General features: G+C 43.5%; 52 protein-coding genes and 1 tRNA gene (1 of these 53 running past the window's edge). 36 read left to right on the plus strand and 17 right to left on the minus strand.

The window, feature by feature from the left end:
- The 7 genes from AAGA51_RS06845 to AAGA51_RS06875 form a co-directional block, all read left to right on the plus strand.
- Positions 1-235: the 3' portion of an Arm DNA-binding domain-containing protein gene (locus AAGA51_RS06845; protein ID WP_042482747.1), read on the plus strand. 977 nt of this gene lie to the left of the window's left edge; 235 of the gene's 1212 nt are visible here — the last part of the coding sequence; the start codon falls outside the window, past its left edge; its stop codon occupies positions 233-235.
- Positions 232-570: a hypothetical protein gene (locus AAGA51_RS06850; RefSeq protein WP_042482745.1), complete on the plus strand. Its 339-nt coding sequence runs from the start codon at positions 232-234 to the stop codon at positions 568-570. Before AAGA51_RS06845 ends, AAGA51_RS06850 begins: the two co-directional genes overlap by 4 nt.
- An 8-nt stretch (positions 571-578) precedes the next feature.
- Complete coding sequence (locus AAGA51_RS06855; RefSeq protein WP_052404566.1) at positions 579-1049, plus strand: hypothetical protein; 471 nt, start codon at positions 579-581, stop codon at positions 1047-1049.
- Positions 1046-1735 (plus strand): ATP-binding protein, encoded by a 690-nt coding sequence (locus AAGA51_RS06860; protein ID WP_042482742.1) that lies wholly within the window; start codon positions 1046-1048, stop codon positions 1733-1735. The genes AAGA51_RS06855 and AAGA51_RS06860 overlap by 4 nt, the downstream gene beginning before the upstream one ends.
- 75 nt (positions 1736-1810) lie before the next feature.
- A complete protein-coding gene (locus AAGA51_RS06865) occupies positions 1811-2137 on the plus strand; it encodes a hypothetical protein (RefSeq protein WP_042482739.1) in 327 nt (108 codons plus the stop codon).
- The gene (locus AAGA51_RS06870; protein WP_167828596.1) at positions 2110-2655 is read left to right on the plus strand and encodes a hypothetical protein; all 546 of its coding nucleotides are present in this window, start codon (positions 2110-2112) and stop codon (positions 2653-2655) included. The genes AAGA51_RS06865 and AAGA51_RS06870 overlap by 28 nt, the downstream gene beginning before the upstream one ends.
- 508 nt (positions 2656-3163) lie before the next feature.
- Positions 3164-3508, plus strand: a complete 345-nt coding sequence (locus AAGA51_RS06875) for a hypothetical protein (protein ID WP_217995501.1) — start codon at positions 3164-3166, stop codon at positions 3506-3508.
- Here AAGA51_RS06875 and AAGA51_RS06880 read toward each other — a convergent pair.
- The 3 genes from AAGA51_RS06880 to AAGA51_RS06890 are packed head-to-tail and all read right to left on the minus strand — an operon-like array spanning position 3498 to position 9749.
- Positions 3498-6674 (minus strand): tyrosine-type recombinase/integrase, encoded by a 3177-nt coding sequence (locus tag AAGA51_RS06880; protein ID WP_042482733.1) that lies wholly within the window; start codon positions 6672-6674, stop codon positions 3498-3500. The genes AAGA51_RS06875 and AAGA51_RS06880 overlap by 11 nt on opposite strands.
- A 1-nt stretch (position 6675) precedes the next feature.
- Positions 6676-9174 (minus strand): hypothetical protein, encoded by a 2499-nt coding sequence (locus tag AAGA51_RS06885; RefSeq protein WP_042482730.1) that lies wholly within the window; start codon positions 9172-9174, stop codon positions 6676-6678.
- A 20-nt stretch (positions 9175-9194) separates the two neighbouring features.
- Entirely contained in the window at positions 9195-9749 is a 555-nt protein-coding gene (locus tag AAGA51_RS06890) for a hypothetical protein (protein ID WP_255209369.1), read from the minus strand.
- Positions 9750-9903: 154 nt separating this feature from the next.
- Here AAGA51_RS06890 and AAGA51_RS06895 point away from each other — a divergent pair.
- The 4 genes from AAGA51_RS06895 (at position 9904) to AAGA51_RS06910 (ending at position 12969) form a co-directional block, all read left to right on the plus strand.
- Positions 9904-9979: transfer RNA gene (locus AAGA51_RS06895), tRNA-Val, on the plus strand.
- Between the two features lie 452 nt (positions 9980-10431).
- Positions 10432-10758, plus strand: coding sequence for a PilZ domain-containing protein (locus tag AAGA51_RS06900; protein WP_146742601.1), 327 nt, complete (start codon positions 10432-10434; stop codon positions 10756-10758).
- Positions 10759-11053: 295 nt separating this feature from the next.
- Positions 11054-12013, plus strand: coding sequence for a response regulator (locus tag AAGA51_RS06905; RefSeq protein ID WP_042482721.1), 960 nt, complete (start codon positions 11054-11056; stop codon positions 12011-12013).
- Positions 12013-12969, plus strand: coding sequence for a sensor domain-containing diguanylate cyclase (locus AAGA51_RS06910; protein WP_042482718.1), 957 nt, complete (start codon positions 12013-12015; stop codon positions 12967-12969). Before AAGA51_RS06905 ends, AAGA51_RS06910 begins: the two co-directional genes overlap by 1 nt.
- A gap of 69 nt (positions 12970-13038) precedes the next feature.
- Here AAGA51_RS06910 and AAGA51_RS06915 read toward each other — a convergent pair whose 3' ends face one another.
- Positions 13039-13941, minus strand: coding sequence for a DMT family transporter (locus AAGA51_RS06915; protein WP_052404565.1), 903 nt, complete (start codon positions 13939-13941; stop codon positions 13039-13041).
- Positions 13942-14239: 298 nt separating this feature from the next.
- Between AAGA51_RS06915 and pxpB the strand changes: the two genes are divergently transcribed.
- The 4 genes from pxpB (at position 14240) to AAGA51_RS06935 (ending at position 20221) form a co-directional block, all read left to right on the plus strand.
- A complete protein-coding gene (gene pxpB, locus AAGA51_RS06920) occupies positions 14240-14857 on the plus strand; it encodes a 5-oxoprolinase subunit PxpB (RefSeq protein ID WP_342291563.1) in 618 nt (205 codons plus the stop codon).
- Positions 14854-15789, plus strand: a complete 936-nt coding sequence (locus tag AAGA51_RS06925) for a biotin-dependent carboxyltransferase family protein (protein WP_042482712.1) — start codon at positions 14854-14856, stop codon at positions 15787-15789. Before pxpB ends, AAGA51_RS06925 begins: the two co-directional genes overlap by 4 nt.
- Before the next feature lie 275 nt (positions 15790-16064).
- Entirely contained in the window at positions 16065-18305 is a 2241-nt protein-coding gene (locus tag AAGA51_RS06930) for an EAL domain-containing protein (protein ID WP_042482710.1), read from the plus strand.
- The gene (locus tag AAGA51_RS06935) at positions 18302-20221 is read left to right on the plus strand and encodes a sensor histidine kinase (protein WP_042482706.1); all 1920 of its coding nucleotides are present in this window, start codon (positions 18302-18304) and stop codon (positions 20219-20221) included. Before AAGA51_RS06930 ends, AAGA51_RS06935 begins: the two co-directional genes overlap by 4 nt.
- A gap of 81 nt (positions 20222-20302) precedes the next feature.
- On the opposite strand, the gene AAGA51_RS06940 is transcribed toward AAGA51_RS06935, so the two are convergent.
- Positions 20303-21238: a DMT family transporter gene (locus AAGA51_RS06940; RefSeq protein ID WP_042482703.1), complete on the minus strand. Its 936-nt coding sequence runs from the start codon at positions 21236-21238 to the stop codon at positions 20303-20305.
- A gap of 387 nt (positions 21239-21625) precedes the next feature.
- Between AAGA51_RS06940 and kduI the strand changes: the two genes are divergently transcribed.
- From kduI to AAGA51_RS06975, 7 genes are all read left to right on the plus strand, one after another.
- Positions 21626-22462 (plus strand): 5-dehydro-4-deoxy-D-glucuronate isomerase, encoded by an 837-nt coding sequence (gene kduI, locus AAGA51_RS06945; RefSeq protein ID WP_042482701.1) that lies wholly within the window; start codon positions 21626-21628, stop codon positions 22460-22462.
- Between the two features lie 30 nt (positions 22463-22492).
- Positions 22493-23485 (plus strand): TRAP transporter substrate-binding protein, encoded by a 993-nt coding sequence (locus AAGA51_RS06950; RefSeq protein WP_415679614.1) that lies wholly within the window; start codon positions 22493-22495, stop codon positions 23483-23485.
- Between the two features lie 75 nt (positions 23486-23560).
- Positions 23561-24088 carry a TRAP transporter small permease gene (locus tag AAGA51_RS06955; RefSeq protein WP_042482693.1) on the plus strand — a complete coding sequence of 176 codons (528 nt, stop codon included), beginning with the start codon at positions 23561-23563 and terminating at the stop codon, positions 24086-24088.
- Between the two features lie 9 nt (positions 24089-24097).
- Positions 24098-25405: a TRAP transporter large permease gene (locus AAGA51_RS06960; protein ID WP_042482691.1), complete on the plus strand. Its 1308-nt coding sequence runs from the start codon at positions 24098-24100 to the stop codon at positions 25403-25405.
- Positions 25406-25599: 194 nt separating this feature from the next.
- Complete coding sequence (locus AAGA51_RS06965; protein ID WP_042482689.1) at positions 25600-26367, plus strand: IclR family transcriptional regulator; 768 nt, start codon at positions 25600-25602, stop codon at positions 26365-26367.
- 125 nt (positions 26368-26492) lie between these two features.
- Positions 26493-26930 (plus strand): hypothetical protein, encoded by a 438-nt coding sequence (locus tag AAGA51_RS06970; protein WP_042482686.1) that lies wholly within the window; start codon positions 26493-26495, stop codon positions 26928-26930.
- Between the two features lie 144 nt (positions 26931-27074).
- Positions 27075-27317 (plus strand): hypothetical protein, encoded by a 243-nt coding sequence (locus tag AAGA51_RS06975; RefSeq protein WP_042482683.1) that lies wholly within the window; start codon positions 27075-27077, stop codon positions 27315-27317.
- Positions 27318-27472: 155 nt separating this feature from the next.
- On the opposite strand, the gene AAGA51_RS06980 is transcribed toward AAGA51_RS06975, so the two are convergent.
- The 5 genes from AAGA51_RS06980 to AAGA51_RS07000 all read right to left on the minus strand — a co-directional run bounded on the left by AAGA51_RS06980 (position 27473) and on the right by AAGA51_RS07000 (position 32714).
- Positions 27473-28099, minus strand: a complete 627-nt coding sequence (locus tag AAGA51_RS06980; RefSeq protein ID WP_042482680.1) for a bifunctional 4-hydroxy-2-oxoglutarate aldolase/2-dehydro-3-deoxy-phosphogluconate aldolase — start codon at positions 28097-28099, stop codon at positions 27473-27475.
- A gap of 9 nt (positions 28100-28108) precedes the next feature.
- Entirely contained in the window at positions 28109-29038 is a 930-nt protein-coding gene (locus AAGA51_RS06985) for a sugar kinase (protein ID WP_042482676.1), read from the minus strand.
- 213 nt (positions 29039-29251) lie between these two features.
- Entirely contained in the window at positions 29252-29890 is a 639-nt protein-coding gene (locus AAGA51_RS06990) for an RpiB/LacA/LacB family sugar-phosphate isomerase (protein ID WP_042482673.1), read from the minus strand.
- Positions 29891-30100: 210 nt separating this feature from the next.
- Complete coding sequence (gene kduD / locus AAGA51_RS06995) at positions 30101-30862, minus strand: 2-dehydro-3-deoxy-D-gluconate 5-dehydrogenase KduD (protein ID WP_042482670.1); 762 nt, start codon at positions 30860-30862, stop codon at positions 30101-30103.
- A 361-nt stretch (positions 30863-31223) separates the two neighbouring features.
- Complete coding sequence (locus tag AAGA51_RS07000; RefSeq protein WP_255209368.1) at positions 31224-32714, minus strand: alkaline phosphatase; 1491 nt, start codon at positions 32712-32714, stop codon at positions 31224-31226.
- 201 nt (positions 32715-32915) lie between these two features.
- On the opposite strand from AAGA51_RS07000, the gene AAGA51_RS07005 reads away from it, so the two are divergent.
- Positions 32916-33461 carry a DUF3299 domain-containing protein gene (locus tag AAGA51_RS07005; protein WP_081878677.1) on the plus strand — a complete coding sequence of 182 codons (546 nt, stop codon included), beginning with the start codon at positions 32916-32918 and terminating at the stop codon, positions 33459-33461.
- Positions 33462-33541: 80 nt separating this feature from the next.
- Here the strand turns inward: AAGA51_RS07005 and puuE are convergent, their stop codons facing one another.
- Together puuE and AAGA51_RS07015 are read right to left on the minus strand one after the other, a co-directional pair.
- The gene (puuE, locus tag AAGA51_RS07010) at positions 33542-34471 is read right to left on the minus strand and encodes an allantoinase PuuE (protein ID WP_042482668.1); all 930 of its coding nucleotides are present in this window, start codon (positions 34469-34471) and stop codon (positions 33542-33544) included.
- A 41-nt stretch (positions 34472-34512) separates the two neighbouring features.
- Positions 34513-35175: a GntR family transcriptional regulator gene (locus tag AAGA51_RS07015; RefSeq protein ID WP_042482665.1), complete on the minus strand. Its 663-nt coding sequence runs from the start codon at positions 35173-35175 to the stop codon at positions 34513-34515.
- Positions 35176-35474: 299 nt separating this feature from the next.
- Between AAGA51_RS07015 and AAGA51_RS07020 the strand changes: the two genes are divergently transcribed.
- From AAGA51_RS07020 to AAGA51_RS07040, 5 genes are read left to right on the plus strand one after another with little or no spacing between them, the layout of a single operon-like run.
- The gene (locus tag AAGA51_RS07020; RefSeq protein WP_042482662.1) at positions 35475-36470 is read left to right on the plus strand and encodes a bile acid:sodium symporter family protein; all 996 of its coding nucleotides are present in this window, start codon (positions 35475-35477) and stop codon (positions 36468-36470) included.
- Positions 36471-36496: 26 nt separating this feature from the next.
- Complete coding sequence (locus tag AAGA51_RS07025) at positions 36497-37699, plus strand: amidase (protein WP_042482660.1); 1203 nt, start codon at positions 36497-36499, stop codon at positions 37697-37699.
- Complete coding sequence (locus tag AAGA51_RS07030) at positions 37696-39261, plus strand: gamma-glutamyltransferase family protein (protein WP_042482656.1); 1566 nt, start codon at positions 37696-37698, stop codon at positions 39259-39261. Before AAGA51_RS07025 ends, AAGA51_RS07030 begins: the two co-directional genes overlap by 4 nt.
- Before the next feature lies 1 nt (position 39262).
- On the plus strand, positions 39263-40513 hold the full coding sequence (locus AAGA51_RS07035) for a pyridoxal-phosphate-dependent aminotransferase family protein (protein WP_042482653.1): 1251 nt from the start codon (positions 39263-39265) through the stop codon (positions 40511-40513).
- Between the two features lie 10 nt (positions 40514-40523).
- Positions 40524-41765 carry an allantoate amidohydrolase gene (locus AAGA51_RS07040; RefSeq protein ID WP_156102015.1) on the plus strand — a complete coding sequence of 414 codons (1242 nt, stop codon included), beginning with the start codon at positions 40524-40526 and terminating at the stop codon, positions 41763-41765.
- A gap of 69 nt (positions 41766-41834) precedes the next feature.
- On the opposite strand, the gene sbmA is transcribed toward AAGA51_RS07040, so the two are convergent.
- Positions 41835-43106: a peptide antibiotic transporter SbmA gene (gene sbmA, locus AAGA51_RS07045; protein ID WP_042482651.1), complete on the minus strand. Its 1272-nt coding sequence runs from the start codon at positions 43104-43106 to the stop codon at positions 41835-41837.
- A 318-nt stretch (positions 43107-43424) separates the two neighbouring features.
- On the opposite strand from sbmA, the gene AAGA51_RS07050 reads away from it, so the two are divergent.
- Positions 43425-44423 carry a branched-chain amino acid aminotransferase gene (locus AAGA51_RS07050; protein ID WP_042482648.1) on the plus strand — a complete coding sequence of 333 codons (999 nt, stop codon included), beginning with the start codon at positions 43425-43427 and terminating at the stop codon, positions 44421-44423.
- A 93-nt stretch (positions 44424-44516) separates the two neighbouring features.
- On the opposite strand, the gene AAGA51_RS07055 is transcribed toward AAGA51_RS07050, so the two are convergent.
- The 3 genes from AAGA51_RS07055 to AAGA51_RS07065 all read right to left on the minus strand — a co-directional run bounded on the left by AAGA51_RS07055 (position 44517) and on the right by AAGA51_RS07065 (position 47569).
- Positions 44517-45902 carry a TRAP transporter large permease gene (locus AAGA51_RS07055; protein WP_042482646.1) on the minus strand — a complete coding sequence of 462 codons (1386 nt, stop codon included), beginning with the start codon at positions 45900-45902 and terminating at the stop codon, positions 44517-44519.
- Positions 45889-46431, minus strand: a complete 543-nt coding sequence (locus AAGA51_RS07060) for a TRAP transporter small permease subunit (protein ID WP_042482643.1) — start codon at positions 46429-46431, stop codon at positions 45889-45891. Before AAGA51_RS07060 ends, AAGA51_RS07055 begins: the two co-directional genes overlap by 14 nt.
- Positions 46432-46498: 67 nt before the next feature.
- Positions 46499-47569, minus strand: coding sequence for a TRAP transporter substrate-binding protein (locus AAGA51_RS07065; RefSeq protein WP_042482642.1), 1071 nt, complete (start codon positions 47567-47569; stop codon positions 46499-46501).
- 204 nt (positions 47570-47773) lie between these two features.
- On the opposite strand from AAGA51_RS07065, the gene AAGA51_RS07070 reads away from it, so the two are divergent.
- The 7 genes from AAGA51_RS07070 to AAGA51_RS07100 all read left to right on the plus strand — a co-directional run bounded on the left by AAGA51_RS07070 (position 47774) and on the right by AAGA51_RS07100 (position 55769).
- A complete protein-coding gene (locus AAGA51_RS07070; protein WP_042482639.1) occupies positions 47774-49159 on the plus strand; it encodes a cache domain-containing protein in 1386 nt (461 codons plus the stop codon).
- The gene (locus AAGA51_RS07075; protein WP_042482636.1) at positions 49156-49785 is read left to right on the plus strand and encodes a response regulator; all 630 of its coding nucleotides are present in this window, start codon (positions 49156-49158) and stop codon (positions 49783-49785) included. Before AAGA51_RS07070 ends, AAGA51_RS07075 begins: the two co-directional genes overlap by 4 nt.
- Positions 49785-50729 carry a LysR family transcriptional regulator gene (locus AAGA51_RS07080; RefSeq protein WP_042482634.1) on the plus strand — a complete coding sequence of 315 codons (945 nt, stop codon included), beginning with the start codon at positions 49785-49787 and terminating at the stop codon, positions 50727-50729. The genes AAGA51_RS07075 and AAGA51_RS07080 overlap by 1 nt, the downstream gene beginning before the upstream one ends.
- A gap of 106 nt (positions 50730-50835) precedes the next feature.
- On the plus strand, positions 50836-52419 hold the full coding sequence (locus AAGA51_RS07085) for an acyl CoA:acetate/3-ketoacid CoA transferase (protein ID WP_042482633.1): 1584 nt from the start codon (positions 50836-50838) through the stop codon (positions 52417-52419).
- Between the two features lie 63 nt (positions 52420-52482).
- Entirely contained in the window at positions 52483-53217 is a 735-nt protein-coding gene (gene fabG / locus AAGA51_RS07090; protein ID WP_042482631.1) for a 3-oxoacyl-ACP reductase FabG, read from the plus strand.
- A 16-nt stretch (positions 53218-53233) separates the two neighbouring features.
- The gene (locus tag AAGA51_RS07095; protein ID WP_042482628.1) at positions 53234-54454 is read left to right on the plus strand and encodes an acetyl-CoA C-acetyltransferase; all 1221 of its coding nucleotides are present in this window, start codon (positions 53234-53236) and stop codon (positions 54452-54454) included.
- 484 nt (positions 54455-54938) lie between these two features.
- Complete coding sequence (locus AAGA51_RS07100; protein ID WP_042482620.1) at positions 54939-55769, plus strand: LysR family transcriptional regulator; 831 nt, start codon at positions 54939-54941, stop codon at positions 55767-55769.
- Positions 55770-55879: 110 nt separating this feature from the next.
- Here the strand turns inward: AAGA51_RS07100 and AAGA51_RS07105 are convergent, their stop codons facing one another.
- The gene (locus tag AAGA51_RS07105) at positions 55880-56812 is read right to left on the minus strand and encodes an alpha/beta hydrolase (protein WP_042482617.1); all 933 of its coding nucleotides are present in this window, start codon (positions 56810-56812) and stop codon (positions 55880-55882) included.
- Positions 56813-57671: the final 859 nt, after the last annotated feature.

Consider the following 57671-nt stretch of genomic DNA (forward strand, 5'->3'; position numbering starts at 1 on the left):
GCCAACCTTAAGGAAAATGGGCTTACCTTATCGTCGCCCGTACGAAACTCGTCATACTGCCGCGACACTCTGGTTAGCGGCTGGTGAGGCACCGGAATGGATTGCCCGTCAGATGGGGCATTCCAATACCAAAATGTTGTTCGAAATCTACAGCCGTTATGTTCCCAACCTGACTCGTCAGGATGGCTCAGCATTTGAACGCTTACTGACCCAGGTGAAGGAGAAAAAACAATGAAATACAACGCCATGACCGTTCATTGTGCCAGCTTATGCCTAGACGTATTAAATCAGGGACACTTCTTTCGTTACACCACGCCCGATATTCTGGCGTTTAAGTCGGAAGTGAAAATGCAAATTCGTGTGCGACTAGAGCCGGTATCCAGTGTCATATCGGATGAAGAGGGAATGATTGATGCGTTAGCGTCAGGGGTGATGAATGTACTGCTGCATTGTCACTTCACTGCTGGGCGTGTATCACCGGATTTAATTTTGGGCTTGATACAACATCAATTCGATGATTTTGTCAAAGAGCGGAAAGCTCGACGTGATACTCAGGGTACTTTTGGATAGGTGAACGCATGTTGGACTACTTAGACCGTCCCATTGCTTTCCATCGTGCGTTTGTTCAGTTGGGCATCGGTATTACCGGTGCTTTACTGCTCAGTCAGGCGTTATACTGGTCAAAACGGACTAAAGACGCTGAACGATGGTTTTATAAATCGATTGAAGAGTGGGGTGAAGAAACTGGGATGACCCGCAGAGAGATTGATACGGCTCGTTCAAAGTTAAGAAAACTGGGTATTCTGGTGGAGAAAAAACAAGGGGTGCCGTGCCGGATATACTACCGGATTGATGAGCCAAACTTGATTGGCTGTTTGGGGCAAACTAGTATGGCGGATTGCGCCAATCCAGAGTATACCCGTCTGCCATACTGTAGTGGCGAAATCCGCCGACCTATTACAGAGAATACACAGAGATTACCAAAGACTACAACAGAGACTGCTTCGCCGAAGAGTGAATTTGGTTTACCTTGGAGGTTAAAACGATGAGTCACTTCACGTCGATTCTCAAATATATTCCTGCTCATATCACGCCAAAGACGGTTGAAGAGATGGAGCACATTCGTCGCCATAGTCAGCCGAGTGTTGATATTACAGCCTCATCACGTTCAGTGATCGGTGAGGTAAGAGGGGTTGGTGCCCGTTTTAAACAATGCCGTTTGGAGAACTATAGGAGCCACACTCCAACTCGGGCAGACGCAGTCAGTACCTTACAACGTTGGATTGAATGGGTTAGCCAAGGTATGGATACCAACTTGGTATTGGCTGGTTATCGAGGATCTGGAAAGACGTATCTGGCAACGGCGGTGATGTATTCACTGAGTGATTTGGGACTAAGCAGTGAAATTATTTCTTTCCATGATTTGATACTAGAAATTCGCAGTACTTATCGCTCAAGTACCACCCAATCAGAATGGCAAATACTTCAGCGTTTAACTCAGAGCGATGTGCTGGTGGTGGACGACTTAGATAAATCCCGCCATTCAGCCAGTGAGCAGCAAACGCTTCAGACATTAATCGATAAACGATACCGCAATCAATTGCCTACGGTGTTAATTACTCCGTTACCAGGTCAGGCATTTTGCTCTTTAGTCGGAGAAGTGGTGTTAACTCGATTACGACAAGGTCAGTTAGTGTGGATTGAGTGTGTTTGGGAAAATCACTATTTCCCCTGATAAACGAGATAAATTGTTTTACTCCTGTCCATCTCCTTGCTATCTTTTGACTGTATAAATACACAGGCTTTGTAAATGAACGACGATATTATTGAAACGTATCTTCCTGGTTATACCCAAGCGGATGAAGCCACTCGTCAAATGCTTTGGGATGAAGCTTCAGCGGATACGCTCTACCAACTCAACGCTGAGATTCAACTGCTCCGGGGAAAGGGGGCGGATAAACTGTCGATGTGTGAATGGGGTAGAGAAAAGCAGGAAATTGGGCTATATGGCGACTTGCTCAGCTATGACATTGAGTTTTGGCATCAACAGCAGCGTGCTATAGACAACCAATATACCCCTGATGAACCTGAGCAAAATCCACAAGGGTTATGTCAACTACTCCCCACGATTATCTGAGTTTGTATCGTGGAGATTGGATCCGCTTGTTTTACCAGGGCCAGTTTACTTACGGTAATCTCTATTCCGCCACCAATTTTATTCTCGAAGAAATGGAAGAGCGGATCGAGCAGTGGCTGGAAACGCACTATCCCTACCAGGTTACTATAACGGTAGAGCAGGGCAGTCAGGCACATGATAATCGAGCAACGTTCTCCAATGATAATCCAGTTCACCAGCGACACTACTTGGATGTGAAACGCTATCTTCAGGATCATCATGCCCAATTTCAACACCAATTAACGAGCAAGCTAAACAGAGAACCGGTAGCGACGTACCTTATCGATCGCAAAGATGACGGTGGGCATCCAATTGTGGATTTTATCTGCCATAACGATACCACTTTACGTTTAGTCCGGCCGTGTAGTTTTGTGAAGGATATGATGCGCTATCAGAAAAACGTTGATACGCTGACTCCTTACATCGACGAGCTTGAACGTACGTGTTTGCAATGGATTGATGAGCAGAAATGGTCTTAGCAGCAGAACGACTATGAAAACCGTAGAAAATGGCGCTAAGTTTATTGAGCATCCCGAATCCAGCGGTGATTGAGCGAGCAATTTTATAGCGTTCCCCATGATAACTTGACTTGAATTCATGATCTCATTTGTTTATTTGGAGTGTTAATTAATTATAAGTTCCAGGAAGGATTAATCGTCTGAGATACACCCTCGAATTTTTTCACTGTCATTAACACGTTCAAATATCAATGCCGTATCGGTACTCTCAGCAAGACTCACCCTAAAGATACCTACATATCTCAGCAAATTAAATCCAAGAGCACGCCGTCCTTTTGCAAAGACAATCATCTTTCCGTTAGGGCATTTGCTAACATCTTCTTTTTACTTAATTATTGATAGCTTGGCATCCTCATTATCATTTAAGGCCTGCTCATGAATTCTTAATCCATCCGCACTCAATTCGTTATGCCAAATACCGTTTTCGTAAAGTCTTGGAAACCAAATTTACACACTCCATGTATGCCGTTTGGATAAATGGCCTGAAGAAGTTGTTCGTACATTTGATGCTATGGATGAAGATCCAACGGTTTATCATGCCATGAATGGTCCCAATGAGTTCCACGTTATTGGTTCGATGAAAAATTGGGATGTGATCCCCCGTTTAGGCAAAATTCAGGTACCAACACTACTTATTTCGGTGCACTACGATGAGTCGGCCCCTGAGTGCGTACAACCGCTTTTCAGCCATATTCAAGATTGGAATGGACAGTATTTCCTAAATCGTCTCACATGCCTCATGTTGAAGATTCATGATATAGGCAATGTATTTTATGCAAGCAAACTGCAAATCATTGGCGCCATCATTCGATAGTGATTGAATTGTCCTTAGCCTCTTTGGTTTTTGTATAAATTGCTAACAATCGTAAAAATGTAACAAACGCCCTAGTTCTTTGCGGCGTTTCAATGATGTTACCTTCACTATCAATGCGTTGATTATCAAATTTGCTTTGTAACAGGTGAATACTGACTGTGCCAGGTGGATGATATTTGAGGAATCTACCAGCATCACTGAGAGTGGTTGTAAATTTGGCGGATGTCTTTATATATTGCTTCAGAGCTTTCGGTACTAGGACTTCAACCGTTATATTGGGGAAAATTCGACTTCGGATAGTATCGTCCCAGAATAATAGATGTTTTTTGTACGTATCTATCTCATTCGCATCGAAGTAGGTCTCGCTCGGGAAATACCACTTGAGTTTGACGTGACGTTCTTTTAAGCCAATCAGTTGGATTAGCTTAAGTAGGAGTAAGGCTGCTTTTTGATTATGGGTTCGGATCAACGAATCTTGTGCCCCTACCAGATCGTTTAGTATTTCACTAAGCGTCGTAAAATTGAAATCTTCTGGAATCGCATCGTTTTCAATGGCGTTTTCAAACATCTTGATAAGACTTTCAATCGTTTTTACATTCCCTCGGTTTAGTTTGGCATAGTTAGCCAGTGGTGGAAGTGTATACTTTGATCTGCACAATGATGATAGCACGATAGATTCATCGGATTTGACGATGGCCTCGACCGCTAATGTATCAATACCGGTTAAGTTGGCGATATCAGAAGATTGTTGATCCTCGGCTAATAATTGAATGATTTCCCAAACTGCACTTAAAGAAACGGTTTGTTTCATTTCAATCGACTTAGTTAGCCCGAGTTGTGTGATTGCTTCATCAAGGCTTGAAACCAGCGATGCTGGTTCATACGTGTCTGGAACGGCGGCCATGAGATTGTGTTTTGATGTGGGTACCGACTGGAGCCTACCTTGATCACTAATTCGTATGCCTTGGCCCCAAAATCGACGTAGCAAAGTATCGGATGGTTGGTGGTTGGAAAATTTAGTTCGTTGAATAAATTCACTCAGATGAAAATATGATGAGGTAGTGACTTCTGGTGAAGAATGACCTAGTAAGCCGGATAATGCCCAGAGCTTTTTACGTGAGAACGGAGCGATGGCGAGACGTTGACATAATCGTTGGTGATTGTCTTGGGCGAAAAATTTATGCTGGCTGAATGAAAAATCGGCTAATTGTGAATGATCGGCATAGTTGAGGCGAATCCAGGTCCAGTTGCAGAAGGAATGGCGACAATGATGGTATCGAATTTCAGGTTCACCGGTAACAATTTTCATAATTTCTGTTAGCAGCGAAAATGCTTCATTTAATTGCCTGGTATCTTTAAAAATGAGTGATTTCTCTTGGGTAAATTTGGTTTTGGTCACGTTGAGATAGCCAGTTAACTCAAGTAGAGATTTTTCAGGCCATAGACAATCAAGCGGTAGGTTTCTGGAGCTTTCACTTGATTTGAGTTCTCGATATTTGTTGGGCCGTACGTGAAGATTGGCATACCGAGCGCCCTTAATCGTGAAATCGGCAAACTGCAGTCCGGCGACTTCACCGCGGCGTAATCCGCTATAAAATCCTAGGTAAAAACACAATTTGGCGATTTTGGACGTAGGAGTACCGATTGAATTACAGGCTTCAATGATACGCTCGGCTTCGTAGTGAGTGATTAAATTGGCATTAACACGATGGCCAATTGAGGGAATATCGATATCAGATAAACACAGGTTTGTAACAATGTCACTTTCAATTAAGAACTCAGCGAAATAGAGAACGAAAGATTTTTTGGTTGAGGCTATTTGTTCCGCCACAATATTGAGTTTTTCCGCCCAATCCAGGCTCTCCATTTTTTTTGGTGCACAACCGGAAAACTCTTGAATGAATGGAGCTGCAACATAACTAATATAGGATTTGATAGTAGTTAGACGTAGACGCTTTTTATGTTTTCCACCAAACTTAAGCAGATGATACATCCATGAAAGCACTATCCAGCCCCAGGGGGCACTTGCTGCTATATCATTACTTTCTAACCTCGGTCGAAGTTCATTTTGTAACTTGGTACTGATCCGAATGCTTTCGGTTAACGAAGTTTTAATGAGTTTGCCAGTATAATGTTCGATTACCTCAATTTGCTCAGCAGTAGTGAGTTCTTCTTGTTCTAGAATGGCTTTCTTTCTTAATCTTTCAGCCGATGTTGAACCAGTTGAAAGCCATGCGACCTTTTGCCGAACCGGCATTTTTCGTTGTTCATAGTCCTCTTCATCTTGTTTAACCCGTTGGTCGGTCAGTAGCCTATAGAGTGATGTCTGAGTTAATGAGGTTGTGGGTAGCGCTGCTTGGCAAATGGAGTATTCTGCAGGACTGACAGTAAGGACGAATTCATTTTTAAATGCGGAGCGCAGATCGACAAACCGTAGGTTGTATATTCTAGGCAACAGTCTGTACGCATGAAGTAGAGCATTTATCTCTGACATGACATTGATCCTGACTTTTGAGCTGTCGTTCCAATAAGCGGTTAAGAATAATTCCGCCATTGGGGACAACCAGTAGCGTTGCCCCTTGGTTTCAACTAACCAGTGTTCACCAATTCGATAGAATGTGCTCTTTTTCGTGAGTAACTGCTCTATATCTTTTGATTTTTTGATTCCTTCTTTTATTACTAGCCATAACATAAGAACGGCTTGGTTTTGCTTTGGATGATCCAAATAGCGGGCAGTCAATGATTCATTTTCAACCAGCTCATAGATTCTGGCCTGCAGTCGCGACATTAAAAAATCATCGGGCTTGAGCAGCGGAAAATCTTGCCTGATATGACAAGTCTGGCTAATCGGTGGGGCGGTGATGCCTGTCTGTTTTTCTATGATACAGAGTAAAAGTTCCAACAATTTAAGCTGGAGATTGTGATCTTCGAACCCTTTGCGAAAGGTCTTCTGAATGGTATTTAGTGACTCGGATTGTATTTTCCCGTTTTCGACCAAACCATGTTTCTGGGTCAATGAATAAACATCATTAGTAATGTTTAGTTTGCTGGGCAAATCAAGCTTTTCATTGTTGGTTAACTTGAGATATTCGCCCGTTTCTGATTGAGCCGCCCGTAAATAAGCGCTTTGTATCTCCAAATTGAGTACGTCACTTAATCGGCGCATATCAACCTCTCTTACGTGTTATTAATGACGGAATGGCCTCCCAGCTGAGTTCTTCCAGCATTTCGTCCAAAACCGGTAGGAGCTGTTCTATTGCGACTTTATGGCTTAGAGAGGAACATTTTTCGAGTGGTGTTTCACCGTTTACCCAATGGCCCAATTGGAATTTTACTAATTCCTGATGGACATTCGATAGTTGTAGATAACGGCGCACGTAATGTCGCCCGAAATTTAGTGGCAAATTGATATATTCACTGAGGTAAGATGGTCCTGAATTTTTCGTCCGGAAAAAGGTGGGATCATCTTTATCCTGGATAAATAAAAAGAATAGTCCATCATTTGCGTGTGAATTCTTCGCGGTAAGGAACCATTCGATTCGGTCGTTTTTATGTGGAAGATCTATTAATTGGTGATCGCAGGTTTGCGCATAAAGTTGCGTTGATTGAGCCGGGTATAAATGGCTAATGAGATTTGCCAGTGTTTTCGTATGCCGTTGATAGTGCAGTAACTGCGATTTGAGAACGGTTGGGCACACGACAACTCGGGTATGAGAAAACGTCTTTGATGAATCTTTATCTGAAATACATAGGGCATGATAGCGCAATAGCAGCAAGTCAAAACTGGGAAGCGGATTGTAAACTGCTCTATAACCTGACGCATTCACTAACATGATCAGCGTATAGGCCGTGTATTGATTATGATAGTCGATCAGATTACTTAAATTTTTGACCACATCAAATGCAGAGAATTGTTTCAAGTGGGCTAAATGATGGTTAACCCAATCTTTTATTGCTGCTCTGGTTGGTGTGAATTGAGATCCAATTCCGGTGGTATCTAAATCTAGTTGTAATTCAGGCAATACTGGTATTTGAATGTCAGTATCGTAGCCCCTCATCTGATTAAACATATCCAACCATATTGCTTGGATTCGGCAATTAATTTCAGTTTCAGAATACCAGGCATAATGGCGAGGTGAACGACTATAGTAACTTAGCTCTCCCCTTAACATTTCCAGGATAACCGGATCGTGTTTTTCTGTAGCGATTAAGTTGTTGATGAGATAGTTCTCAATCCGCTTTAGACTGATTTGGCAACGATGGCGCTGATTGAGCTTTTTTAAATAGGACTCTATGGCTATTCTATAGGCATTGACTGATGGCTTTCCTGAGAACTTTGTATGGCCACGTAAGTTGCTTTTGATAAACATATTATAAAAATATTGGGGGAGAGCTATGGCGGCGACGGTTTGGTTTTTTAGTAGGTTGGGGTTATCTGAATGCTTGCCTCTTTTAGCTGTAGGCTTTGGAGCAATTTTTAAAATTAACTCCGATTCAGTAACGATAAGCCCGAGGTTGTCATTACTAGTACTGTGATGTACGTCTAAGTTGCAGACGTCGCTCAGATTTCGCCCTGTAATCAAGATGAGGTGCAGAATGCATTGAATATCGGTTCTGGGGATTTTGTTTATGAGCGTGGTACGTTGAGAACTGCGGTCATGCCATAGGTAAATGAGTTCATTAGGCTGTAGAAGGTTACGCGCAAGCGGCGTAATGTTATGACTCCTACTAACACACTTCGATATCCCACGGTTCTTGTGATTGATTTTGGCCTTGTCTTTAATGACGGATACATCGGGTAATTCGTGTTGCGGCTTAGGTAAAACTGGCTGTTCAGTTTTGATAATGCAAAGTTCTGGATAATCTTCATCAGCGGATACTCCAGCATCAACAAGTGGTTTACTCAAACCACGTTTGAGTAGTGAGGCGGTAAATAAGTTATCCGAACCGATCACTCGTTCTATTTTTTTTCGGCTGTAGGATGAACGGATACTTCTTTGAGATATACGAGAAAAGCTCTTTCGTTTTTTCCAATTGAGCCGGTAAAAATGTTCTAAGTCTCGCAGGTAACCAACACGACTTGATGAGCCTGACTCTTCGTCATTTTCGCGTTCTTGATCCATCAGAATCTCACGAACCTGAAGGATCTGATTGGCCGTATCATCTATTGAATTTGAATTAAAACATCGTCGGTCGATGACCTCATCGGTATAAAGAAGCCTGAAAGAGCGAATCGAAGTTTCGGTGCGGTCTTCCGTGATTATTTTTAATTCATTATTGTAATAATGACTGAGAAAAAATAATAATGCCGAGGCGGCTTGTGGCGTCTGGTGGTCATCAAAAATAAATAGCAATGAATACAGTGGGCGTCGACTCATCCATCCTTTTGCATGAGTTGTATTGCTGTATTTCTGAAAGAAGGCTTCATTCACTTCTGAAAATAATTGGAGTAATTGACGGGCAATATCTTGTTGGATGTCGAACAACTCACAGAATTTCTGAGGATGAGTATCAAAAAGGTATTCAAGCAACGAATGTACTTTTTGTAAGCCCCGGAAATCTTCGGGACAATCGATGGCTTCAAGTAATTTTTCGAGTGGGTTAAGAAGATGACCTGGAGCAAAAGGTAAAAACGCTTGTATATCTTCAATGGTTGGCGTTGACATGAATTTATATCCTTATCGAGCTACAAATCGGCTTTAGAAATGGATAAAAAGTTTGCCACTTTCTCTGCTGAGTTAAGTTCAGGAAATAAAGTTAGCCACTCATCTGATTGGTAAATACTGCGTTTGCCTTCGTCCTTTTTGAACCATGACCGTAGATAAAAGCTAATTTTTTTTGTGTCACTGATAAAGCATTTAGAGAGCAAGTCGTTAGTCAGATCGAATAAGACGATTGCACGTTTTATGCTTGAAGATGGTTTCTTTTTTAGTGCAAATACCAATATAGAAAAGTCATCGGGTAGGTAGTGTTGAGCAATCGCACTGCGGAGTCTGGTGAGGGTAAATGAACCGGTCAGAGCTTTAAATTGTTTACGGTACCGATAACAAATAATCGGCGATTGCAGAGATAGCAAATTGAATAGGAATGCAGATTTATCATTTGCTTCATTTGAGGTTCTTAATCCACTTAAAGGATTCGCTTGGGCAAACAGATCTTGAATTGTATCGTCAGAGATGAGTTCTTTGACCGACACTCGGATGAGCTCTACATTGTCGAGTAGGGTAGCATCAAATCGCATAATCTCGTCTTTCAAAATCGCCTCACATCAAAAATAATCTCCGATATAAGAACTTTAATTTTATGACCGTTTCGTGTCCACATTGCGCCATAAAGTTGAGATCTTCATCAAGGGTAGGAGTCATTTTTCTTGTTAAAATGAGGAAGTGCCGTTAGGGTGTATGGATAAAGTTTATCATTAATGTCTTGACATGGTAGGGGTCGGCAGTTCGAGTCTGCCTAGACCCACCAAATTTTCGATGAAGCCCGCATCTCTGCGGGCTTTGTTGTATCTAGGCCCCTGCGATTTTCCCCAAAGTTAAATTTAACGTGAAAACAAACCTATTTAACTGGGTGGTTCCAAATATCATTTCTTTGACTGCCAGTTTTGGTATTTCTAGCCGAAAGAAAAATGAAAATCTGGATCAACTGTATATTGCGAAAAGTCGTGGATGAAACCGTGTTGAGCTACGTAGCGACAGTTGTTCCATATTTTCTCTTATCAGTTAACGTTTTCTTTTATTTGGATTACACTCTTTGCCCTTGTTCGGATGCTTCCGACAAAAAGAGTAGAACATTCACCTCTACATCCTACACTTTGATCTATATGGTGTAGCGCCTGTTTAAACAAACAACTAAAGTTTATTAAGTGCAGAGTGAAAGCTTGTTGTTTAACTTTAATTGCCCAAATCTAGAGTAACGCCGTGTCAGTCACATCCTTTACCAACCGTCGAAAATCGTCCCGCATTGAACTTAAAGCAATGATTCCCGCCTCTTGTTTGTTTAACCGCTGGTTTAAGCCTGTAATCCAAGTTCAAGTTGTTGATGTTTCTAATCACGGTATGAAGCTTTTTACTAAAGACTATTTAAAGTTATCGAACGCGACTATTCGCATTGATGCATTAAATGAAGGAGTGAAAGGCAAAGTGGTATGGCGACACGAAAGGGATGGTGGCTATATGTGCGGCTTTATGGTGCAAGAAGGAAATGAAATTTCTGAGGAAGACATAGCGTACTTAAGCAATTTATAAAAGAATCAGATTTGGTTCGATATTTAGTTGCGCTGGTTGGAAATATCGCAAAGAGTCTGTCTTAAAAATGATACTCAATGCAAATTTATTCAATTAACGAAAGCGAAATGCTGAACAATTTCAGCTCGCTAGATCCCTTTGACAGAAGGACTTTAGTTCATTTTTTGTCTAATTCCATAGTTTAAATTCAGCAATTTCTGATTATTGACGACGGCGTTTTGGCATTGAAGATGACTTTCTAATGTGAGTATCATTTAACAGTTTTAACGAATGGCCCAATGTGCAACATTAAACTATGAACGTTCTAATCTGTGATGACTCTGCATTAGCTAGAAAATCCTTAAGTCGGACTCTTGTTAATTTTTACGATATTGAGATTTTTTTTGCGGAAAATGGCAGAGAAGCACTAAGTGTACTCGCTCATAACCGAATTGATGTTTTGTTCCTCGATCTGACTATGCCAGTGATGGACGGCTATGACGTATTGGGCATGCTACCTGTTAATTCATATCCGACCAAAGTCGTTATTATCTCTGGTGATGTGCAAAAAGCGGCGAAAGAACGTTGTTTTGCATTGGGCGCGTCTGACTTCATCGAAAAGCCTTTTAAAATAGAGCAGCTAGAGGCCGTATTCAAAGGTTGCCATGTTGGAAATTCCATTCATAAAAGCATAACTTCAGAACCTTATATTGATTCAGATTCGAAATTTAGAGAACTGACCAATATCGCGTTAGGTCGTTGTGTTGCGCTTATTTCAGATAGCGTAGGAGATTTTATCAACATGCCTTTACCTGCGGTTGGCATATTAGAGCCATCAGAGCTGGAGATGGCCGTTCACGATGTCTTATATAGAGACAATGTGAATGCCGTAACACAGCGTTTCACAGGCGCAGGTATTCACGGTGAGTCTCTGGTGACTATCAGAGGCAAAGAATTCGCCAAAGTGGGCGAGCGTCTTGGTTATCCGCTGCAAGATGCAAACAGCAACGAATCATTACTTAACATTTCCAACCTAGCGGTTTCTACCTTTCTGCGAGTATTGGCAGAACTCATCATGGTCAGCTTCACTCTACGTCAGCCAGTTTTAATTAACAGCTACGAAAAAGAGCTGCTTTCACAGCAAAAGATAACCAAGTCTGCTTTTACGGTCGAGTTTTCTTATTCCGCTGAAAATCTCGATTTCCAGTGTGACATCTTGCTGTTGATCGACATGGAATCCGTAAAAGTAATAGATAAATTGATGGAATCTTTTTAATGCCGAAATTGACTGTAAATGTGCGGGATTTCCATTGGGGGATCCAAGCGTTAGACACTATAGACGTTGGGTTAGTGGTTATCGATATCAACTATGAAGTGTGCCTATGGAACAGTTTTATGCAAAACTATTCGGGCATTGTTTCTACCAAAATCATGACCAAAAATCTATTTGAAGTCGTTCCGGATCTTCCTGAAGAGTGGCTCAAAGCCAAAATAGATGCGGCAGTCAAATTAGACACAAGAACCTTCTCCAGATGGGAAGACAGACCTTACGTCTTTCATTTTAAAAACTACTCACCTTACACCAACAAAAGCACAATCATGTATCAGAACATGGTGGTCACTCCGTTGAAATCACTCAATGGCGATGTTTCTCATGTGTGCATTATGATTCAGGATGTCTCGGATATTGCGAAGAATAAGCTGCATTTAGAACAATCAAATCAGCATTTATCAACCATGAGTCGTACTGATGGCCTGACGCAATTACTCAACCGCTCTTATTGGGAATCTCTACTGATGAAAAAGTACGAGAAAATCATTGCGACTGAAGCACCTGCGTCATTAGTTATTTTTGATATCGACCATTTCAAGAAGGTCAATGATACTTTTGGTCATGCTGCCGGTGATGATGTTATTCGCAAAACCGCGGAGGTGTTGCGTAAGACAGCGAGAGCTTCTGATCATTGTGGCCGCTATGGCGGTGAAGAGTTCACAGTGTTATTACCAAACACCACTGTTGACCAAGCGAGGTACTTTGCTGAAAGGTTGCGTAAGCGTATTGAAGCTGAGGTTGTCAGTACCGAACAAGGTGAAATCCGATACACCATTAGTCTCGGAGTTTGCGCATTTGATAAGAGGTTCCGTACACATTCGGAATGGTTAGAGCATGCAGATAAAGCGCTGTACGAGTCAAAAGGGCAAGGACGAAATCAGACAACAGTTGTGGCGTAAAGCCATTCTTCAAAAGCCAAACCGGAACTACAGGAGAAGTAAGATGCGATTTGGCTTTTATTCTTCTCTTTATCTGGACATTAAACTGAGTCGTTTTGATTTCTTCTGGGATAGAAGTAGCCCAATGAATATCAGAGTTAGCGCGGAATAAGTTGACGAGTTTATTGGCTCTCCCAGCAAAATTACACTGATGATCATGCCAAATACAGGCACCAGATAGTTATTGAACGAAGTGAAGGTTGCCCCCACTTGTGCCAGCAAATTGTAAAGTAAGAAGTAAGCAAAACAGGTACAGGCCAGTGCCAATATCAATAGCGCGGAAAGAGAGCGAACGTTAAAAGTGAAGGTGCTGACGTCATCAACCAGTAGCGCAATCGGCAAAGAGAACACCGCAGAGCAAATCAAAATACCTGCCGCATTCGCGAGAGGGTGGTACTGGGTGATTTTACTTCTTCGAGCATAAACAGCCGATAAACCATAGCAGCAAGCCGCAAAGATAACCGCCAGTTGTGCCAATATATGCGCGCCAAAACCTTGCAGAGCATCAACACCGATCAGCACAACCACACCACCTCCGCCTAGTACCACGCCCACTAGTTTGTTCAACGACATCTTCTCGTCATCCGTTAAGTAATGAGCGAAGATTAAGGTCGCGAGAGGAATTAACCCCATCAGCACGGAAGCCAATGCGGCATCTATGTATTGCTCTCCCCAAGTAATCAAAAAGAATGGAACAATATTGCCGATAACCGCCACGACAGCGTAGTGCTTCCAAACCTTTAACTCAGCCGGAATACGCAATTTAAAAGCCCAGATAAATACGGACATAGCGATGGCAGATAGAGTTAAACGTATAGCTACCGTCAATATGGGAGAGTAGCTTTCTAGAGCTATCTTAAGGAAAGGGAACGAACTTCCCCAAATCGCTGCTAGAAATAGAAGCATCAGATAGTGCTTTGCATGAACCTGCATCTTATTAATCCGTAAATTCACTTATAAAGAGCGTACTGCTCGTGAGGCTTGTCACGCCAAAGACTCTGCGTCTTCGTGTTCACAATAACCATATCTAAACAAATTGACAACATGTTAAAAGTCATTACGATTTTGAAGACATACAGCACGTAAAGAACGAATCTGACGAGTTTTTGAGATAGGGAAAATCTGTAATGAAGTTGGAACTGACAAGAGTAAATGACCAATGAAGGTAGAGGTTTGTCGGGTTTCCGAAACAAGTTTAATTATCTACTTTGGGCACTCCATAGATTTGGAATTGATCGAGCGAATTGCTGCGTTTAGTCATATGGTGCAGGAAAGATATCAAGACAAAATCTATGAAGTGATTCCTTCATACACTACGCTGTTGATCGAATACCATCCTCTGAAAATAGATATCAAAGAGTTGATGCAGTGGTGTCAATCGCAAGCTGACCAAATAGTTAACAACAAAACATTGTCATCGAAATCTAAAACAGTGACGTTTCCGGTTTACTATCATCCTGAGGTTGCGCCGGATTTGCAGAATTTAGCTTCAGAAAAGCAATTAAGTGTGGAGCAAGTCATACAACTTCACAGTCAGAGAGAATACACCGTTTGCGCAATAGGTTTCGCGCCGGGCTTTGCTTTTCTGGGAACGGTTGACGCGCAAATCGCAACGCCTCGCCATGCAGAACCGCGTTTGAAAGTAGCTAAAGGCAGTGTAGGAGTTGCTGATCAACAAACGGCCATTTACCCGCAAGAAACACCGGGCGGCTGGAAGATTATTGGCAACTGTCCCTTAGAGTTGTTCAATATCAACAGCGAACCAATGATGCCATTTGAAGTGGGGGATAAAGTGCGTTTTGAACCTATTTCAAGGGAGAAGTTCTTGGATCTCGGAGGTGTTGTATGAGCGGCTTACAAGTTATGTCGTCAGGTATGTTAAGCCTTGTTCAGGATTTAGGTCGATACGGAGTCGCTCATCATGGGTTAAGTACTGGTGGGCCAGCAGATCTTCATGCGCACTGTTGGGCGAATCAATTGCTCGATAACCCAAGCAATGCTTCCGTGTTAGAGATCACCATGGGCAATGTCTCGTTTTTAGCGCTCGATGACATCCTAATGTCGCTAACTGGTGCTGACACCAATCCGCAAATCGATGGAGAGCCTATTGCTACTTGGCGAAGTTTTTTGCTGCGTAAAGGGCAAACACTCAAGCTTGGTTATGCAAAAACGGGTTTCCGTAGTTATTTAGCCGTTGCTGGTGGAATTGATGCGCCGAAGGTTTTTGGCAGTAGTGCCACTGTAGTGCGTAATCAACTGGGCGGCTTAGGAGTGCAATCGGGTAGAGCAGTACAGAAAGGCGACATTTTGCCAGTTTGCAAAACATATACAAATGATGGCAAGCCATTTAACTGGGTACCAAGACTTTTTATTCCCAAATACTCCGATGAAGTGAGTTTGTCCGTGATTGAATCTTATCAGTCACACCTTTTTAGCCGCCGAGCAAAGCAGACGTTTTACGCCAATCGCTATCAGATAAGCGATAAATCGGACCGAATGGGTATTCGGTTACAAGGCGATCCCGTTCAAATGGATTTAAGCGGCGTAATATCAGAAGGTATAACCTATGGCTCTATCCAGTTTCCTTCTAACGGTCAGCCGATCATTTTGCTCAATGATCGTCAGACTCTTGGGGGATACCCAAAGATTGGTTGCGTGTCGAGAATGAGCTTAATGAAACTCGCTCAGGCGCGACCGGGCAGTACGATCCATTTCTATCGCGGTGATATTGAACTTGAAACAAAGGCATATGGCGAGTTTATGAATTTCTTTTCTCTGTAGCCTAAAAGTATTATCTGCATCCTCTTTTCTACATTGGTGGCTTTGACATCAAAGCCATTCAGCCTTGTTATATTTTCCCTTGTTTATCAGCGATATTGCGCTTTTGATAGATTCAATAAATCAATCAAGTGTTAAATAAGTGTTACATCTGGCATATGACTGCTGATACATATTTAGTCGTAATTACTTGCAGCCTTAAAAAATTAGAACTAGACGTTTATAGGTACAGAACTAAGAAACCGCACACCGGTTCATAAACTAAAGGCTTTAAAATCATGTCAGATGGTCGCTTCGTCTTTGCAGACGACTCAAGTAGTTCTTTATCTATAAATGCTATTGAGTACGACATTCAACCTAGTTGGAAAGTACTCACGGTTGATGATGATCATGGTTATCAACAATCACTTATCTATAGTTTGAATGACTTAGAGGTCAACGGACGCCCCGTTGAAGTCCTTTCCGCTAGTTCAGCAACTGAAGCTGCGTATGTCTTAAGCCAACACAATGATATTGCACTTGTGCTACTTGACGTTGTGATGGAACAAGATGACGCAGGGCTTCGTCTCGTCGAGACGATTCGTAATGTTCAGGGCAACTCACTCATACGTATTATTTTGCTCACTGGGCAGCCGGGATTTGCTCCGCGTAAAGATGTTATGTTGCAGTACGACATCAATGAGTACTGGAATAAATCTGAAGTTGACCACGAGACGTTAAAGTCGATTGCAGCTGCCAATTTTCGCTCATGGCAGTCAATGTATGAACTGGATAAGGCGAGAATGGGGCTTCAGCTGGTGGTGGATGCTTCTCGCAATATTGCCAGTAAATACGATACCAATACCTTCATTCAGGTCGTTATCAAAGAGATCGTCGGGCTATTTGGTGATTTTGGTGAGCCCGTTCTTTGTGTATTACGGATGGATAAGGGTAACACTATCGATAATGCACCCATCGTTGCCTCATATGGGGCCCCCGATGTGGAACAAGGCGATACACTGCCAGATAAACTAAGAGTTGAGTTTGAAGAGCTTATCCGAGAGTCTATCGCCCATCAAAATCATAAATTTAGAAGCAATCTATCCGTTCTGTATTTCTCTGGTGACAACCACGGCAGCTATAACTATCTCGTATTAGCTGAAAGCAAAAAGTGCTTAAGTGACTACCACATTCGTTTGCTACAAGTATTCAGTGAAAACATCAGTTCTGGGTTTATGCAAATTGCGCTGGTGAATCAGCTTTCTAAGTTGGCGTATCACGATGCCGATTTAGAGGTAAAGAACCGCAACTGGTTATTGCGCGAACTCGAAATGATGAACCAAGACGATATGGCTCAGCTAGAGATGCTGGTTGTAGAGCTGGATGACTATGACACCCACGCTATCTCGTTTAATCAGCAGGCTATGATGGCGCTCGTGAGCTCTGTTTGCCAGCGCTTGACTGAAGCTTTCCACGATTCAGCTGTCGTTACTCGTGTAGGGTCCGACCGTTTTGCGATTTTATATAACAAAAGTTTTGCTTTGTCAGACGAAGAATTGTTCGCCCTTTCGAGTGTTTCGCACAGCGTAGGGGATTATCAGGTGCGCTGCACACTGACTTTTGCAAGAGTGGAGTTGAGCCAACTGTCTGACTATTCCGCTCAGCAAATCCTTCATATGGCGAGAAGCTTATTGTGCTGTGCAAGGGAGAACAAAGTTAAGATCATGGCTTACGAGCCTTCCTATCGTGAAAGCTTGATGCGCGATTATCAGATTCTCGGGGACTTAAAAGCAGCTATTGAAAACGATGAATTTTATATCGTTCTGCAACCGAAGTGCGATCTAAAAACTGGGCGAGCGGTGGGGTTGGAAGCTCTGCTACGCTGGAAAAAACAAGAAACAACGATTCCTCCGAATATTTTTATTCCTATTGCTGAACGCAGTGGCCTGATCAATAAGTTAGATGCGATTGCGGCGAAACTAACGTTTCAAGCACTTCATCAGCTAGAAGATGCTGGCTTTAATCTGCCGACCTCAATTAATGCGACGGTGAAAGATCTCACCGATCCAGAATATATCGGCTTACTGCTGGATTTAGTGCGTGGAGAAAACCTGAACCCTGACCTAATTGAAGTGGAAATTACAGAGAGTCAGGCCATGGAGTCTTACCTCGAAATTAAGCCTGCTCTAGAACACTTACATCGTGCAGGTATTAAGATCAGTATTGATGATTTTGGTACCGGATATTCGTCTCTTTCACATATTTCTCAGCTTGCGGTAGACACTATAAAAATCGATATTTCATTTGTTCGACGTCTTCATGAAGATATGGCGAGTCAACAAGTGGTTGATTTGGTGATGAGTCTGGCCAGTTTGTTTGATTTTTCTGTGGTAGCCGAGGGCGTAGAGACAGATGTTCAGCGTGATGCATTGATCGAAAGAGGCTGCACGCTTGGCCAAGGGTATTTGTATGCTCGACCTATGGTCGTTGATGAGTTGTTGGATTGGCTTAAACAAAACGAATCTGATTGTAGCGAATGAAAGTAAAAAAATTAGAGCAGTCAGCGCGACGAAATATCTTAGTGTTGTTGTTATTTGGCTTAGTGATTAGTGGGCTGCTAGGTGGCTTACTGTATCGCAATGACATAAACAATCGATTGGATTCAGTCGCTGTCGAACAGCAACGAAAAATTGCACAGGCGGAAGTTCTGTGGGGGCAAAATATAGGTGATATAGGAAACACCATTCGGATTCTATTTCGTTCGCCAGCTTTTACCTATGCTCTCGCCTCGAAAACGCCACCAAACAGTGACCTGATCAAACGTATTTTCACCTCTTTCGTAGAGAGTGTTGACCCACTCATGCAGGTTCGCTGGCTGGATGAAAATGGAATCGAAAAGGTTAGGGTGGATATCAAAAATGGCAAAGTGATTGTCGCTGACGAAAATGCACTGCAGGACAAAAGCAGCCGGTACTATGTCGAGCAAGGAATGAAGGCAGGCGACGGGAAAATATATCTCTCAAATGTTGACCTAAACGTCGAAAACGGAAAGATCGAAGTACCTTTCCGACCTACGATCAGAGCAACCATTAAAACTGGACCAACTCACGGTCTTCACACGGGTCTATTAGTTCTTAATTATGATGTCGGTGGCTTGCTTGAAGTTATCCGTTCCTTTGACTCGGACAGAGTGAACCTGCAACTCATCGATACAGAGGGCTACTGGCTGAAGAACGTTGACCCTGAACTAGAATGGGGGCGTGATCTCAAAGAAACGACTCACAATATTGCAGCCCATAATCCAGAGATTTGGTCTCAAATAAACAAACAGAAGTCCTTCAGTCGTTTCAATCACTCTTTGGGCTTTGCCAGTTACGAATGTAGTAATTTAACGGGTAACCTTTTATCCGAAGACATCGTTCGCAGCCCATCATTATGTTTTGTCGCCACCACATCGGTCCCTGTGTTGAACAAGTTGAAGATTGATGCTCTGATACCCTCGCTTGCACTCTGCGCAACCATTGTATTGTTTGGGATTTTTATTCTCAAACGAGAATGGAAACTCAAAATGGAGCTGATTCGGCTTTATCGAGTGCAGGAAAGAGATAAGAAGCAAATCGAAGAGTCTGCTGCATACAATCGAAACTTACTAAATCAGCAACAGCTATTGCAGAATGACCTTGTTGAGTCTCGCAAACTTTCGGCGTTAGGCATGATGGTTGCTGGCGTTGCACATGAACTCAATACGCCGATTGGTACCGCAATATTAGCGGCATCACGGCTTAGAGCCGAACACAAGCGATTAACACAAGCGGTCGAGGAAGGGTTGAGCAGAAGTGCTTTAGACCAATATTTAATTTCGACGGAAACAGGCTTAGAGCTCGTGGAAAACAGCCAGAAAAAAGCCGCAACACTCATTCGAAGCTTTAAACGTTTGGCGATAGATAGGGTTAGAGAAGATGTGGTGTCATATCGCTTGGATGTGGTAGTTGGCGATCTGCTTGCCACTTTGTCACCGCGCTTCAAAGAGAGCCAAATTGAATATGACATTCAGGTTGATCCGATAGAGATGGTTGGACGACCGGGGAGTGTCTCTCATGTTCTGCAGAACTTACTGGTCAATGCTATGCAGCATGCATTCAAAAAGGAAATTGGCGGAAAAATCTCGGTGAAGGCACAGCTTTGCAGTAATGGTCGTGATGTTGAAATACGCGTGTCGGATAACGGTAAAGGAATCGCTCCTGAGGTGTTGCCAAATCTTTTTGACCCATTTGTTACCACTAATCGAGCGGAAGGAAATACTGGTCTGGGTATGCATTTTGTCCATCAATGGGTAACCAACTCTTTGAACGGCTCAATTAAAGTGGAATCTGAGCTGTTAAAAGGTACGACTTTTATCATCAAAATGCCTAAACAATGCCAACAAGAACGGCAAGCGAGTGACGCGAGTAATTAAAAAAGAGCAGCACCCGCATTCGCCAGTGCTGCTCTTTCGTGTCTTGTTCTGAGGCTGTACTTAGAGGACTGAAGTCGATTATTACGAACTTGGTTTTTTACTCTTTGTCACTAAATAGATACCGCTACACACCAGTATCAGTGCAACCATGTTTTTCCATTCTAAAATCGTTTCGCCCAGAAATATGGAAGACAAACTGCTACCAAAAACAGGGATCAGGAAGTTAAAAATGGTCACCATGCTCACAGGGTTATGTTTTAGCAATACGCTCCACAGCGCAAACGCCGCAGAAGACAAACAAGCAAGGTAGATCAGTAGTGACAGGCTGGCAAAATCAAAGTCGCCAGAGTGGCCGCCGAATAGATACCCCACACACAATAGCGCCAATCCACCGATAGCCAATTGCCATGCAGTCATAACCATAGCATCAATGCCTTGCGATATTTTCTTCCCGTATATAGAAGCAGCAGCAAGAATGAAAGCAGCAAAAATCACGGAACCTTCACCCAGCACACTGAACTGGAAATCGAGCAGTGACTGGTTGAAATTCACTATGAATACACCTAGAAAACCTACCGTACAGCCGATAGCCTTTCTCTGTGTTAAGCGGTCATTGTTATAGATGAAATGTGCCAGAAGAACGCTAAAGAACGTGCCCGTCGCGTTCAAAATGGACGCTTTTACACCGGTTGCAAATGCCACACCCAAATAGAAGAAGATGTACTGCAAGCTGGTCTGAGTCAGACCCAGCACAACAATTTGACGCACTTTGGTTTTGGTGATGGTTCCAGTGTGACGTCTAAACAATACCGACAGAATAATCAGGAAAATACCCGCCAATAGAAAGCGTTGCCCCGCAAACACCATTTGCGATGCAACATCGTGTGCTTCGATGTTGAGCAGAGCATAGCCGGTTTTAATGGCTGGATAAGCGCTACCCCATAACACAGTGCAGAGTATAGCTATGGCATATACGACCATTGGTCGCGAGAAAAAATGGGTTGATTGCGATGGCATATGGCAGATTACCTAAAGGCTAAAAAATCAGAAATTCGTTTTTTGAAACGACAGTTTGTATTTTTTGAATAATGGATTCTATACCATATTGTGTACTTTTTTAATCACTGTTGCATAAAAGATGGTTCTTTTCATTTGTTAGTGGCTAATTGCACATCTATTTGCATATCAATCAATGATTCCTGAATGGGGGAATCATTTGTCTTGCGTACTACTAATCAGATTTCTCCCTTATTTGCCTTCATCTATCTGCGTTTTGTTTGCGTTAGCTCAAAAAATAACAGGAACAGTGTTTCAAAAGTACCTAAAGGATCACAAATCAAATATGAATGAATTTATTCAAATATAAACGAGTGTTAGATTTGCCCCATCTTAAAGGAGGGTGCTATGCACATTAATTACAACAACAATCCAAAAGACGCTAAGTCGTACGATACGGATCGTTTAAGAGAAGAATTCCTAACTGAAGAATTGTTCAAACAAGGTGAAATCACACTTGTATACAGTCACATCGACCGTGTTGTGGCGATGGGCATCAGTCCTAGTAACGCAGCCCTTAAGCTGGAAGACTTTGTTGATAACAAAGCGTTTGGTACTGACTATTTCTTGCAACGCCGCGAATTGGGCATTGTGAACTTAGGTGAGAAAGCGGAAGTTCGTACTCAAAACGGTGTTTACGTGTTAGAACACTTGGATGCGGTTTACCTAGGTAAAGGCGAGCAAGATATCGAATTCCGTGCATTGGAAGGTGATTTCGCAAAACTTTACTGCCTAAGCGCTCCTGCTCATCACACATATCCATCACGCACCATTTTGCGTAGTGAAGCTCGCCTTGTTGAATTGGGTTCACTAGAAACCGCTAACGACCGTGTGATCAATCAATACCTACACCCAGATGTACTCCCTACGTGCCAACTTTGCATGGGCGTAACACATCTGAAACCAGGAAGTGTTTGGAACACTATGCCAGCTCATACTCATGAGCGCCGTATGGAAGCTTACCTCTATTTCAACGTTCAGCCATCTCAAGTGGTATTCCACTTCATGGGTGAGCCAACAGAAACGCGTCACATCGTAGTGAGAAACCATCAACTTGTGCTATCGCCAAGTTGGTCAATTCACTCTGGTTGTGGCACGCAAAACTACAGTTTTGTGTGGGGAATGTTGGGTGAGAACCAAACATTCGACGATATGGATTTCGTAGATATGAACGAAATTCGATAATAAGAACCTATTTGTATTTCATGGAGAAACATGATGCTTAAGAAATCTGCCCTAAAATTAGCTGCTATCGCCACTGTTGTAGGTAGCGCACTGAGCTACTCTTCAATTGTGTCAGCAGCAACTGAGATCAAAGCTGCTTTCAACCAATCTGACAAGCACCCACAATACCTAGCGCTTAAAGAGTTTGGTGAGAAGCTAAACAAAGAAACAGATGGTCGTTACAAACTAAACATTTTCCCTAACGAACTATTGGGCGACCAACGTGCAGCACTTGAGCTTGTGCAAAACGGTGCGATTCAAATGGCTGTTGTGGCTAACCCACTGGTTGAAAACTACGACAAAACATTCGCTGTAATCGGTATGCCTTACGTGTACACAGGTTCAGAACACCAAGAGAAAGTATTTACTTCTGGCGTACTCGATAACCTATTTGCATCGACTCAAAAATTCGGTTTTGAAGTACTAACAGCTTACACTGCTGGTGCACGTAGCATGTACACAAAAGGCAACTCTGTAGCAAACGTTGCAGACATGAAAGGTAAGAAAATCCGTGTAATGCAATCTGACACTATGATCAAGATGCTTTCTTGCATGGGTGGTACTGGTGTGCCAATGAGCCAAGGTGAAGTTTACACGGCAGTACAACAAGGCGTTCTTGATGGTGCAGAAAACAACGAAATCACTTACGCTGACCTTAAGCAATACGAAGTGGCTCCATACTTCTCTGCGACACGTCACCTAATGGTTCCAGACCTAGTAGTAGCAAGCAGCTACTTCCTATCAACTATGTCTAAAGAAGACCAAGCGACGTTCAAAAAGCTAGCGAAAGAGAGCACAGTAAGCGAATTCGCTCTATGGAATGCTCAAATCGAAACCGCTAAGAAAACAGCGATGGATAAAGGTGCAACGTTCGTAGAAGTTGATATCAAACCTTTCCAAGAGTCTTGTAGCGCTCTACAAAAAGACCTAATCAAGACTCCAGAGCAAAAAGATCTATTCGAAAAAGTTGCAGCGCTGCAATAATTTTCATCGGTAATATGGCCGGGTATTTGCCCGGCCTCATTAGCCTTCGGCCTAGCCATATAAAGGTAAGATGTTATGTTAGACCATACGCCAAGTGGCTTATTTAAAGTTTTTTCTGTCGTTAAGCATTGGTTAGACAAGATTGTTTCTTGGTTTTGTATTTCCATAATCACCTTAATGACCATTCTTGTGACTTATCAAGTTATTGTCCGTTACGTATTCAATGATCCAAGCGCGGTGAGTGAAGTACTTTCTCGCTACCTGTTTATCTGGTTAGTGTTGTTCGGTAGTGCGCTTGTTTTCGGCTTGAAAGAACATATGGCTATCTCTTTTATCAAAGAGAAGTTCTCCCAAAAAACACAAATCATTGTTGAAGCGTTTATCGAACTAGCGATTGTCACTTTTGCTCTATCCATCATGATTTTCGGCGGTTACAGCAGTGCAACGCGCCAAATGTGGCAGTTAGATTCTGCACTACAAATTCCTATGGGAACGATTTACGCAGCGATTCCAATCAGTGGAGCGTTAATGGTTTTTTATTTTATTTACAACGAATTGCAGCTAGTCGAACGCTGGAAGCAATTACGTTCTTCGGCAGAGTAGGAGTGAGTCATGGACTTAGCATTAACAGCTGCCTTAATTATGTTCGCCGGTGTGGTCTTCTTCCTAGTGATTGGCGCACCGATTGCTATCGCAGTAGGTATTTCCTCTTTCGGCGCAATGATGGTTATTCTGCCAACTCAGGGGGCAATGGTAACCTCTGCTCAACGTATGTTCGTAGGCTTAGACTCCTTTGCTCTGCTCGCCATTCCGTTCTTTATTCTTGCTGGTAACATCATGAATAACGGCGGTATAGCGATACGGCTGATTAACTTCTCTAAGATTGTCAGTGGTTTCTTTCCGGGTTCTCTTGCTCAAACTAACGTTGTATCGAACATGCTGTTCGGTTCAATCAGTGGTTCTGGCGTAGCCTCTGCGGCGGCTATCGGCGGCATCATGTCACCAATCCAAGAAAAAGAAGGTTACGACAAGCGTTTCAGTACTGCGGTAAACATCGCGTCAGCACCAACTGGTATGTTGATTCCACCAAGTAACACATTGATCGTCTATGCGACAGTAGCGGGTAGTGTTTCTATCTCTGCATTGTTCATGGGTGGTTACATCCCAGGTATTCTTTGGGGTCTAGGTGTCATGCTTGTTGCGGGTGTTATGGCAAAACGCCGTGGGTACATCGCTAAACACCGTATGACGCTAAAAGAGTGCGGTCAAGTAACGGTGGATGCCATCCCAAGTTTGTCTCTGATCATCGTGGTGATTGGCGGTATCTTAGGTGGTGTGTTTACAGCAACAGAAGCTTCGGCCATCGCGGTTGTTTATTCTCTGCTTCTGAGTGCAATGTACCGTTCTTTGGATTTCAGAAGACTGCCAGAAATCTTCTTACAATCAGCAAAAATGACGGCTATTGTTATCTTTATGCTGGCAACATCGTCAATCATGTCTTGGGTAATGGCATTTACACAAATCCCGGGAATGATTGCAGATATGCTATTAGGCTTGACGGATAACCCTATCATCATCCTATTGATCATTAACGTGATCTTGCTATTTGTGGGTACATTTATGGACCCAACGCCAGCAGTACTGATCTTTACACCTATCTTCCTGCCAATTTGTATGGGCTTAGGTATGGACCCAGTGCAGTTCGGTATCCTATTAGTCTTCAACCTTTCACTAGGTACGATTACACCGCCAGTAGGACCGATTCTGTTTACCGGCTGTAAGGTGAGTGGTATCAGCATTGATTCAGTAATCAAAACATTGCTACCGTTTTTCTTCGTGATTTTTGCGGTACTGATGTTGGTGACTTACATTCCAGCCATCTCAATGACGCTTCCAGAAGCGATGGGTTTGATTAAGTAACTAGTATGATTTATCAAAAACAACCTCAGCTTAGCCTGGGGTTGTTTTCTTTTGGCTATAAGCGAGTGCGCTTGTTAACAAAGTGAAATTATACCCATGTCAGTTTCAAAATAGCGGGCATCGGTATGAGACAAACAAACTTCATTTCGAGTATTATCGGCTCGTTTTCACGCACATGTATTGAGTAAAAAGTAATGGAATCAGTTAAGAAAACTGAATATAGAGCGCCTGCGCTTGAAAAAGGCTTAGATATTCTTGAACTGCTTGCTCAGCAAGATGAGCCACTCACAAAAAAGCAGATAGCGGAAAGCTTAGATAGAAGTATCAACGAAATCTTTCGCATGTTGTCTGTGCTGGTGGAAAAGCAGTTCATTGAATATGACAGCTACACGTCAACTTATGCGTTAACGCTGAAAATGTTTGCGCTATCGAACCAGCATCCACCCATCGCTCAGCTTTTAAAGCGTGCTACGCCATTGATGGAAGATATCTGCAACAAAGTAAATCAGTCTTGCCATATGTCGGCATACAGCAATGGTGAAATGACCGTTATCGCACGCCAAGAGAGCCCCTACAAAATGGGTTTCAGCTTAAGACTGGGTTCTGTCATTGATATCTGTTCATCGGGCTCGGGCATCGTTTTCTTGAGCTTCCTGAGTGAAGAGAAACGTCAATCTGTGTTAGACAGATTGGATGCAACGCCAGAAGAAAAAGCGCATGCGCTAAGCCATGTAGAAGCAACGAGAGAGCGTGGCTATTACGTAGGCGAAAGTCCGCAAATTATGGGAGTGACCAACATCAGTCTGCCGATTTTTGGCGTGCTGGGTGATGTGTTAGCAACCATCACAATTCCGTATATGACGCTGAACTCCAACACTGTTCACCATCATATTGAAGATTTAGAAAATACCAAACGCGAATTAATTGAGCTAGCGAGCAAGTTGAATCAGAACTTGTCGTAAATGGTACGTTTTTATTCATTTCAAATATAAGCTTTCCCTTTTACAGCTCTGATATAGAGGGTGGCTTGTTTTTAGCTCACTTTACTGGCTGAGTTTAGGGATTATTAATCAAGGAGATTTAACATATGAAAAAGCTAGCAATGTTGACGTTGTTTTCTTTAGCTTTCTTTTCTACTAACACTTTTGCTAGAGACGATATCGGCTCTTATTCAATTGAAACGGCGTTGAATTCAGAAGTCGCTAAAGCGAAATTGGGTACGGACATTAAGTTTTATTTTGGTGAGCAGAAACATCCTAAAGTCCTTTCAGATTTTGGTGAGTTCAAAACCAACAAAAAAACCAACGCTTTCAACAAAACTGATCAGGAAGCCTGTGACTGGGTCTTTTTGTCAGCCATGATTGCATTGAAGGACAGAGCGGTAAAAGAAGGCGGGAATGCCGTCATTGATATCAAATCGAACTATAAGAGCAACCTAACTTCAAGTGAGAAAACCTTCCAATGTGGCGCTGGTACTATGGTTGCGGGCGTAGCTCTAACAGGTAAAGTTGTGAAGCTAAAGTAAGCACAATTAATGGTTAAGGTCGCTTAGTTTTCTCATTTCTAAGGTTACAAGGCAGACATGTTCGGCTCAGATGCAACTCAGTCTGTTACTCGCTTTACAAGCGTATGAGTATTTTTTATGTGTGCCTTATTTTAGGGAGAGTATATGAACACTAGATTTTGTGAGCAATGCGGTGAGGAAACAACGCACAAAGAGGTAATGAAACAAAAGCCATCTAAGTACGGGAAATCTAAAAAAGAGCAGTTCAAAGCTTTTCTGGAAGGTTTTTTCAGCGGGTCTGCTGCCTCTTTGCCAGCAGGGGCTTCTTTGGAGTTAACAGACAGGTACATAGTGTGTACTAAGTGTGGCAAACAAACTCTGGAGAATCATGGTGAAGAGTTTCAGTAATTTACCTTCTCAATAGCTTATCGTTTGGATAATCGAAACATATGTTAGCCATTCTGAAATTTAAATGTCGTTCGGATAAGTATCTATTCATACCCGAACGACATTGATTTCAAAGAGAGGACTCTTTGAAAGTTTCTATTAGGGAAGGCCGCAGATTACTTCGCAATAACGTTCGCTACGTCTTTAACTAGTGCTGCTAGTTCATCCCATTTTTCGCCATCGATCAGATCGTTTGGCACCATCCAAGTACCACCACAAGCTAAAACGCTTGGGATAGCTAGGTAGTCGTTAACGTTTTTAGGGCTAACGCCGCCAGTTGGCATGAATTTAATTGGGTAAACGGCTGTTAATGCTTTAAGCATGTTAACGCCGCCTGAAGGTTCTGCTGGGAAGAATTTAAGAGTACGTAGACCCATTTCCATTGCTTGTTCTACTAAGCTTGGGCTGTTTACGCCAGGTACGATTGTTGCACCACGTTGTTGGCAGTATTTAACTGTTGTTGGGTTAAAGCCTGGGCTTACGATGAAATCAACGCCAGCGTCGATAGCTTCGTCTACTTGCGCAGTTGTCAGAACGGTACCAGCACCGATCAGCATTTCTGGGAAAGCTTCACGCATGTTTTTGATTGCTTGTGCTGCTGCTTCTGTACGGAAAGTCACTTCTGCACATGGAAGACCATTTTCAATCAGAACTTCCGCAAGCTTCACGGCTTTGTTTGCATCTTTAATTGCAATAACAGGAACGACTTTGATTTCAGCAAGTTGTTGGTTTAAATCTTTCATCTTTTTTCCTTAAAGTGTTGGCATAGCGCTAGAGGGAATGATAGCACCACGGTACTGAATAACGGTTCCAGCCACTAAGTGGCCAGCAGAAGCAGACTGTTGTTCGCTGCCTCCAAGAATTCGTTTCGCTAGATAACCCGCACTGAACGAGTCACCGGCTGCTGTTGTATCAATCACGTTAGAGATCTTGTTCGCTGCCACAGTGTACAGCTCACCATTCGAAATAACGAAACAGGCGTCGGCACCGCGTTTAACAACGATTTCTTCAACGCCGAAGCCTTGAGTACGTTCGATGGCTTGCTTCTCTTCGCTGTCGCCCCAAAGTAGCACTTCGTCATCGAAAGTAAGGAAAGCAATGTCCGTGATTTTTAGGATCTCAGTGTACACTTTCTTCGCATCTTCAATAGAAGACCACAGAGCAGGGCGGAAGTTGTTATCAAAGGCAATCTTGACGCCTTTTGCTCGGCATTTAGTGAGCACTTCGAAAAGTGATTTCAGGCAATCTTCAGGAAGAATCGCAACACTGATACCGCTTAGGTAAATCATTTGATGTTCGCAAAGCTGAGCTTCTAAAGCTTCAAGTTGCACATCACGTAGCCAGTACTTTGCTGCCGCATCATTGCGCCAATAGAAGAAACTTCTTTCGCCATCTTCACGAGTCTGGATGGTATAAATACCCGGTAATTTCTTCTCAGACAGGAAGACCATATCGGTATTCAACCCTTCTTGTTTCCAAGCAGATAGCATTTCAGCACTGAAAGGGTCTTTACCAAGGCCTGTGACGTAAGATGTCGTCACGCCAGCAGACTGAGTAAGACGAGAAAGGTAAACAGCAGTATTTAACGTATCACCACCAAATCCTTGTTCAACTGTACCTTCGTTTTTTCTAAGCTCGACCATGCATTCGCCAATGATCGCCACTCTCTTGATTTGGTTCATAGGAAAACTCCGTATGTATATTACATGCATGATTTTTAAGAGGGCATCGCACGTAATGAAACAAGGCGTAAAAATAAAACAACTATTCATATGGTTATATAAAACAGCCGCTTTATAAAAAATTATAATATTTCGACCATATTTAACTGAAAAAAGCCAACCAGAGCTGGTTGGCTTCAAATCATCTATTCCCGATAAACGATTTGCATTCGATTAAGCAATAAGAGACTTAACGTAAGCTTCAATTTCTGCGTCTTGGCAGTTATTGAAGAAGCACTCTTGGAATCGAGCGCCGCCAACTGCAGTTTTCACTAGCTCTTGGTCGATAGAACGTAAAGCTTCAACAATGCTGTCTTTCGCTACTGCCGCTTTAACTTGGCTCAAGATACCAGCGTTACGTTGTTGTGGCTCTGCACGCTCTTTCGGGTAGCCTTCGCCACGTGGGCCAGTGAACGCTTTTTCGAACATGTAACGAACGTTCAGTTCGCCAGCCCAACCGAAGCCTTTCGCGAATGCTAGAGCAATAGCGTTACCGTTGTTGATTTGGTTGAACAGGAAAGCGTCAGATGGCTCTAAGCAGTAACCACAAACCACACCTGGGTGTAGGTTTAGCGACATCATTGCGCCTTGACCAGTACCACAACCTGCCACAACGAAGTCAACCGCTTTAGAGTTAAGAAGGATGCTCGCCATGATGCCTAGGTGGATGTAAGTCAGGTGGTGATCCGCTTCATCGCTCATACCCACGTTGAAAACATCGTGACCAAGAGGGCCCGCAACCGTGTTCAGTTCATTAAGAACCATTGCGTTTTTACCTGCCTGGCTGTTTTCCATCATCAATGCAATTTTCATCAGAATCTCCTGCAACCGTAGTTGCTTAAATTATATAAACTGTTAGCTCGCTTCAATGAGGCTCACTAACGTTAACGTAATCAATACTGTTAGTTCTAAACACCGAAATACAATGCTCACAACTAACACTCTTAGCCTCTAACTCTATGATGTTGATAGAGTATAGAGACTAAGAAATCAGATGGGTTTATCTGATAAGGTCAGTCCGAATTAACGCGCTAACCAACCACCGTCAACAGCGATAGTGTAGCCGTTGATGTAGTCTGAAGCTTTAGAAGCTAGGAACACACATGGACCCGCTAGGTCTTCTGGCGTACCCCAACGGTCAGCAGGGATGCGCTCAAGGATAGCTTGGTTACGTTCTTCATCAGCACGTAAAGCAGCAGTGTTGTTGGTTGCCATGTAGCCCGGTGCAATCGCGTTCACGTTAATGTTGTGCTTAGCCCATTCGTTCGCCATCAGACGAGTAATACCCATTACGCCGCTCTTAGAAGCCGTGTATGAAGGAACACGGATACCGCCTTGGTAAGAAAGCATAGAAGCGATGTTGATGATCTTGCCGCCGTTGCCTTGAGCCATGAATTGCTTAGCGACTGCTTGAGACATAAAGAATACAGACTTGATGTTGATGTTCATAACGTCGTCCCAGTCTTGCTCTGAGAAGTCGATAGCGTCGTTACGACGGATGATACCTGCGTTGTTTACTAGGATATCAACGTGACCACATTCTTCGACAGCGCGGCTAACGATAGAAGGAATGTCGTCCAGTTTCATTAGGTTGGCGCGAATGTCGATGAACTTTTGGCCAGTTGCTTTGATAAGTTCGATGGTTTCAGTTGGTTCAACAATGTTTACGCCAACGATGTCACAACCTGCTTGTGCAAGACCTAAAGCCATACCTTGACCTAGACCAGTATCACAACCGGTTACGATTGCAACTTTACCCTTCACATCAAATGAATCAAGAATCATTACTTTTTCCTCAACGTACCTAATTAAATATGAACAGGAACGCCCTGAACATCATGACAAGGAATATAACAAGAAAAAAACTCTTCAACAAATAAAAATGAAAGGGTGTTTCAAAAAATATAGCTGATCTCTAATTTTTGCTATGAATTGGCTGTTGTTAAAAAATCAAAAACACATTTTAAATTCAAATTTGATGTGGTTTTGAGGGCTACTGAGCTTATGGCGGAGCCTCTTTGCTAACGGTGAGGTTATTCAAATGGAGAACCCGTTTTAGTCGCAGTTATCTTTTAAAACAAAAAAGCCACCTTCTTGGTTTCAAGAAGGTGGCTTGATGTAAATTTTCAGATGAAGAATAGGGGTATTACTTCGTTAAGCCTAAGGCTTCATTCATTACGTGGAAGATGTAGTTTTGCTCAACTGCACCTTGGAACAAGTAAGCCTGAGGACCGCGAGCAAAGATAGCGACGTCTTCACCTGAGTGAGTTTCTGAATCAAGTTTGATTAGAGACTGTTGACGGTAATCAATGTTCATCACTTCTTCTTCAGTTGGGTTAGGACGATCTGCACCACCTTTCTCAACCGCGCCAGGACCATTACCGTAGCTTAATGTGGTGTAGTGTTTGCCGTAAGCATCGACACTCAATTTACCGTTTGATTTAGACAGACCAAGAATTGGATTGCCGCGCTCTGAGTAACCATTTGAAATCAGCGTGTGCGCATGGTCAGCGGTTACAATGATCAATGTATCTTCTGGGTTTGTTTTATCCAGTGCTGCTTTTACTGCTTCGTCATAAGCAACAGCATCCCAAAGTGCGCGAGCAGCATTACCATCGTGGTGCGCGTGGTCAATACGTCCGGCTTCAACCAACAACAAATAGCCATCTTTGTTATTCGATAATAGGTCGATTGCTTTTGAAGTCATCTCAGCAAGTGAAGGCTCGTCGCCACGGCGATCCGCTTCATACTTCATGTGGCTGCTCTCAAACAGACCAAACACTTTCTTTGCATCTGCTGGAATGCTTTCGAAACCTTTTTGATCGTAAACATATTGACCATCTGGGTGCTGAGTTTGCCATTTTTCAACGAGGTTCTGACCGTCTTTACGTTTGCCTTTTTTACCTTCAGGGTCAACAACATCGACAGGCAGGAATTCGCGGCGTCCACCACCGAATACCACATCCATACCTTTGCCTTCGTTGAAGCTAATCAGCTGCTGAGCGATATCCACACAACCTTGATTCTTGGCGATGTTTGGAAGCGTAGCGTCATTTTCCCAGTTACGATCAGCTGAGTGAGCATAAGCGGTTGCAGGTGTTGCATGAGTGATACGTGCAGTAGACACAACACCAACAGACAGTCCTTTTTCAGCGGCCATTTCCCAAGCCGTTTTCGCTTCGTTGCCTTTTACCGTGTTACAGAAGCCACGTTTAACGTTGTCATCAACACTGATGACACCTTGCTTGGTTTTCACACCCGTTACCATTGCAGAAGCAGTACCTGCTGAATCTGGCGTTTGTGCATCGGTATTGTATGTTTTTGACAAAGCCATGTTAGGCATAGTTTCCATATTTAGGCGGTATTCTTCGCCCATTAAACCGCGACGCTGGCCTTCAAAAATACGTGCTGCAGTAATCGTACCTACGCTCATACCGTCACCAACAAACAAAATCACGTTCTTAGCGGGTTTATCGATAGGCATGTTCGCTTTTGCTTTTGCGATATCTGCCTGAGCTTGTTTGAACCACACGTCATCTTTCTGTGGCGCGTCAACACCAGCGGTTTGGCTCTGTGTAGAACAGCCAGCTAGGGCTGTCAAAATACCACTGACTAATAGAAGTTTTTTACTTTTCACGGGCATAGGCTCCAATTGTTTTCTCGAATTTCCATGTTGCTCAAAGGCTTAACGGGGTCTAATTACCCAACATCTTTATGAATAATGCGTTACTGATGGATGAAGTTTTTATTATTGTCATATTACTGTCTTATGCTGCGGGTACTTTTGTTAGCAACAATGAATAACGTATCTTTTTGATATCAATAGAAATTACAACTTATGAAACTGACTTTGTTAAAACGTTTTGGCCGCATTAGCGCGTTAGGAATATTACTGGCACTTGGTTGTGCTTCTGGTACTTATGCTCAAGAAGACATCAACACCGCAAGTTCTGATGTTGTCACTTTGGATTGGATCGACTTGATTCCAGAAGCTGAGCGCAATGTTGCGCCGTTACCAAATAAAGCACCGCTAAATCACGATAGTGATACTCCACCTCAGAATATGGCTGGAGGATTTCGTGATGACTTAGATGGAAAACAAGTGCGTATTCCGGGCTTTGTTATTCCGTTGGAAGGGGACGATAAAGTGGTAACAGAACTACTTTTGGTTCCTTATTTTGGTGCTTGTATTCATGTTCCGCCTCCGCCACCGAATCAAATCCTTTACGTAAAATTCGATAAGGGCGTGCCTATTCAGGGGCTTTGGGATGTGGTTTACATCGTAGGTAAATTGAATGTGGAAATGGTTGAGTCTGATTTGGGGCAAGCGGGCTATCTGATTAACGGTGTAACTGTTGAAGCTTATAACGACTCAAGCTCGTAGTATTGGAAGCAAGAAAAACAAGCCGCTGAGAATAAGGTGATGCTCAGCGGCGACAGAACCTATATACCAATATTTGATGGTTACTTAGGCGGATGGTGCTCGATCCAATGGCGGGCAATTTGTTCGCGGGTTGCAACCCAAACGCCTTCGTGAGATTGCACATAATCAAGAAACTTCTTCAGCGCCATAAACCTGCTTGGTTTGCCTATGATTCGGCAGTGTAAGCCAATCGACATCATTTTTGGCTTATCTTTGCCTTCTTCATATAAGCAATCAAAGTTCTCTTTAAGATACTGAAAAAACTCTTCACCGTGGCTAAATCCGTAGGGCGAGGAAAAACGCATATCATTGGTATCTAACGTGTATGGGATCACTAGGTGTGGCCGAGTTTCTCCGGGTTTTTGGTTATTGGGTACTTGAGTCCAGAAAGGCAGGTCATCACCGTAGTAGTCTGAGTCATACAAGAGCCCATCCTGTTCTGCGACTAACTCGCGCGTATTAGGTGAATCTCTTCCCGTATACCAGCCAATAGGGCGCTTACCTGTCAGGCGTTCGATGATATCGAGTGCCTGTTTCATGTGTTTGCGTTCTTTCTTAACGGGCATGTTCTGGTAGTGAATCCACTTTAGTCCGTGGCACGCGATTTCATGTCCATCTTCCATGATCGCTTTGGTCACTTCAGGATTACGCTCTAATGCGGTGGCCACACCAAAAATGGTTAAAGGCAGTTCGCGTTTTTTAAATTCATTAAGAATGCGCCATACACCCGCACGAGAGCCATATTCATACAGTGATTCCATGCTCATGTGGCGGGAAGAGTAAGCCTCTGCGCCTGCTATCTCAGACAAGAAAATTTCTGAGTGTGAATCGCCGTGCAACACGCAGTTCTCGCCACCCTCTTCATAATTAAGAACAAACTGAACGGCTATTTTTGCTTTGTTTGGCCAGTTGGCATCTGGGACATTGTCGCGTCCGTAACCGATATAATCGCGAGGATTAAAATCTTTCATTCGAATTCCTTATCTAATCGTCCACGTTTTTATGTTATTTGCTAGGTGAAGAGTTTGCTGAAATCAACATGCGTTTCTTGCTTGCTGGTTAAAGAAATAGAGGCCTTTAGCTGTTCCAGATGATGGCGCATCCAATTTTGGGCTTCGCTGATCAAATTTCTATCGAGCAAATCTATTAAGTTCGAATGGTCACCACAGTCGCAATTCACACTCTCGCGAGTACCATAAGCGGCAATAACCAGAGATGAGCGGTAACACAACTGCTCGACAAACTCAGCCAGAACCAAGTTGTGACCGACACGCGCAAGTTCATAATGGAACTTAGCGGTAAGCTGAATAGCTTGCGCCATATCGCCGTTATGATTGGCTCGCTTTTCCAGTTCTACCATTGATCGAAACTGCTGTGACAGCTTGTCGTTCCAGTTCTCACTGATTGAAGGGATGAGCAGAGGCTCTAGCATGATTCGGCTATCCCAGACTTCAGAAGCTTCTCTGCGACTCGGGCGGTTAACTTGCGCACCTTTGTTTGGCTGAATAACGACAAATCGTTCCAACGCTAATCTTTGTAGAACTTTGCGAATACCAGTACGGCTAACGCCAAAAGCTTCAGACAGCTTGTCTTCTGGCAGACGTTCACCCGGTGGAATTTGGTGTTCAACAATGGCCTTTAGCATTTTTTGATAAATGATTTCGTCGTTAGACATGCGGAACTCTTTAATTACGTTTGTATACAAAGCAGTAGTGCAATATGTATACCAAACAGACTTTTATTGTTTTCCGTAAGCACCAGTGAATCTAACGCTGCAAACCTTCTAAGTTCTTGCACTAAGATGCAGCATTTGTTCGACTCTGGTGCACAAAACTGTGTGTACAATATTCGGTAAGCTAGTGATATGGTAGCTTGTGAGTTTGGCACACTACTTGTATTTATAATTGTATACAATTAATGCGAATAAAAGCTTACATGGGAATGTAGGGAATAATTAAAGAGCAGACACGATATATGAAAGTATTAGAAAAGTTGAAAAAGGAATGGTTTCTTGTTGGCATGGTGGTCGCTATTGCATTAGCAACAGTGAGTTCAGATGTAGGTAAATCTGGAGGATGGATTCACCTAGATCAACTGACGGGCATTGGTGTGGCCATTGTCTTCTTTCTACACGGTTTGGGACTTTCTCCTCAGGCAATCAAAGCAGGCATGACCAACTGGCGTCTTCACCTGTACATTCAAGCGGCGACCTTTGTTGTTTATCCACTATTGTGGGTCATCTTTGGTGAAGCATTCATGGCGTATATGCCAGCGGCTTTGGCTTTCGGTTTTTGCTATCTGCTGGTACTACCAAGCACAATTTCTTCTTCTGTTGCGATGACCAGTGTCGGTAAAGGTAACGTTCCGGGCGCGATTTTCAACGCTTCACTTTCAAGCATTATTGGTGTTTTCATCACGCCGTTTCTTATTCAACTGTTTATGGGCGTGGAAGGGGTGGAGCTTGATTTGATGGCTTCCGTTCTTTCAATCGCTAAATTGTTGCTGGTACCAATGATCGTTGGGCAAATCCTTCGTCCATACCTTATTAGCTGGATCGCTAAACACAAAAGTGCAGTAGGCAAAGTTGATAAGTACGTCATTCTGGCGATCGTCTATAACGCATTCTGTGATTCAGTAGAGAACGGCATCTGGCATGAATTCTCTATTGGTCTGCTGGCAAGTTCTATTGCTATTTGTTTAGTGGTTCTTCTTTTTATGGTTCATCTCATTCAATGGGGCGCGCGCCGTGTGAATATGAATCTGCCGGATGAAGTGGCGGCGGTGTTCTGCGGAACTAAGAAAACGCTGGCAGCGGGTATCCCTATGGCGAAAGTGATATTTGGAACCGATCCTACACTTGGCATGATCTTGTTACCTATCATGCTTTACCACCCAATTCAGATTTTCTACTGTGCAATATTAGCGAATCGCTATGCTCGCCAAACAGAAGGTGCAGCAGTAACAAACTAAAACAATTAAAAAAGTAAGGAAGCGAAATGACTAAGGATAGTCGAGTCTATTGCTCTCAAGGGCCAGAACAGTTACCTGCCAAAGAACGAGGAAGCCTAAGCGGCATACAGTTTGTATTTAAAGACTTGTTTGATGTTAAAGGCTTTAAAACAGGCGCAGGAAATCCACAATGGTTGGCGACGCATCCCTGTGCGCCAACCACATCTTCATTGATATCAAAGTTGCTGAACAATGGTGCTGAATGTGTCGGCCGTGTACAGACCGACGAACTGGCATACAGCCTAAACGGACAGAACATCCATTACGGTACGCCAGTTAATCCTGCCGCTCCCGATTGTATTCCCGGCGGTTCGTCTAGTGGCAGCTCAGTCACAGTTGCAAACGGCGAGTGTGATTTCTCAATCGGAACAGATACCGGAGGATCGGTTCGCGTTCCCGCCAGTTATTGTGGTTTGTTTGGTCTTCGTCCAACACTCGGTTCGCTTGATCTTCACGCTTGTTTTGAGTTGTCGAAAAGTTTCGATACCGCAGGCATTTTCAGTCGCGAATTACCATTACTACGCAAAGTTTGGCGTGTGCTGTCTGGGTCAAAATCAGAAAGTCACAGTGCCACACATCTGTATTTGGACAATCAGTGCGCTCAAGTGCTCAGTGAAGAGCGATTAGCTCGCCTGAAACACTGGTGTAAACAAGCTGATATTGAGTTGATATGTGGCGATCTGTTGCATGAGAACGGCTGGCAACTGAGTGACCTAAGCTTACTGTTCAGAACCATTCAAGGTTTTGAGATTATTCAAAAGCACGGTTTATGGCTTGAGCAACATGGCGAAAGTTTAGACCCAACCATTTTAGAGAGAGTGAAATGGTCACGTACCATTTCCGAGCAAGATTACTTACAAGCCATGGATAAGCAAGCGAAGTTCAAAGAACTCATTACTTATCACCTGACTGAATATGCACTGGTTTGGGCGATCCCGACTACACCATCGGGACCACCGGCACTCACTATGTCTGGTGAGGCATTAGCCACTTACCGGATGCAGTTGATGGGGTTAACCAGTATTGCGGGCTTAAGTGGTTTACCGCAACTGCATTTACCCATGCGAGGATTGCAAGAAGGGCCATGCGGCATTTCCGTTATGGGCTTAACGAATCGTGAAGAAGACCTGATTACGACCGGCGAAGCGCTGATTCAAGGAGAAAAGCTTGTTCAAGGAGATAGTAAATGAAATATCAAACCGCTTTCACAGCTCCGCATTATATGGCCGCTCAAGTAGGTCAGAAGATTCTCGACCAAGGCGGAACAGCGAGCGAAGCTATGGTTGCAGCAGCAGCAATGATCGCTGTGCAGTATCCACATATGAACAGCATCGGTGGTGACAGCTTTTGGTTGATCGCCAAGAAAGGGCAGACTCCCGTCGCCATTGATGGTTGCGGTTCTGCTGCGTTGGAGGTTGATGTTGAACACTACCGCAGTCAAGGTGAACAACTTCCGGAATTTGGTGGTGAAGCGGCGATTACCATGGCAGGCACTGTTGCTGCGTGGCAAAAGGCGCTAGAACTGGACTCAACCGATATCAGTTTGCATACGCTACTAGAACCAGCCATTGAAGCTGCGCAGCAAGGCGTCGAAGTGACTCAAAGCTTAGTCAATGCCAGCGAAAAAACCTTCGGTAGATTAGCTCAGCTCAAAACGTTTGCTGAACATTTCCTGAAAGAAGGAAAAACACTTACAGTAGGTGACATTGTCACTAATCAGGCGTTAGCCGAAACGCTCAGAACTCTAGCAGAAAACGGGCTGGATGATTTTTATCGTGGTGAGATAGCGAAAAGTGCGGCTGAAGAACTTCAGCAGGCAGACAGCCCTATTACTTTAAAAGATTTTCATCACCACCAAGCCAAGGTAATGGCACCACTGAGTGTAAACACCTCGAAAGGTAAACTGTACAACTTTGGAGCACCGACTCAGGGGGTGGCTTCGTTGTTGATTCTGGCGATTTATGATCGTCTCGCTTCACAAGCACAAAGCGAAGTTGATCATATTCACCTGTTAGTGGAAGCAACCAAGCAAGCCTTCATCATTCGCGATAAAGAAGTATGTGATGAAGAGTATCTGACTCAGCCTTTGCAAGAGTGGCTCAATGAATCGGTGATTGATCGCTGCGCTGAGCAAGTGTCTATGGAACAGGCGCTACCTTGGCCACACCAAGCGCAACCGGGAGACACCATCTGGATGGGGGCTACCGATCAGTACGGCACTATGGTGAGCTTTATTCAAAGTATTTACTGGGAGTTCGGCTCAGGTCTTGTGCTGCCAAGTACTGGCATATTATGGAATATCCGTTCGAAAAGCTTCTCTTTGGATGCCAAACATCACAACGTGTTGGCGGGTGGTAAGAAACCATTCCACACATTAAACCCAGCTTACGCAGAGTTAGATGATGACCGCCGTATGGTTTACGGCACTATGGGCGGAGAAGGCCAACCACAAACGCAGGCATGTTTGTTTAGCCGATATCACTATCAGGGCTATGGGTTGGATGAAGCGGTAGCATTACCGAGATGGTTGTTGGGTCGTACATGGGGTGATCCAACCAACAACTTACGTCTAGAAGAGTCTTTGTATCACCAGTACGGAGAACAACTTAAACAAAAAGGTCACGATGTTACTTACGTGGCTGATAACAATGAATTAATGGGACACGCTGGCGCAATCATTATTGATTCGCATGGAAAAGCCTTGGCGACCAGTGATCCTCGTAGCGATGGAACTTATTTACTTGGAGAATAAAATGACAGCCCATAATGAATTGCATTCAACTGGCAATCTGTTTGAAACGCTCAACCCGCCACAACGACTGCTTATGGGGCCGGGCCCAATCAACGCGTATCCGCGTGTACATCAAGCTATCTCTCAGTCATTGATTGGCCAGTATGATCCTGTGATGACAGGTTACATGAACCAAGTTCAGTCGCTGTATCGCGGCGTGTTTTTCACTAATAACCAACAAACCATGTTGGTGGATGGCACTGCGCGCTCTGGGATTGAAGCGGTATTAGTGTCGGTCCTTCAACCGGGTGACAAAGTGTTGGTTCCGGTGATTGGCCGATTTGGTCATCTGCTGTGTGAAATAGCGCAACGCGTCGGGGCTGTGGTTCAAACCATCGATATTGAATGGGGAGAAGTATGTCCAGCGGAGAAAGTCGAGCAAGCAATTAAAGCCTTCAAGCCTAAGCTACTTGCCACCGTTCAGGGCGATACATCCACCACCATGAATCAGCCGTTGCAAGAGATGGGTGAGATTTGTCAACGTCACAGTGTTCTGTTCTACTGTGATGCCACAGCATCGATTGCGGGTAACGATCTCAAAGTCGATGAATGGCATTTGGATGCGGTATCGGCAGGTTTGCAAAAATGTCTCGGTGGTCCTTCTGGCTCGGCACCTATTACCTTAAGTGATCGATGTGCTGAGTTGATTAACCGACGCAAACACGTTGAAGCTGGTATTCGTGCCGATCACCATACCCAAGGTGAAGATGCGATGATTCAGTCGAACTATTTCGACTTAGCAATGATCATGGATTACTGGGGCCCAGAACGTCTTAACCACCATACAGAAGCGACCAGCATGCTTTATGCCGCTCGTGAATGTGCGCGACTCTTCCTTGAAGAAGGCCCAGACAAGGTGATTGCGCGCCACAAACAGGCAGGTGATGCTATGGTGGCAGGTTTGCGTGCGATGGGGCTTGAGCTGTTCGGCAATCAAACATACAAGATGAACAACGTTGTCGGTGTTTATATCCCCGCAAACGTGAATGGTGATGTGGTTCGACTCGAACTGCTAAACCGCTTTGGTATCGAAATTGGTACTTCATTCGGCCCGTTACATGGCAAGATTTGGCGTATTGGCACAATGGGTTATAACGCTCGCCAAGAGTGCGTACTTTCAACTTTGGCTGCGTTAGAAGCGCTGCTGATTAAGCACAAAGCGAAAATCGATCCGGGTCAAGCTGTTGCTGCGGCAATGGCATTTTATCAGTAGTAGGAGTGTTATGACTGTTCTTAATGAGATGGAAGGACAAAGTCGCGCTGCACGACTTATGGAGCAAGCGGATGTACTTGCTTCATTCAGCGAGAGTGAAACGGGCTTAACGCGTGCGTATTTAACACCACAACATCGCGCGGCTCATGATCAAATATCGCTCTGGATGCAACAAGCAGGTTTACAAACATGGCAAGACAGCGTTGGTAATCAGTGGGGAAGAAAAGTATCACCCAACCCGACCAAGCCAACGTTGATTTTAGGATCTCATAGCGACACGGTGGTAAACGCTGGCAAATATGACGGTAACTTAGGTGTCTTACTCGCCATTGAAACACTGGCGGCGCTTCGTGGGGAAACCTTTCCTTTTCATATTGATGTTGTTGCCTTTGCTGATGAAGAAGGTACACGGTTTAACACCACGTTAATTGGCTCAAGTGCGGTCGCTGGTTGCTTTGATTCCAATTGGTTAGAGGTGACTGATGCGAACGGTGTCACCATGGCACAGGCGATGCGAGAGTTTGGTCTTGACCCTGCAAAAGCGGGTAGTGATGCGCGTCAGGCGCAAGAAGTACAAGCCTATCTGGAAGCGCATATTGAGCAAGGACCAGTACTTGAAGCGGAGAATCTCGCTGTAGGTGTGGTGACGGGTATTGCTGGAGCAAAGCGTTTTCAATGTGAAGTGACAGGCATCGCTGGGCATGCGGGCACGGTACCTGTGCATTTACGTCAAGACGCGATGACTGGCGCTGCTGAAATGATTCTGTCCATTGAGAAATTGGCGAAAGATGAGGGCGTTGTGGCAACCGTTGGCAAGTGTGAAATTGTATCCGGCGCGGTAAACGTAATTGCTGGCAAAGTGAGATTTACAATTGATATCCGCAGCGCTTCTCAATCAGCATTAGAGAATGCGACCTATGAGATGCTGGAGCAACTCAAACATATTGCGCGGCAACGTAAACTCTCTTTTGAGTATGAAAACATCTACAAAGCAAAAGCGGTTCAATGTAACAACAAGCTGCAACAGAAGTGGGCCTCTGCGATTGAGAAAGTCACCAATTCATCTGCCCGTTTTCTGCCAAGTGGCGCTGGGCATGATGCAATGGTAATGGCTGACTTGACTGATACAGCTATGCTGTTTATTCGCTGTGAAAAAGGCATCAGCCACAACCCCAAAGAGCAAGTGTTAACCTCTGATGTTGAGATTGGTTTGGCGTGTTTTATTGAGATGATTCGCAGCTTTAACGCTTGATGAGAATTGCTTTTTGAACCCTCGACAGGATAAATAAAGAACCCCACATGAGTGGGGTTCTTTTTATGTTTAACTGATTTCTTTTGCTTCGACCAAACTTGCAGTTTTCTCTTCATAAGCGTGTTCAAACGCTTTAAGACGTTTGTAGATAGACAGCAGTTCTACAATCGTGGTCCACGAGTTGACTAAGTATTGGAAAGAGTTCTCTACTTGGTTGAACGCGTTCATGATTCGTTGCATCACGCCAAGCGTAAATGCACCAGCAACAATTGAAGGTGCAAGAGCAATGAACGGTATAAAAGCACCGAACTGCAAGTAGCCATAGCGAACCACGTTGAAGTACACATAGTGCATGTAAAGCTTGAAATAGTTTTGGCGAACATTGCCGAACAGCTCTTCCAAAGTCAGTGGATGCGCGCGATCTTCATAGTCTTCACCGTAAACCAATTCTTTACGATATGCCGCTTCTACTTTCTGGTTGTTAAATTCAAGACCCGGTAGTTTGATACCCGCAAACGCAAGTAGCACAGTACCAAAAATCGACCAAATAATAGCGACGAAAACCAGCGCTTGAGGTACTTCTCCGACAAACGGAAGCGTGGTGACGTAACCAGACAAGCCCCAAAGAATAGGCAGGAAGGCGATCAGCGTCATTACGGAGTTGAGCAAGCGAACGCCTAAGTTTTCCATAATGCTGGCAAAACGCATGGTGTCTTCCTGAATACGCTGCGCAGCACCTTCAATGTGACGAACATGTTCCCATCTTGCGGTGTAATGCTCGGTCATTGCGGTTCGCCAACGGAAGACAAAATGGCTGACAAAGTAGGCGTTACCAACTGCCACCATGATGGCGATCATCAGCAGCACCATTACCGTTGATAGCTCAGAATAGAACTCTGTGAGGGTAATACTGTTTGGTGCTGTCAGTGCCTTTTGAATCAGGTTGTAAAAGTCACCGTACCATTCGTTAAGCATGACGCTGACTTCCACTTGGAACCAAGTAATGAACACAATTAAGCCTGAACCAAGTACCGACCATTTTGCCCATTTTTGTCCACCAAGCACCATCCATCCGCCAATGAACAATGCATAACACACAGTCATAAACTGATAGAGCCATGCATTGATTGCAGATTGTGTCACTGCTTGAAATTCAGCCGCGGCTGCCTCACTTGCACCTTCAGCTAATGCTGGTGGGTAATCGACACCGAAAATATGAGCCAGACTGAGGTGAGGGCCAAGATCCTCAATAACGGTATACCAGCCAATAACACAAACGAGAGCCCAAAGAACAAAGCTCAGAAAAAACAATTTGGGTTTTGGAAAAAAAGAACTAAACACGGCATCTTCCTTTTGATGACAACTCGCATACCCATCCTTTAAGAGTTTGAGTCAGGGTATCTTTGATTTCAGTATATTACTGACCGCATAAACTACGATTAGTTTTATACACATCCTAATTTAAACCATTTTAGGCATGGCTTGATTTGTAAAAAAACTATTAATTGGTGTTAATGAGTATTTAATCCAACAAACCTCTTTTCTTACGGGTTCAACTTGTTTTAGTATCAGAACACTAAGTATTGGACATGCATCTCACATCGCCAGCCCAGACTTAACGGACTTATCTTTAGTAGTAATTTATTTGTAGGAAAACATATGGCGGCTTTTGGTACTGTATTTATGCCTAAGATGGCATTAGCAACATTCGAAAATAATCAATGGTCAGACGCAGAAATCGTAGCTTCTGACAGCATCTCGCTTCATCCGGGTGCTCACGTCTTGCATTACTCAAGTACGTGTTTTGAAGGTTTAAAAGCATTCCGTCACGAAGACGGTAGCGTGCACGTCTTTCGAATGGACCAAAACGTCGAGCGTTTTGCTCAAAGCAGCCGACTACTTTCTCTACCAGAAGTGAACAAAGAACAACTTTCAAAGATGATTGTTGATGTTGTTGCAGAGTTCGCGTCAGAAGTACCTGCGCCTCCGGGTTCGATGTACATTCGTCCAACTCACATTGGTACTGAAGCGGCGGTAGGTAAAGCGGCAGCGCCATCTCTTTCATCTATGATGTATGTGCTACTTTCTCCTGTTGGCGATTACTTTGCTGGTGGCGCAAGTGCGCTGCGTCTTCTACTTGACGAAACAGGTCAACGTTGTGCGCCGCACATGGGTATGATCAAGAGTGGCGGTAACTACGCAAGTGCGCTTTCTCCGACACTAGAAGCAAAAGCAAAATACAAAGCTGACCAAGTTCTGTTCTGTCCAAACGGCTATATTACAGAAACAGGTGCGGCGAACTTCCTGTTGGTTGATGGTAACGAAATCATCACTAAAGCATTGGATTCAAGCTTCCTACACGGTGTTACTCGTTCGAGTATCCTGACTATTGCTAAAGATCTAGGTATGACAGTAAGCGAACGTGAAGTATCTGTAGAAGAACTTCTAGAGCGTGCAGCGAAACCGGGTGTAGAAGCAATGCTGTCTGGTACAGCTGCAGTTCTGACTTCTGTTGGTACTTTGATTCACAACGGTGAAGATGTGAAAGTAGGTAACGGTGAAGTTGGCCCAATTGCACAGAAACTTCGTCAAGCACTGAACGACATTCAGTGGGGTAAAGCACCAGATACACACAATTGGCTAACTAAGATTGCTTAATTTAATCAAGTAAATAGTTAGAAAGAGAACATAGAAAAGCCAGCGATGATCGCTGGCTTTTATGTTTATCGATGTCAATCTATTGGGGGCTAACTATCCATAAGCCACACTTGGGAACCACAATACCAGTTGTGGCCAAGCGACGAGACAAACCAGAGCTATCAACTGAATCACAATGAAAGGTACTACGCCACGGTAGATATCTTTCAAGGTTACGCCTTCTGGGCAAACACCTTTGAGATAGAACAGCGCAAATCCCACTGGCGGTGTTAGGAAGCTGGTTTGAAGCGCCATAGCCACTAACATTACAAACCAAACCAACGACGGGTCATCAACCACGCCGTGACCATCCAGTTCGATACCTAAACTTCTCACCACAGGCGCAAGTAATGGCAGCGCAATTAAGGTTATTTCTATCCAATCTAGGAAGAACCCAAGGAAGAAAACAATCATCAATATAAACGCAATAATGCCGTATGGACCAAACGGTAATCCACTTAGGAAACTTTCAATCAGTTCGTCGCCACCCAGTTCGCGCAACACTAGCGCAAAACAAGAAGCACCTAAGAAAATCATAAAGATGTAAGCTGTTGTGCCATAGGATGCCAACACCACTTCTTTGACCACTTTCAGGTTGAGCTTCTTGTTGTAAGCCGCAAGTAATGTTGCTCCTAGCGCACCAATACCGGATGCTTCGGTCGGTGTAGCGATACCCGCGAAAATAGAACCTAGTACAACAAAAATCAGTAACACAGTTGGAGTGATATCTTTAAACACTTGCAGAATCAAGTTCCACTCTACTGGCTGAATGTTTTCAGGAACCGGTGCTTTGACAGGGTTCATCTTACCTACAAACAATATGTAGAGGATGTAAAACAGACCTAACAATAGCCCCGGAATTACAGCGCCCATAAACAGGTCGCCAACGGAAAGCCCAAGTTGGTCAGCCATGATAACCAGCATGATTGAAGGTGGAAGGAGGATTCCCAGAGTGCCAGCAGAGGCTACTGTACCAAGTGCGAGAGGTAAGTGGTAACCTTGGCGCATCATGGTTGGCAGTGACATTACCGCTAACAGAACCACTGAAGCTCCGATGATTCCTGTTGACGCTGCGAGAATAATACCTATAGCCATAACAGTTACGGCGAGTCCACCATGCACTTTTCCAAACAGAGCTTGCATGGATGCCATCAGTTTTTCGGCAATACCGGATTTATCGAGCATGTTACCCATAAAGATAAACATCGGAAGTGCCACCAAAATCCAGTTATCCATGATTTTGTAAATGCGATTCACCACTAAGCCGAGGCTAGTGAAGTTCAATCCGGTAAAAGTATCGAGATAAATATCGGCTAGGTATCCAACACCCGCGAAGAATACGCCAATGCCACCTAAAACATAGGCTACAGGAATCCCAGTAAATAGAAGCAGGATAAACGAGCCAAACATCGCGATTACAATCCACTCATTTGGTTCCATGGCTATTTCCTTTGTAAATGATCTCTAAATTGCGCAGCACTTTTGCCAGCATGGAAAGCAGCAACAGTGAGAAGCTGATTGGGATAACACTTTTGATTAACCAGCGATAAGGTAAACCAGAAGGTGAAGCGGAGCTTTCATTGACACGCCAAGACTCATAGGTGAAGTCGTAGGAATGGATGATCACCACAATCACAAAGGGTGCGGCCAAAAATAGCAGACCTAAAAGGTCGATCATCGCTTTTTTGCGCTCGCTAAATTTGTGATAAAAAAGGTCGACCCGCACATGCATATTGCATATTTGCGCGTACGCGGTGCCAAACATGACGGCAGTCGCATACAAATGCCATTGCAACTCTTCTAAGGTAATCTGACCGTTAGAAAACACTTTGCGCAGAATGACTTGAAGAACAATGACACCGATAAGAATGACGTTGGTCCAAGCGATAAATTTGCTTGTGGACTTAACGAATCTTTCGATGTGGTAGTAAACAGGGATAGGTGGGGTTGAGCATAACACCTTACTCATAGCTTTCTCCTTGCCTGATTAGGGCTGGATGACCAAATCCAGCCCATATTTCCGATGTATGTAAGGATCACTCTAGAGTTGCGCGAGGTAGGAAACCGTTCGCTTGCCACAATGCATATCCCTGACGGAATGTGCTTAGGTCAGCCCACACCTTATTGAAGAAAGGATCTGCAGATTTTTTCTCTTCAACTACTTCTAGCCATGTTTTCTTGAACAAATCCAACATCTCTTTGTTCCAGTAGCGAATTTCTACGCCATTCTGCTTCGCTTTTTCCATCGCTGTGAATTGAATTGCTTCACCTTCGGCGATCGAGTAGGTCATCGATGCCATACAGGTCGTTTCGATGGCGTCATGCTGCGTTTCGCTCATTTCGTTCCACGTATCTTTGTTGATCAACAGTTCAAAGATGGTGGATTGTTGGTGCCAGCCAGGGAAATAGTTGTATTTCGCAACTTTGTGGAAACCTAAACGCTCATCGATGGCTGGTTGAGAAAATTCAGATGCATCGATAGCCCCTTTTTCTAGCGCGCCAAAGATTTCCCCCCCAGGAAGTTGTACGGTACCCGCACCGAGTTTCTCCATCACGGAAGCACCCAAGCCGAAGAAACGCATATTCAAACCTTTCAAGTCTTCTGGTTTTTCAATCGGCTTTCTAAACCAACCTGAAGATTCAGGTGAAATGATCGCACAAGGCAGAACTTTTACGTTGTAGCCGCCTTGGTCATACATTTCTTGATAGAGCTTCAGACCGTTACCGAAGTATATCCAGGCCATGTATTCACCCGCTTCAGGACCAAATGGAACCGCAGAAAATAGAGCAGAGGCAGGCAGTTTGCCTTGCCAGTAGCCTGCTGTTGAATAACCAGAATTTACTTTACCCGTCGATACTGCATCCAAAATTTCAGCAGGATTCACTAGTTTACCTGGCTCATAGATTTTCATTTTTACCGTGCCGCCAGACATCTGTGTGATGTGGTCTGCATACCACTGGATTGGTGTACCTAGCGCAGGCAAGTGGCTGCCAAAAGCAATCGGAGTTTTCAGCAGAATCTTCTTGTCTTCAGCGTGCGCACTTAGCGAGAGTCCAACTGACGTTAAAGCAATGGCAGTTGCAATGGCAGCTTTTTTCAAATTCATAACGTAATCCTTGTTTGGTTTTTATGTGCGAATAAATGTGAACATTTCGTATTTAACGATGTTAATTTGATGTTACATTTGGGCTGAGTATAAGCAGGGGTAAACAGATGCTCTATTGGTGAAATTGCGCAAATTGTGTCGGTAGTATGTGCAGTTTTTGACAGGACGAATCAGTAAAACTACGTACAAGAATTGGAAGCAAATATGGGCTTTACCAGGAACAGAAAGCTAACGGTTAATATCATCTTACTGTCGATTGTCCCCTTGATTATTGTGGTTGCGATTGTCGCTGCCATCCTATTTAGCCAAGCAAAACAATTAGTTGAAGACCAAGTTCAACTCACCAGAAATAATATTCTGGCGGCCAAAAAACAAGAACTGAAACAGTACGTAGAAATGGCAGTGAAAAGCATCACGCCTTACTACCTAGACGAGTCGTTAAGTGATGAACGCGCGAAGCAAATAGTTGCTGAAAAGTTGAGCCAGTTAACATATGGAGTAGATGGTTACTTCTTTGCCTATAACTGGCAGGGTGATGCGATTGTGTTGCCTTATCAGCCTGAACGTATCGGTCTTAATTGGTGGGAAGTTGAGGATGTAGAAGGTAAAAAACTGCTGCAAGAACTGATTCGCGTAGGCAGGGCTGGCGGCGGTTTTGTCGATTATTTATGGCACAAACCGTCTACCAAAGAACCACTGCCTAAACTCAGTTACGCCATTTCATTGGACAGATGGCAATGGATGGTTGGGACTGGTGTCTATCTCGACGATATAGAACATCAAGTTGCCCACATGCAAAACGGCTACGATCAAAACGTAGGCAGAACCAGCAGCGCGCTGTTTTTTGTCATGCTGATCTCTATCACGGTTATTGCTGCTCTAGGTGCTTCTTTGAACTTAAACATACGACGCTTAGCGAATGAGCAGTTGAGTGTGTTGAATCAGCAGATCATCGATTCTCAGGAAAATGAACGACAGCGTGTATCCCGCGAGTTGCATGATGGTGTTAACCAACTTTTAGTTGCTGCCAAGTACCGTTTGGACAACGTTGGCAAAGAGCTCAATCAGGAAAAACAGGTGAGAGAACTCGATGCGAGCAAGCAAGTGATGGAACAAGCGATTGTCGAATTGAGAAGGATCTCACGAGACTTGAGACCACCGCAATTGGACGACTTAGGGTTGGTGGCAGGTATTGAAGCCTATATCAACGACATGCGCCAACGTACCGAGCTTGAACTGGTGTTTGAGCATGACATTGAAGGTGTGGAGATGCTTCAAGAGGTTGAGACTACCTTGTATCGAGTCATTCAGGAAGCAGTGCACAACGTCGAAAAACATGCTCAGGCGCAAGGCGTGGACATCATTATGCAGCGCGAAGGGCAACTACTGATTTTAACGGTGAGTGATGACGGAATTGGCATTACACCCACCATTGCAAAACCGGGTAAACGCAATAAACCAAATTTGGAACATATGGGGTTACAGAATATGAAGGATCGTATTCATGCCATTGGCGGTACGTTCGCCGTATCAAGTATACAGGGCGAAGGTACTGAGATTCGCGTCAGCTTAAATATGGAGTTTGTATGATTAAGTTGGTACTTGCCGATGATCATCGCCTGATGCAGGACGGTTTAAAATCGCGTCTAGAAAGAGAAGAAAACCTTGAGATTCTGTCTTGCGTCGGCACAGGAGCTGATGCACTCAAAGCGACACTCACTCTCAAACCCGATGTGCTTTTGTTAGATATTAATATGCCCAACATGAATGGCATCGAGATGCTGGAAAAACTTTCCCAATCTAAGTCAGAAACGGCAGTGATTATGCTGTCGATGCACGACAGCAAAGACTATGTGGTTCGCTCGGTAAAAGCGGGAGCGAAGGGCTATGTGTTGAAAGATGTGGGTTCCGAAGAGTTGGTGATGGCGATTAATCAGGTCGCCCAAGGGCGATCGTATTTGTGCCCTCAGGCTTCCGATCGTCTTCTAGAACAAATCAACGACAAGCCAGAGCCAAAAGACAATGAGCTTTCCAAGCGTGAATCTGATGTCCTTAAACTTATTGTCAGTGGCGCATGTAATAAAGATATTGCCGATACTCTGCACATCAGTGTGAGAACTGTTGAAACTCACAGACTGAGAATTAAGAAAAAGCTCGGCGCTACTTCTACAGCAGCACTGGTTAAGCTCGCGTTAGATAAAGGGTTGGTAAGTTGATGACAGGAAAATTGTTGTCCAGTCGCCAACCTATCTTGGATAAGATCGTCTTTTTCTGTGCGGTACTGAGAACAGGTTCATTTCGCGAAGCAGCTCTTCAACAAGGACTTTCTCCTGCAGCAGGAAGCCGCTGGGTGAAAGAGCTTGAAGAAGCCATGTCCGTTGAGCTTATTAAAAGAAGTACCCGACAGCTGGTGGCGACTCAGGCAGGGCAGCTTCTTTATGAACGCTTTTCACCGCTGCTGCCGGATATCAATAACTTGTGCGAAGAGGTACAGAATCTTGCGGCTGAGCAGCAAGGTGAAATCAAGATCTCCTCAACGCCTTTGTTTGCGCGCCAATATCTGACCAAAATTGTGGCGGAATATATGGAGATGCATCCTCAGGTGCATTTTCGCATCTTTATTGAAGCAGGAGACTTTGACCCTCTCACAATCGATTTTGCCTTTAGAGCCACAGCCAATTACGATGGTGATATCTCCCCTGATTCTTTGCTTGTGCGAAAGCGCGTTCTTACTGAGCCACTTTATCTCTGTGCTTCAAAACAGTATTTGCAGGAACATGGTGTGCCTGAAACCCCTGAGTTTTTAACACAGCATCGTTGCCTGTATGCGAGAACCTTATTGGGGGGAACACGCTGGAGCTTTGAACTGAATGGCAAGCAAGAATTCGTCACTATTCAGGACACACTAGAGTGTGACAACAGCGAAATGCTGCTCGATTTCGCAATGGAACACGCGGGAATTGCCTATCTGCCTCATTCACTGGTGCACAAATGCATTGAAAGCGGCGATTTGATTCAGATTTTGCCTGACTATCGCTGTGCCAGCTTTGATATTGACCTTTTGTATCGACCTCGCTCGCCGATGCCCGAACGTTGTGCTCGCTTCAAACAGTACTTGTTAGAGCGAGTGAGTGCTATGCGCAGCGAAGGGATGTTCTAGCTCGGATGATTATTGCAAATTCGAAATTCACAATCTCTATATGTGCAATTATCAAAATGCTCCTTTATGTCTAACCTGAAATTCATCGAATCAAGGAAGGTGAATTGTGGTTACGAAACTTACAGCAGATCAAGCAGCGCAATGGATTGAAAACGGGCAGTCAGTCATGCTCGGAGGCTTCATTGGTAGCGTGGTGCCAGAAGCCATCGAACGAGCGATTGGTGAACGGTTTCAACAGTCAGGTTTGCCGAAAGATCTCACTCTGGTTTTTGCTGCCGGTCAGGGCGATGGTAAATCACGAGCGATTAACCATCTTGCACAGCAAGGTTTGGTGAAAAGAGCCATTGGCGGACACTGGGGGCTTGTACCTAAGCTGCAACAGCTGGTGGTCGATAATCTGATCGAAGGTTACAACCTACCCCAAGGCGTAATTTCTCATTTGTTGCGTGATAGCGCAGCCGGAAAGCCCGGTTTGTTTACCAAAGTTGGATTGGGCACTTTCGTTGACCCGCGTATCGAAGGTGGCAAGCTTAATTCTATTACTTCTCAAGACTGGGTTCGATTGATCGAAATCGACGGTGAAGAATATCTGTTCTATAAAAAGCTTCCTATTGATGTCGCTATTTTACGTGGCACCACCGCTGATGAAAACGGCAATATCACCATGGAAGATGAGTGTCTGATTGTTGAAAGCCTCGCAGCGGCGCAGGCTGCGACCAACAACAATGGCAAAGTGATTGTTCAGGTTAAGCAAATTGTGCCAGCGGGTAAGCTAGACCCACATCTGGTCAAAATTCCGGGCATATTCGTTGATGCGGTTGTGGTGTGTGAAGACGTAAGCGAGCACATGCAGACGTTCGCAACCCAAATGAACCCTGAGTTTATTGGGCGAAGCAACAAACCATCGCACAGCAAAATTCTAGCCTCACATGTTGAGCAGACGGTTGAACCGGTCATTGATGCTAAAACCATTATTGCCCGACGCGCAGCAATGGAACTTAAGGCGAACTCGGTACTTAATCTTGGCATTGGTGCGCCTGAATATATTGCGAAAGTCGCTCAGCAAGCGGGCATTCTGGATACATTCACATTAACAGTGGAACCGGGCGCCGTGGGTGGTTCTCCAGCCAGTGGATTAGATTTTGGTGCTTCCGCATTTCCTGATGCGATTATCGGGCAAGATCAAATGTTCGATTTCTATGATGGTGGTGGTGTTGATCAAGCGTTTTTGGGGCTTGCTCAATGTGATGCCAAAGGTGATATCAATGTTTCCCGATTCGGCACCAAAATCGCTGGTTGTGGCGGGTTTATCAATATCACGCAAAACGCCAAAGAGGTGTATTTCTGCGGCACTTTCACCGCCAAAGGTTTGGATGTTCAGGTGGAAGGCGGGCAACTGCAAATCACTACTGAAGGTAGCCAAAGTAAGTTCATCTCCAAAGTCGAGCAAATCACCTTCAGTGCTCATCAGGCATTAAAAGCGAATAAGCCAGTGCTTTATATCACTGAAAGGGCGGTATTTCGGATGGTAGCGCAAGGTATAGAGCTGATAGAAGTTGCTCCGGGTATTGATGTGGAGCGCGACATTCTCCATCACATGGCCTTTAAGCCTTTGATTAGCGCTGAGTTAACAACGATGGATAGCGCAATTTTCCAACCCATATTTTCATTAAATCTGCACTCAGACTAGATATCAGAAGCGGATTAAACCCCTACATTTCAATAAAAAAGATAAAACAAAAGGTCAGTAAATATGTTTCAAAACAAGATATGCATTGTCACAGGCGCCGCACAAGGAATCGGTAAAGCGATTGTTGAGCGTTTTTATACTCAAGGCGCTGAAATGATCTACGCGTTGGACATGAATGATAAGGCCTTGATGGAAGCGTATTCTCATATTGAGCGAGTGGTGCCTGTCACTATTAATATCTGCGACAGAGTAGCAGTAGCAGAGCTTATCACCAGTATTCAAGCACAGTTTGGAAGAGTGGATGTATTGGTAAATAACGCAGGTGTCACGCGAGATGCACTTATCGAAAAAATGACAGAAGCGGAATGGGATTTAGTCATTGATGTCAATTTGAAGGGGGTGTTTAACGTTACTCAAGCGGTTGCCCCTTTAATGATGGAAAACAATTATGGTTCGATCGTCACTATGTCTTCTGTTGTTGGTACCGATGGCAACATTGGCCAAAGCAATTACGCAGCAACCAAAGGTGGCGTGATTGCAATGAGCAAAAGCTGGGCGAAAGAGTTTGCACGTAAAGGAGCGCAAGTGAGATCAAACTGTGTTGCTCCGGGCTTTATCGAAACACCAATGACGGAGGATCTGCCTGAAAAAGTCCTCAATATGATGAAAGAAAAAACACCATTAGGGCGTATGGGAACCACCGAGGATATCGCCAATGGCGTAGAGTTTTTGGCAAGTGATAAGTCGAGTTTCATTACCGGACAAGTACTAAAAATCGACGGTGGCTTGGTGCTCTGATTGGAGGAATAACGCTATGAATAACAAAGTTTATATTGTTGCAGCGAAACGCACCGCAATCGGCACTTTTATGGGAAGTTTGTCGCCAGTGACAGCGGTAGAACTAGGCAGCGCCACAATTAAAGCGGTGTTGGAACAATCGGGTGTTCAACCTGAGAGCGTGGATGAAGTTATTGCGGCAAATGTGCTTAGTGCTGGGCAAGGACAGGGGGTAGGGCGACAAGCCGCAATGCACGCAGGTATTCCTGCTGAGACACCTGCATACACACTCAATATGATTTGTGGTAGCGGTATGAAGTCCATTTTGAATGCAGTGAACGCTATTCGAGCTGGCGATGCAGAGATTGTCGTCGCTACAGGAATGGAGAGCATGAGTAATGCGCCCTTTGTCATGAATGGCAACCTGCGTTCAGGCAATAAAATGGGCGACTTCTCTGCCACTGATACCATATTAAAAGATGGATTAACGGATGCGTTCAGCGGCATTCATATGGGCATTACAGCCGAAAATATTGCTAAGCAGTTTTCTATTAGTCGCGAAGAGCAGGATAAGTTTGCTTTAGCCAGCCAACATAAAGCGGAAGCTGCAATTAAAGCAGGGCGGTTTAACGGAGAGGTCATCCCGCTTGAAATCAAAACCCGTAAAGGCAACATCACGGTTGAAACCGACGAACACCCTCGCTTTGACGCAACACTTGAAGCGCTTTCTCAGCTTCGCCCCGCGTTTGAAAAAGAGGGGACAGTGACCGCTGGTAATGCTTCAGGTATCAATGATGGCGCGTTTGCTGTTGTCGTTGTTAGTGAGAACGCAGTGAAGCAGCATGGATTGAAACCGTTAGTGGAAGTGGTATCGACGGGACAGGGTGGTGTGGCTCCAGAAGTCATGGGTTTAGGCCCAGTTCCAGCGATTAAACAGGCGTTAACTCGCGCCAAGTTGAACCTTTCTGACATCGACAAGGTGGAACTCAACGAAGCGTTCGCTGCGCAGGCGATTGGCGTGATGAAGTGTCTTTCAGAGCAGCACAATCTGGACCAATCTTGGTTTGATGAACACGTGAATGTGAATGGCGGTGCTATTGCACTGGGTCACCCTATTGGCGCTTCCGGTGGCCGTATCGTCACAAGCTTGATCTATGAAATGCTGCGTTCTCAATCTAAGTTTGGGCTTGCATCTTTGTGTATTGGTGGCGGTATGGGAACCTGCCTGCTCATAAAGCTCCGGTTCGGAGCTTTATGACTTTATATGAATCAGTATTTTCATGTGCAAGACTTCAGTTGTGTATGGGTACGGTGTGTTTGCTCAGTATTTACGTCGAAATATATCAATCTAATCCAATATCTCGTTTCATGTGTTCGCTAAGCTCACATTTACTACGTAGATTGATTCTATTCTTGTTGTGGCGAACTCTTAACTCATCACCAAATAACTTAATAAACACTTTTGTATAAAACTGGGTAGCGTTATATAAAAGGTTTAAAAGTTTGCTTTTATTTTTACTATTTATATCTGTATTCATGGTTTTATTTCTCATGGTTAATGTCCAAAATTAAAAATGGAGGAAAATTTTATTATTTAAACCAATGGAGATTGTTATTTTTATTTGTTCGAGAATATTTTTTTAGAGTGGTTAAATATCCCTTCCATGCTCCGATGAAAGATAGTTATACTAAGTGAGCATTTAAAAGACAACGTGACTCAGAGTTGCAAATAGGTAACAATCATGGAAATGATGAACAATGAATTAATCTGCTTTGCTTCGGTTTGCAAGCATCTTTCCCTGACGGAGGCAGCAAAGGAGCTGGGATTGTCAAAGGCTCAAGTTAGCCGCCAATTAATGACTTTAGAGAAACAGCTTGGCGTCACGCTCGTCCACAGAACGACCAGAAAACTAGTTTTGACCGATCATGGAGAAAGCATTAAAGAACTTGCGATTGAATCTTTAGATAAATTAAAAGAACTCAATTACAGAGCGAAATCACTGAGTGACTGCATTAGTGGTAAATTTAAAATAACTATGCCTAATTCAATTGCTTCTTCTATTTTTGGTGAAATACTGAAAAGCCTTAAAGAGCGTTATCCAGCCGTTAACTTTGAAATATCTTCAAGTAACAATGTTGAGAATTTATTAGAAAGTAAAGTGGACATGGCAATTAGACTTAATAATATTGTTGATGAGACTCTGATTGCACATAAGGTAGGCAGCTATCACGATATTTTAATATCGAAATCGGATAACGCTAAAAACAATACACTACTCATCTATAAGAACCACTCTAATAAAGAGGCTATAAAGACCAATTACAGTGATGTTATTGAGGTTGATAATACGTCTATTTTGATGAACTTTGTTGCCAACGGTATAGGCGTGGGTGTTATTCCTAACTATCTGATGAAAGGAAGTAATGTAAATAATCTTCACGTTACTCAAACGTTTGATACGGAAAGGTCGATGTACATCGCTTATCCGTATCAAAATCCACTTCCCAGAAAGTTGGCCGAGATATCAACTTTTATTAGAGAGGAACTAACCAGTATCTTAAGCAACAAATAAAGGGTTGTTTCTTATCCATTCAACCTGCTTACTCAGAGCTTAAATTTCTATAACTGGTTGTTCCGTTCAATGTACACACTGCTGAGACCGTTGAAATGATGAGTCTGGTATTAATCGCATGTAGCCCTAATGTCTTCGGAAATACGATGCAAGCAACGTTTGGCACTCTCACTTACGCCCGACAACTGATGAAAACCATGAATGACACCTAAGTATCTTTCACAATATGCCTCAACTCCGGAATCCAACAACTGCTTATACAGTTGTTCACCTTCATCCCTCAATGGATCGAATTCTGCGGTGATGATATACGTCGGCGGTAATCCATTTAACTCGGCGCATGCTAAAGGATTGAGATCTGGATTGGTGTTGATTGAACCTTCATCCATTTCACCCGTGTACATAGAGAAACCAGAAAGCAGCATGTTCGCTGTGATGATGTAGTCAGTGCCGTTTTGAACATAGCTCTGTGACTTGCCGAAAGGATCAAGCATCGGGTAAAGCAAAATTTGTTTCTTCGGTAGCCATTTTTGATTTTGCTTTAAGCGTAAAGTCGTGGTTAGTGCTAATTGTCCACCGGCACTATCACCAACAAAGACGATGTTACTGGTATTGCCACCGTATTGAGCTGCTAACTCTTTTATCGCTAATACGGCGTTGTAAACATCATCGTGTGCAGCTGGATAAACGTTTTCAGGCGCTAAACGATATTGAATACAAATTACGATACTGTTTGACAACTTGGCTATCTGTCTTAGTTGTTGTTCGTGTGTTTTGAATCCACCACTGATAAAACAACCACCATGAAAATAGATGGTGATTGGCAATCCTTCAGCGTTGATCGGTTTGTATACTTTCAAAGTGATACCGTTGAGTTGATCGACGAACTCGTCAAACATCTCAGGGCTGCTGCCTGATAGAATCGTACTGGAAAGGTAGCCAGTTCTTCGATTTTCAATGTCATGTGCCGAGGGGCAAGGTTTTCCGTCTGCAATAAAAGCTTCAACAAGTTCTCTTATTCCTTTTTCTAGTTGATTCATCATCTAAGCCACCGACTTGTTTCATATGTTAGGCTTCAATTGTGCATTTTTACTGTGTATTTGTACAGTAAGATATTTTTAAAAACACACACACAACAACTGTTTTTTGGGGAATCAACAAGTATAAATACTACTAAGCCTTTGTAGGGAAGGGGCAATGAAGTGATAGGGAAGATACCTGAGTCATTGCGTATTGAACAATCGCTGTTTTTACTAGAGAAAATACCTATGTAAGTAGCTTATGAGTTTTATATCAATAGGTTATGGTTAAATATCTAACACGTCCTTATGTGGTTTATGTGTGTAAGTAACGGCTTCTGTTCGGCGACCACTTATATAATATTCAGTTATTAGTAGTATAAAAAAGTAACAATCAAAATTAGTGAGTCGTTAGAATAAGATTGTAATAAGAATTAATAGTTGATTATTAAAGTAAAATAATTTAATTCTAAAAGTATTTTAAGTAGTTATTTAAAAAACAATCTGTAACTGCATAATAATAAAAGAAATTTAAATTATTGAATGCATGTGTTTGTTAATTATATATTTATTTTTCATGTTGTAGTGTGTTTATATATTTTTATATCTAACAGTATGTTTATTAATGACTTTATTTGTCATTATACTTATAAGTAATATCGTATACTAATATTTTATTAACTGGTTTACTTTGTTTTACGAGAAATTATATTATAAAACTTGATCTAAATCATAATAATACTAAAGTGTAAGTGTATGACCAGAAATACCTTGGCTTACGTTTACCATAGAAATTATTTATATTGCTTATAAGTTGCTAAATTTCTTGGTAATAGGAAGGTAAAGCAAGTACCAATACTACTTACGATACTTTCATTGGTTA

The sequence above is a fragment of the Vibrio diazotrophicus genome (genome assembly GCF_038452265.1).
In the GTDB taxonomy this organism is placed as follows: Bacteria; Pseudomonadota; Gammaproteobacteria; order Enterobacterales; family Vibrionaceae; genus Vibrio; species Vibrio diazotrophicus.

Coding starts and splice junctions, on each gene's coding strand:
- fabG (WP_042482631.1), top strand. CDS start 52,483: ATGTTTCAAAACAAGATATGCATTGTCACAGGCGCCGCACAAGGAATC.
- AAGA51_RS06910 (WP_042482718.1), top strand. CDS start 12,013: ATGCCGAAATTGACTGTAAATGTGCGGGATTTCCATTGGGGGATCCAA.
- AAGA51_RS07080 (WP_042482634.1), top strand. CDS start 49,785: ATGACAGGAAAATTGTTGTCCAGTCGCCAACCTATCTTGGATAAGATC.
- AAGA51_RS06915 (WP_052404565.1), bottom strand. CDS start 13,941: ATGCAGGTTCATGCAAAGCACTATCTGATGCTTCTATTTCTAGCAGCG.
- AAGA51_RS06855 (WP_052404566.1), top strand. CDS start 579: ATGTTGGACTACTTAGACCGTCCCATTGCTTTCCATCGTGCGTTTGTT.
- AAGA51_RS06965 (WP_042482689.1), top strand. CDS start 25,600: ATGGAATCAGTTAAGAAAACTGAATATAGAGCGCCTGCGCTTGAAAAA.
- AAGA51_RS07065 (WP_042482642.1), bottom strand. CDS start 47,569: ATGAATTTGAAAAAAGCTGCCATTGCAACTGCCATTGCTTTAACGTCA.
- AAGA51_RS06905 (WP_042482721.1), top strand. CDS start 11,054: ATGAACGTTCTAATCTGTGATGACTCTGCATTAGCTAGAAAATCCTTA.
- AAGA51_RS07105 (WP_042482617.1), bottom strand. CDS start 56,812: ATGATGAATCAACTAGAAAAAGGAATAAGAGAACTTGTTGAAGCTTTT.
- puuE (WP_042482668.1), bottom strand. CDS start 34,471: ATGAAAGATTTTAATCCTCGCGATTATATCGGTTACGGACGCGACAAT.
- AAGA51_RS07030 (WP_042482656.1), top strand. CDS start 37,696: ATGAAATATCAAACCGCTTTCACAGCTCCGCATTATATGGCCGCTCAA.
- AAGA51_RS07095 (WP_042482628.1), top strand. CDS start 53,234: ATGAATAACAAAGTTTATATTGTTGCAGCGAAACGCACCGCAATCGGC.
- AAGA51_RS06990 (WP_042482673.1), bottom strand. CDS start 29,890: ATGAAAATTGCATTGATGATGGAAAACAGCCAGGCAGGTAAAAACGCA.
- AAGA51_RS06860 (WP_042482742.1), top strand. CDS start 1,046: ATGAGTCACTTCACGTCGATTCTCAAATATATTCCTGCTCATATCACG.
- AAGA51_RS07035 (WP_042482653.1), top strand. CDS start 39,263: ATGACAGCCCATAATGAATTGCATTCAACTGGCAATCTGTTTGAAACG.
- AAGA51_RS06975 (WP_042482683.1), top strand. CDS start 27,075: ATGAACACTAGATTTTGTGAGCAATGCGGTGAGGAAACAACGCACAAA.
- AAGA51_RS06925 (WP_042482712.1), top strand. CDS start 14,854: ATGAGCGGCTTACAAGTTATGTCGTCAGGTATGTTAAGCCTTGTTCAG.
- AAGA51_RS07025 (WP_042482660.1), top strand. CDS start 36,497: ATGACTAAGGATAGTCGAGTCTATTGCTCTCAAGGGCCAGAACAGTTA.
- AAGA51_RS06970 (WP_042482686.1), top strand. CDS start 26,493: ATGAAAAAGCTAGCAATGTTGACGTTGTTTTCTTTAGCTTTCTTTTCT.
- AAGA51_RS06880 (WP_042482733.1), bottom strand. CDS start 6,674: ATGCGCCGATTAAGTGACGTACTCAATTTGGAGATACAAAGCGCTTAT.
- AAGA51_RS06885 (WP_042482730.1), bottom strand. CDS start 9,174: ATGTCAACGCCAACCATTGAAGATATACAAGCGTTTTTACCTTTTGCT.
- AAGA51_RS06980 (WP_042482680.1), bottom strand. CDS start 28,099: ATGAAAGATTTAAACCAACAACTTGCTGAAATCAAAGTCGTTCCTGTT.
- AAGA51_RS06960 (WP_042482691.1), top strand. CDS start 24,098: ATGGACTTAGCATTAACAGCTGCCTTAATTATGTTCGCCGGTGTGGTC.
- AAGA51_RS07040 (WP_156102015.1), top strand. CDS start 40,524: ATGACTGTTCTTAATGAGATGGAAGGACAAAGTCGCGCTGCACGACTT.
- AAGA51_RS06955 (WP_042482693.1), top strand. CDS start 23,561: ATGTTAGACCATACGCCAAGTGGCTTATTTAAAGTTTTTTCTGTCGTT.
- AAGA51_RS06930 (WP_042482710.1), top strand. CDS start 16,065: ATGTCAGATGGTCGCTTCGTCTTTGCAGACGACTCAAGTAGTTCTTTA.
- AAGA51_RS07005 (WP_081878677.1), top strand. CDS start 32,916: ATGAAACTGACTTTGTTAAAACGTTTTGGCCGCATTAGCGCGTTAGGA.
- AAGA51_RS07075 (WP_042482636.1), top strand. CDS start 49,156: ATGATTAAGTTGGTACTTGCCGATGATCATCGCCTGATGCAGGACGGT.
- AAGA51_RS07060 (WP_042482643.1), bottom strand. CDS start 46,431: ATGAGTAAGGTGTTATGCTCAACCCCACCTATCCCTGTTTACTACCAC.
- AAGA51_RS07020 (WP_042482662.1), top strand. CDS start 35,475: ATGAAAGTATTAGAAAAGTTGAAAAAGGAATGGTTTCTTGTTGGCATG.
- kduD (WP_042482670.1), bottom strand. CDS start 30,862: ATGATTCTTGATTCATTTGATGTGAAGGGTAAAGTTGCAATCGTAACC.
- AAGA51_RS07050 (WP_042482648.1), top strand. CDS start 43,425: ATGGCGGCTTTTGGTACTGTATTTATGCCTAAGATGGCATTAGCAACA.
- AAGA51_RS07070 (WP_042482639.1), top strand. CDS start 47,774: ATGGGCTTTACCAGGAACAGAAAGCTAACGGTTAATATCATCTTACTG.
- kduI (WP_042482701.1), top strand. CDS start 21,626: ATGCACATTAATTACAACAACAATCCAAAAGACGCTAAGTCGTACGAT.
- AAGA51_RS06940 (WP_042482703.1), bottom strand. CDS start 21,238: ATGCCATCGCAATCAACCCATTTTTTCTCGCGACCAATGGTCGTATAT.
- AAGA51_RS07015 (WP_042482665.1), bottom strand. CDS start 35,175: ATGTCTAACGACGAAATCATTTATCAAAAAATGCTAAAGGCCATTGTT.
- AAGA51_RS06870 (WP_167828596.1), top strand. CDS start 2,110: ATGTCAACTACTCCCCACGATTATCTGAGTTTGTATCGTGGAGATTGG.
- AAGA51_RS07055 (WP_042482646.1), bottom strand. CDS start 45,902: ATGGAACCAAATGAGTGGATTGTAATCGCGATGTTTGGCTCGTTTATC.
- AAGA51_RS06935 (WP_042482706.1), top strand. CDS start 18,302: ATGAAAGTAAAAAAATTAGAGCAGTCAGCGCGACGAAATATCTTAGTG.
- AAGA51_RS07100 (WP_042482620.1), top strand. CDS start 54,939: ATGGAAATGATGAACAATGAATTAATCTGCTTTGCTTCGGTTTGCAAG.
- AAGA51_RS06890 (WP_255209369.1), bottom strand. CDS start 9,749: ATGCGATTTGATGCTACCCTACTCGACAATGTAGAGCTCATCCGAGTG.
- AAGA51_RS06950 (WP_415679614.1), top strand. CDS start 22,493: ATGATGCTTAAGAAATCTGCCCTAAAATTAGCTGCTATCGCCACTGTT.
- AAGA51_RS06985 (WP_042482676.1), bottom strand. CDS start 29,038: ATGAACCAAATCAAGAGAGTGGCGATCATTGGCGAATGCATGGTCGAG.
- AAGA51_RS06850 (WP_042482745.1), top strand. CDS start 232: ATGAAATACAACGCCATGACCGTTCATTGTGCCAGCTTATGCCTAGAC.
- AAGA51_RS06865 (WP_042482739.1), top strand. CDS start 1,811: ATGAACGACGATATTATTGAAACGTATCTTCCTGGTTATACCCAAGCG.